49 protein-coding genes, 4 tRNA genes and 3 pseudogenes (1 of these 56 only partly in view) are annotated in these 55,950 nt (G+C 72.3%); 25 read left to right on the top strand and 31 right to left on the bottom strand.

All coding sequences use genetic code 11. From position 1 onward, the window contains the following. The 5 genes from HCJ93_RS24440 to HCJ93_RS24420 form a co-directional block, all read right to left on the bottom strand. Positions 1 to 806: the 5' portion of an HAD hydrolase family protein gene (locus HCJ93_RS24440; protein WP_206317892.1), read on the bottom strand. 82 nt of this gene lie to the left of the window's left edge; the window shows 806 of its 888 coding nt (coding positions 1-806); it begins with the start codon at positions 804 to 806; the stop codon falls past the left edge of the window. Between the two features lie 64 nt (positions 807 to 870). Then, positions 871 to 1,773 (bottom strand): LLM class flavin-dependent oxidoreductase, encoded by a 903-nt coding sequence (locus tag HCJ93_RS24435; protein ID WP_167997959.1) that lies wholly within the window; start codon positions 1,771 to 1,773, stop codon positions 871 to 873. 171 nt (positions 1,774 to 1,944) lie between these two features. Further along, a complete protein-coding gene (locus tag HCJ93_RS24430; protein WP_167997958.1) occupies positions 1,945 to 2,403 on the bottom strand; it encodes a hypothetical protein in 459 nt (152 codons plus the stop codon). Further along, positions 2,400 to 2,954, bottom strand: coding sequence for an RNA 2'-phosphotransferase (locus HCJ93_RS24425; protein ID WP_167997957.1), 555 nt, complete (start codon positions 2,952 to 2,954; stop codon positions 2,400 to 2,402). Before HCJ93_RS24425 ends, HCJ93_RS24430 begins: the two co-directional genes overlap by 4 nt. A 145-nt stretch (positions 2,955 to 3,099) precedes the next feature. Continuing rightward, the gene (locus HCJ93_RS24420) at positions 3,100 to 4,872 is read right to left on the bottom strand and encodes an SDR family oxidoreductase (RefSeq protein WP_167997956.1); all 1,773 of its coding nucleotides are present in this window, start codon (positions 4,870 to 4,872) and stop codon (positions 3,100 to 3,102) included. 299 nt (positions 4,873 to 5,171) lie between these two features. On the opposite strand from HCJ93_RS24420, the gene HCJ93_RS24415 reads away from it, so the two are divergent. From HCJ93_RS24415 to HCJ93_RS24395, 5 genes are all read left to right on the top strand, one after another. Further along, on the top strand, positions 5,172 to 6,134 hold the full coding sequence (locus HCJ93_RS24415) for an ABC transporter ATP-binding protein (protein ID WP_167997986.1): 963 nt from the start codon (positions 5,172 to 5,174) through the stop codon (positions 6,132 to 6,134). After that, complete coding sequence (locus HCJ93_RS24410) at positions 6,124 to 7,038, top strand: ABC transporter permease (RefSeq protein WP_167997955.1); 915 nt, start codon at positions 6,124 to 6,126, stop codon at positions 7,036 to 7,038. The genes HCJ93_RS24415 and HCJ93_RS24410 overlap by 11 nt, the downstream gene beginning before the upstream one ends. Then, positions 7,035 to 7,946 carry an ABC transporter ATP-binding protein gene (locus HCJ93_RS24405; RefSeq protein ID WP_167997954.1) on the top strand — a complete coding sequence of 304 codons (912 nt, stop codon included), beginning with the start codon at positions 7,035 to 7,037 and terminating at the stop codon, positions 7,944 to 7,946. Before HCJ93_RS24410 ends, HCJ93_RS24405 begins: the two co-directional genes overlap by 4 nt. Before the next feature lie 10 nt (positions 7,947 to 7,956). Then, positions 7,957 to 8,676: an ABC transporter permease subunit gene (locus HCJ93_RS24400; protein WP_167997953.1), complete on the top strand. Its 720-nt coding sequence runs from the start codon at positions 7,957 to 7,959 to the stop codon at positions 8,674 to 8,676. 457 nt (positions 8,677 to 9,133) lie between these two features. Further along, positions 9,134 to 9,239: transfer RNA gene (locus tag HCJ93_RS24395), tRNA-OTHER, on the top strand. Positions 9,240 to 9,281: 42 nt separating this feature from the next. On the opposite strand, the gene HCJ93_RS24390 is transcribed toward HCJ93_RS24395, so the two are convergent. From HCJ93_RS24390 to HCJ93_RS24350, 9 genes are all read right to left on the bottom strand, one after another. Further along, positions 9,282 to 10,094, bottom strand: coding sequence for an HAD family hydrolase (locus HCJ93_RS24390; RefSeq protein WP_167997952.1), 813 nt, complete (start codon positions 10,092 to 10,094; stop codon positions 9,282 to 9,284). Beyond that, positions 10,091 to 11,368, bottom strand: a complete 1,278-nt coding sequence (serS, locus tag HCJ93_RS24385; RefSeq protein WP_167997951.1) for a serine--tRNA ligase — start codon at positions 11,366 to 11,368, stop codon at positions 10,091 to 10,093. The genes HCJ93_RS24390 and serS overlap by 4 nt, the downstream gene beginning before the upstream one ends. Before the next feature lie 633 nt (positions 11,369 to 12,001). Further along, the gene (pheA, locus tag HCJ93_RS24380; protein ID WP_167997950.1) at positions 12,002 to 12,934 is read right to left on the bottom strand and encodes a prephenate dehydratase; all 933 of its coding nucleotides are present in this window, start codon (positions 12,932 to 12,934) and stop codon (positions 12,002 to 12,004) included. A 68-nt stretch (positions 12,935 to 13,002) separates the two neighbouring features. Beyond that, entirely contained in the window at positions 13,003 to 14,289 is a 1,287-nt protein-coding gene (efeB, locus tag HCJ93_RS24375; protein WP_167997949.1) for an iron uptake transporter deferrochelatase/peroxidase subunit, read from the bottom strand. Between the two features lie 6 nt (positions 14,290 to 14,295). Continuing rightward, complete coding sequence (locus HCJ93_RS24370; protein ID WP_167997948.1) at positions 14,296 to 16,437, bottom strand: copper resistance CopC/CopD family protein; 2,142 nt, start codon at positions 16,435 to 16,437, stop codon at positions 14,296 to 14,298. Between the two features lie 14 nt (positions 16,438 to 16,451). Then, positions 16,452 to 16,919 carry a copper chaperone PCu(A)C gene (locus HCJ93_RS24365; RefSeq protein WP_167997947.1) on the bottom strand — a complete coding sequence of 156 codons (468 nt, stop codon included), beginning with the start codon at positions 16,917 to 16,919 and terminating at the stop codon, positions 16,452 to 16,454. After that, complete coding sequence (locus tag HCJ93_RS24360) at positions 16,916 to 17,572, bottom strand: SCO family protein (RefSeq protein ID WP_167997946.1); 657 nt, start codon at positions 17,570 to 17,572, stop codon at positions 16,916 to 16,918. The genes HCJ93_RS24365 and HCJ93_RS24360 overlap by 4 nt, the downstream gene beginning before the upstream one ends. A 93-nt stretch (positions 17,573 to 17,665) precedes the next feature. Next, entirely contained in the window at positions 17,666 to 18,406 is a 741-nt protein-coding gene (locus HCJ93_RS24355) for a YcnI family copper-binding membrane protein (RefSeq protein WP_167997945.1), read from the bottom strand. A gap of 246 nt (positions 18,407 to 18,652) precedes the next feature. Further along, complete coding sequence (locus tag HCJ93_RS24350; RefSeq protein WP_167997944.1) at positions 18,653 to 19,465, bottom strand: hypothetical protein; 813 nt, start codon at positions 19,463 to 19,465, stop codon at positions 18,653 to 18,655. Between the two features lie 220 nt (positions 19,466 to 19,685). Between HCJ93_RS24350 and HCJ93_RS24345 the strand changes: the two genes are divergently transcribed. Further along, the gene (locus HCJ93_RS24345) at positions 19,686 to 20,150 is read left to right on the top strand and encodes an ATP-binding protein (RefSeq protein ID WP_167997943.1); all 465 of its coding nucleotides are present in this window, start codon (positions 19,686 to 19,688) and stop codon (positions 20,148 to 20,150) included. 150 nt (positions 20,151 to 20,300) lie between these two features. Here the strand turns inward: HCJ93_RS24345 and HCJ93_RS24340 are convergent, their stop codons facing one another. Beyond that, the gene (locus tag HCJ93_RS24340) at positions 20,301 to 21,758 is read right to left on the bottom strand and encodes an aminopeptidase P family protein (protein ID WP_167997942.1); all 1,458 of its coding nucleotides are present in this window, start codon (positions 21,756 to 21,758) and stop codon (positions 20,301 to 20,303) included. A gap of 178 nt (positions 21,759 to 21,936) precedes the next feature. After that, the gene (locus HCJ93_RS24335; protein ID WP_167997941.1) at positions 21,937 to 23,394 is read right to left on the bottom strand and encodes a PP2C family protein-serine/threonine phosphatase; all 1,458 of its coding nucleotides are present in this window, start codon (positions 23,392 to 23,394) and stop codon (positions 21,937 to 21,939) included. Between the two features lie 564 nt (positions 23,395 to 23,958). On the opposite strand from HCJ93_RS24335, the gene HCJ93_RS24330 reads away from it, so the two are divergent. Together HCJ93_RS24330 and HCJ93_RS24325 are read left to right on the top strand one after the other, a co-directional pair. Beyond that, a complete protein-coding gene (locus HCJ93_RS24330; protein WP_167997940.1) occupies positions 23,959 to 24,624 on the top strand; it encodes a bifunctional DNA primase/polymerase in 666 nt (221 codons plus the stop codon). A 58-nt stretch (positions 24,625 to 24,682) separates the two neighbouring features. Continuing rightward, positions 24,683 to 25,357 carry a hypothetical protein gene (locus HCJ93_RS24325; protein WP_167997939.1) on the top strand — a complete coding sequence of 225 codons (675 nt, stop codon included), beginning with the start codon at positions 24,683 to 24,685 and terminating at the stop codon, positions 25,355 to 25,357. A gap of 545 nt (positions 25,358 to 25,902) precedes the next feature. Here HCJ93_RS24325 and HCJ93_RS24320 read toward each other — a convergent pair. The 3 genes from HCJ93_RS24320 to HCJ93_RS24310 all read right to left on the bottom strand — a co-directional run bounded on the left by HCJ93_RS24320 (position 25,903) and on the right by HCJ93_RS24310 (position 28,753). After that, positions 25,903 to 26,868, bottom strand: coding sequence for a DUF5926 family protein (locus HCJ93_RS24320; protein ID WP_167997938.1), 966 nt, complete (start codon positions 26,866 to 26,868; stop codon positions 25,903 to 25,905). A gap of 179 nt (positions 26,869 to 27,047) precedes the next feature. Next, positions 27,048 to 27,599, bottom strand: coding sequence for an ATP-binding protein (locus HCJ93_RS24315; protein WP_309141496.1), 552 nt, complete (start codon positions 27,597 to 27,599; stop codon positions 27,048 to 27,050). A 326-nt stretch (positions 27,600 to 27,925) separates the two neighbouring features. Beyond that, entirely contained in the window at positions 27,926 to 28,753 is an 828-nt protein-coding gene (locus tag HCJ93_RS24310; RefSeq protein WP_167997936.1) for a glycerophosphodiester phosphodiesterase, read from the bottom strand. Positions 28,754 to 29,069: 316 nt separating this feature from the next. Between HCJ93_RS24310 and HCJ93_RS24305 the strand changes: the two genes are divergently transcribed. From HCJ93_RS24305 to HCJ93_RS30250, 3 genes and pseudogenes are all read left to right on the top strand, one after another. Further along, entirely contained in the window at positions 29,070 to 30,581 is a 1,512-nt protein-coding gene (locus HCJ93_RS24305; RefSeq protein ID WP_167997935.1) for a S1C family serine protease, read from the top strand. Positions 30,582 to 30,645: 64 nt separating this feature from the next. After that, a tRNA-Ser gene (locus HCJ93_RS24300) sits at positions 30,646 to 30,732 on the top strand. Between the two features lie 168 nt (positions 30,733 to 30,900). Continuing rightward, a pseudogene (locus tag HCJ93_RS30250) lies at positions 30,901 to 31,059 on the top strand (GNAT family N-acetyltransferase); the annotation flags it as partial. A 159-nt stretch (positions 31,060 to 31,218) separates the two neighbouring features. Here the strand turns inward: HCJ93_RS30250 and HCJ93_RS24295 are convergent. From HCJ93_RS24295 to HCJ93_RS24285, 4 genes and pseudogenes are all read right to left on the bottom strand, one after another. Continuing rightward, complete coding sequence (locus HCJ93_RS24295) at positions 31,219 to 31,446, bottom strand: hypothetical protein (RefSeq protein WP_167997934.1); 228 nt, start codon at positions 31,444 to 31,446, stop codon at positions 31,219 to 31,221. A 961-nt stretch (positions 31,447 to 32,407) separates the two neighbouring features. Further along, a pseudogene (locus HCJ93_RS29645) lies at positions 32,408 to 32,545 on the bottom strand (bifunctional DNA primase/polymerase); the annotation flags it as partial. Positions 32,546 to 32,905: 360 nt separating this feature from the next. Beyond that, positions 32,906 to 33,946 carry a hypothetical protein gene (locus HCJ93_RS24290; RefSeq protein ID WP_167997933.1) on the bottom strand — a complete coding sequence of 347 codons (1,041 nt, stop codon included), beginning with the start codon at positions 33,944 to 33,946 and terminating at the stop codon, positions 32,906 to 32,908. 260 nt (positions 33,947 to 34,206) lie between these two features. Next, entirely contained in the window at positions 34,207 to 35,190 is a 984-nt protein-coding gene (locus HCJ93_RS24285) for a methyltransferase domain-containing protein (protein WP_309141495.1), read from the bottom strand. Between HCJ93_RS24285 and HCJ93_RS24280 the strand changes: the two genes are divergently transcribed. Beyond that, the gene (locus HCJ93_RS24280) at positions 35,189 to 35,602 is read left to right on the top strand and encodes a MerR family transcriptional regulator (RefSeq protein ID WP_167997932.1); all 414 of its coding nucleotides are present in this window, start codon (positions 35,189 to 35,191) and stop codon (positions 35,600 to 35,602) included. The genes HCJ93_RS24285 and HCJ93_RS24280 overlap by 2 nt on opposite strands. Positions 35,603 to 35,687: 85 nt before the next feature. Beyond that, positions 35,688 to 36,002, top strand: a complete 315-nt coding sequence (locus tag HCJ93_RS24275) for a hypothetical protein (RefSeq protein ID WP_206317891.1) — start codon at positions 35,688 to 35,690, stop codon at positions 36,000 to 36,002. A 31-nt stretch (positions 36,003 to 36,033) separates the two neighbouring features. On the opposite strand, the gene HCJ93_RS24270 is transcribed toward HCJ93_RS24275, so the two are convergent. From HCJ93_RS24270 to HCJ93_RS24260, 3 genes are all read right to left on the bottom strand, one after another. Continuing rightward, a complete protein-coding gene (locus tag HCJ93_RS24270; protein ID WP_167997930.1) occupies positions 36,034 to 36,318 on the bottom strand; it encodes an outer membrane protein assembly factor BamE in 285 nt (94 codons plus the stop codon). A 42-nt stretch (positions 36,319 to 36,360) separates the two neighbouring features. Beyond that, entirely contained in the window at positions 36,361 to 36,843 is a 483-nt protein-coding gene (locus tag HCJ93_RS24265; protein ID WP_167997984.1) for a hypothetical protein, read from the bottom strand. A 251-nt stretch (positions 36,844 to 37,094) separates the two neighbouring features. After that, on the bottom strand, positions 37,095 to 37,964 hold the full coding sequence (locus HCJ93_RS24260; RefSeq protein WP_167997929.1) for a bifunctional DNA primase/polymerase: 870 nt from the start codon (positions 37,962 to 37,964) through the stop codon (positions 37,095 to 37,097). Between the two features lie 367 nt (positions 37,965 to 38,331). Here HCJ93_RS24260 and HCJ93_RS24255 point away from each other — a divergent pair, with 367 nt between their 5' ends. The 4 genes and pseudogenes from HCJ93_RS24255 to HCJ93_RS24240 all read left to right on the top strand — a co-directional run bounded on the left by HCJ93_RS24255 (position 38,332) and on the right by HCJ93_RS24240 (position 41,704). Next, positions 38,332 to 38,658: a hypothetical protein gene (locus HCJ93_RS24255; protein WP_167997928.1), complete on the top strand. Its 327-nt coding sequence runs from the start codon at positions 38,332 to 38,334 to the stop codon at positions 38,656 to 38,658. Between the two features lie 227 nt (positions 38,659 to 38,885). Continuing rightward, a pseudogene (locus HCJ93_RS24250) lies at positions 38,886 to 39,148 on the top strand (thiolase C-terminal domain-containing protein); the annotation flags it as partial. Positions 39,149 to 39,363: 215 nt separating this feature from the next. Beyond that, a complete protein-coding gene (locus tag HCJ93_RS24245) occupies positions 39,364 to 39,924 on the top strand; it encodes a SigE family RNA polymerase sigma factor (protein WP_167997927.1) in 561 nt (186 codons plus the stop codon). 124 nt (positions 39,925 to 40,048) lie between these two features. Then, on the top strand, positions 40,049 to 41,704 hold the full coding sequence (locus tag HCJ93_RS24240) for a long-chain fatty acid--CoA ligase (RefSeq protein WP_309141494.1): 1,656 nt from the start codon (positions 40,049 to 40,051) through the stop codon (positions 41,702 to 41,704). Positions 41,705 to 41,872: 168 nt separating this feature from the next. Here the strand turns inward: HCJ93_RS24240 and HCJ93_RS24235 are convergent, their stop codons facing one another. Together HCJ93_RS24235 and HCJ93_RS24230 are read right to left on the bottom strand one after the other, a co-directional pair. After that, positions 41,873 to 47,005: a response regulator gene (locus HCJ93_RS24235; RefSeq protein WP_309141493.1), complete on the bottom strand. Its 5,133-nt coding sequence runs from the start codon at positions 47,003 to 47,005 to the stop codon at positions 41,873 to 41,875. A 272-nt stretch (positions 47,006 to 47,277) separates the two neighbouring features. Then, positions 47,278 to 47,727 (bottom strand): SSI family serine proteinase inhibitor, encoded by a 450-nt coding sequence (locus HCJ93_RS24230; RefSeq protein WP_373563610.1) that lies wholly within the window; start codon positions 47,725 to 47,727, stop codon positions 47,278 to 47,280. 274 nt (positions 47,728 to 48,001) lie between these two features. Between HCJ93_RS24230 and HCJ93_RS24225 the strand changes: the two genes are divergently transcribed. The 3 genes from HCJ93_RS24225 (at position 48,002) to HCJ93_RS24215 (ending at position 48,637) form a co-directional block, all read left to right on the top strand. Further along, a tRNA-Ser gene (locus HCJ93_RS24225) sits at positions 48,002 to 48,092 on the top strand. Positions 48,093 to 48,306: 214 nt separating this feature from the next. Beyond that, positions 48,307 to 48,379, top strand: a tRNA-Arg gene (locus HCJ93_RS24220). Positions 48,380 to 48,424: 45 nt separating this feature from the next. Then, on the top strand, positions 48,425 to 48,637 hold the full coding sequence (locus HCJ93_RS24215; RefSeq protein ID WP_167997925.1) for a hypothetical protein: 213 nt from the start codon (positions 48,425 to 48,427) through the stop codon (positions 48,635 to 48,637). Positions 48,638 to 48,814: 177 nt separating this feature from the next. Here HCJ93_RS24215 and HCJ93_RS24210 read toward each other — a convergent pair whose 3' ends face one another. The 3 genes from HCJ93_RS24210 to HCJ93_RS24200 form a co-directional block, all read right to left on the bottom strand. Continuing rightward, the gene (locus HCJ93_RS24210; RefSeq protein ID WP_167997924.1) at positions 48,815 to 49,252 is read right to left on the bottom strand and encodes a VOC family protein; all 438 of its coding nucleotides are present in this window, start codon (positions 49,250 to 49,252) and stop codon (positions 48,815 to 48,817) included. 121 nt (positions 49,253 to 49,373) lie between these two features. Further along, a complete protein-coding gene (locus HCJ93_RS24205) occupies positions 49,374 to 49,892 on the bottom strand; it encodes a potassium channel family protein (RefSeq protein WP_167997981.1) in 519 nt (172 codons plus the stop codon). Positions 49,893 to 50,003: 111 nt separating this feature from the next. Further along, positions 50,004 to 50,438, bottom strand: a complete 435-nt coding sequence (locus HCJ93_RS24200; protein ID WP_167997923.1) for a DUF7144 family membrane protein — start codon at positions 50,436 to 50,438, stop codon at positions 50,004 to 50,006. Between the two features lie 155 nt (positions 50,439 to 50,593). Between HCJ93_RS24200 and HCJ93_RS24195 the strand changes: the two genes are divergently transcribed. The 5 genes from HCJ93_RS24195 to HCJ93_RS24175 all read left to right on the top strand — a co-directional run bounded on the left by HCJ93_RS24195 (position 50,594) and on the right by HCJ93_RS24175 (position 55,923). Then, entirely contained in the window at positions 50,594 to 51,484 is an 891-nt protein-coding gene (locus HCJ93_RS24195; RefSeq protein ID WP_167997922.1) for a DUF2797 domain-containing protein, read from the top strand. 116 nt (positions 51,485 to 51,600) lie between these two features. After that, positions 51,601 to 52,497, top strand: a complete 897-nt coding sequence (locus tag HCJ93_RS24190) for an amidohydrolase family protein (RefSeq protein ID WP_167997980.1) — start codon at positions 51,601 to 51,603, stop codon at positions 52,495 to 52,497. A 160-nt stretch (positions 52,498 to 52,657) separates the two neighbouring features. Beyond that, positions 52,658 to 53,395, top strand: a complete 738-nt coding sequence (locus tag HCJ93_RS24185; RefSeq protein ID WP_167997921.1) for a response regulator transcription factor — start codon at positions 52,658 to 52,660, stop codon at positions 53,393 to 53,395. Positions 53,396 to 53,532: 137 nt separating this feature from the next. After that, complete coding sequence (locus HCJ93_RS24180; protein ID WP_167997920.1) at positions 53,533 to 55,038, top strand: MFS transporter; 1,506 nt, start codon at positions 53,533 to 53,535, stop codon at positions 55,036 to 55,038. Between the two features lie 102 nt (positions 55,039 to 55,140). Further along, the gene (locus HCJ93_RS24175; protein WP_167997919.1) at positions 55,141 to 55,923 is read left to right on the top strand and encodes a TetR/AcrR family transcriptional regulator; all 783 of its coding nucleotides are present in this window, start codon (positions 55,141 to 55,143) and stop codon (positions 55,921 to 55,923) included. Positions 55,924 to 55,950 lie beyond the last annotated feature (27 nt).

Below are 55,950 nucleotides of genomic sequence, written 5' to 3'. Positions count from 1 at the left end.
GCCAGGGCGTCCGGGTGGGCGTTGCCCATCGCGTAGGAGCGGCCCGCCCAGGTCAGCATCTCCACGTCGTTGGGCATGTCCCCGAAGGCGACGACCTCCTCGTGCGAGATGCCCCGCTCGGCGCAGCACAGGGCGAGGGTGCTGGCCTTGGACACGCCCGGTCCGCTGATCTCCAGCAGGGCGCTGGGGCTGGAGCGGGTGACGGTGGCGCGGTCGCCGATCGCGAGGCGGGCCAGGGTGAGGAAGGCGTCGGGATCCAGCTCGGGGTGGTAGGCCAGGATCTTGAGCACCGGCTCACCGGCGGCGACGGAGTCCGGCGCCAGCAGCTCCTCGGCCGGGGCGAGGGCGTCCGGGATCTCCATGTGCAGCTTCGGGTAGTCGGGCTCCTGGTAGAAGCCGTAGGTCTGCTCCACGGCGTAGAGCGTCCCGGGGGCGGCGTCGCGCAGCAGCCGTACGGCGTCCAGCGCGTTCTCCCGGGCCAGCTCCCGCACCTTGACGAAGCGGTGCTCGCCGGGGCCGCCGTGCAGGTCGACGACGGCGGCGCCGTTGCCGCAGATGGCGAGGCCGTGGCCGTGGACGTGGTCACTGACGACGTCCATCCAGCGGGCGGGGCGGCCGGTGACGAAGAAGACCTCGATGCCTGCCTGCTCGGCGGCGGCCAGCGCGGCCACGGTGCGCGGGGACACCGACTTGTCGTCGCGCAGCAGCGTGCCGTCGAGGTCGGTGGCGATGAGCCGCGGTGGAGTGGCGAAAACCGGGGTCACGGGCTGTCGGGTCGCTGAGGTCACCCGGCCATTGTCCCGCATATGCCCGCACGGCCGTGCGGATCTCCGCACATCTGAGTGGTTACTCCCGTCACCCCAAGGCTGCTCACGGAAGCTGCGCCGCCGCCTCGGTCGCGATGCGCTCGAAGACCTTCTCGTCCACGGCGAAGTCCGAGTCCGGAATGGGCCAGTGGAGCACGATCTCGGTGAAGCCCAGCTCGGCGTGCCGGCCCGCGAAGTCCACGAAGGCGTCCAGCGACTCCAGCGGACGGTTCCGGTCCGGGGTGAACCCGGTGAGCAGGATCTTGTCGAGCGCGGCGACGTCCCGCCCGATCTCCGCGCAGGCGTCGGCCAGCCGCTCCGTCTGCCTGCGCAGGGCCTGGACCGACTGCTCGGGGGTGCCGTTCTCGAACAGCTTCGGGTCGCCCGTGGTCACCCAGGCCTGCCCGTAGCGTGCCGCGAGCCGCATGCCGCGCGGTCCGGTCGCGGCCACCGCGAACGGCAGCCGGGGCTGCTGCACACAACCGGGGATGTTGCGGGCCTCGTGTGCCGCGTAGTGGTCGCCCTCGTACGACACCGAGTCCTCGGTGAGCAGCCGGTCGAGCATGCCGATGAACTCGGCGAAGCGGTCGGCCCGCTCGCGCGGCGTCCACGGCTCCTGTCCGAGCGCGGTGGCGTCGAAGCCGGTGCCGCCCGCTCCTATGCCGAGGGTGATGCGTCCGCCGGAGATGTCGTCGAGGGAGATGAGCTCCTTGGCGAGGGTGACCGGGTGCCGGAAGTTGGGGGAGGTCACCAGGGTGCCGAGCCGCATCCGCTCGGTCACGCACGCCGCGGCGGTCAGGGTGGGGACGGCACCGAACCAGGGGCCGTCCCGGAAACTGCGCCAGGACAGATGGTCGTAGGTGTATCCGGTGTGGAAGCCGAGCTCCTCGGCCCGTTCCCAGCTCGCGCGGCTGCCCTCGTGCCAGCGGCGGTAGGGGAGGATCACGGTGCTCAGGCGCAGACTCATGCCTCGAGCCTATGTGCCGCCACCTGTTTCACGTGAAACGGTCACGGTCCGTGGCGTCACGGGTGAGCGGTCACCGCTCCCGGTCCCCGTGGCGCCGCGCCCGGACATTGTGACGCTGCACCCGACGTCCGTGACGCTGCACCCGACGTCCGTGACGCCGCGGACGGACCGTCACCGCACCCGGCCGCTGAGCCAGGGCGTCAGGGAGATCATCGGGACGTACTCCTTGTGCGTCCGGTCGCCGGGCAGCGGCACGATCAAGAAGTAGCCGGGGAGGAAACGGCGGGCCTTGACGTAGGCCAGGCCGTCGAAGAGGGACCGGAGGAAGGCGGGCACGTCGTCGCGGGGGATGTCCGGGCACTCCACGCCCTCGACGTCGATCAGCGCGTCGTCCTCCGGAAACAGCCGCACGCTCACCCGGGGCAGACCGCCGAACTCGACGAAAGCCTCGTGGGGGAGCGAGCCGTCCGGGTCGGTGACGACGCCGAAGCCGGCGGCCGTGCGGCGCGAGGTCTGGTCGGCGCCGATGTCATGGCTGACCCGGATCTCGCGTTCATAGGTCTCCGCGAGCTCTTTCAGCACGGTCACCGCGGCCTCGGTGGTCGGCAAGTGGTCCATACCACTGATCATGCCGCAAAGTCTTGAGGACATCGCAGATAACGGGGCGGAACCGCCTGGGTCAGCCATACGCCGTTCGCGCTCACCCGGAAGACATGGCCGTCCCGGTGCATGGCGCCCGCCTCCACGGTGAGCACCACCGGGCGGCCCTTGCGGGCCCCCACCCGTGTGGCGGTCTCGATATCGGCGGACAGATGCACGTCGTGCCGGGTCATGGGGCGCAGGCCCTCCGCCCGGATCGCCGCCAGATGGCGGGCCACCGTGCCGTGGTACAGGAGCTCCGGAGGAATGGCCGGCGGCAGCCCGAGGTCCACCTCGATGCTGTGGCCCTGGTTGGCCCGGATGCGGTTGCCCTCGACGGTGAAGCGCCGCTTGTCGTTGACGGCGACCACATGGTCCAGCTCCTCCCGGGTGAACCGGAAGCCATGGGCGGCCGCTGCGGCGATCAGCGCGTCGATCTCCACCCAGCCGCCCTCGTCGGGCACGAGTCCGATCCGTTCCGGCTGGTGGCGCAGGTGTCTGGCGATGTACTTGGACACCCGCACGGTGCGTCTCTCGTCCATGCCCTCAGCTTGCCGGGAGAGACGTACATCACGCGATCGATTTCGCCTCCTGAGGTTTGATCCACAGTCAACTCGGTTTATCCACAGGCGGTTTGGGGCCAGCTGTGGACAGCCTCGGCGACGAAGCACCCTCCGGGGGCATCACTCACACCGGAGGCCTCACCCGCGCCAGCCGGCGCAGCACCCCCGGCGCCCATCGCTTCAGCGCATGCGCCACTCGTGCCTCGGCGGTCACCGGCACCACCGCCTGATTGCGCACCACCGCCCGCAGGACCGCGTCCGCGACCTTCTCCGGCGGGTAGTTGCGCAGCCCGTACAGGCGGGCCGCCCGCCCGCGCAGCCGCCGCTGCTCCTCGGCGTCCGCGCCCGCGAAGCGCGCCGTGGAGGTGATGGCGGTGTTGACGAAGCCGGGGCAGATCGCCGTCACGCCGATCCCCCGCCCGGCGAGCTCGGCGCGCAGGCTCTCGCTGAGCATCAGCACCCCCGCCTTGGAGGTGCCGTAGGCGGGCAGGGCACGGGTCGGCAGGAAGGCGGCGGCCGAGGCGACATTGACGATGTGGCCGCCCTGCCCGCGCTCCGCCATCCGCCGGCCGAACAGCCGGCAGCCGTGGATCACCCCCCACAGATTGACGTCGAGGACCTGCTTCCAGTCCTCCGGGGTGGTGTCGAGGAAGGGGCCGCCGAGTCCGATGCCGGCGTTGTTGACCAGGATGTCCACCACTCCGTACTCCGTGGTGACCCGGTCCGCGAGCTTCTCCATGGCCTGCTCGTCGGACACGTCCGCCTGCTCCGCCCAGGCCTGAGGGGCACCGGCCCGGCGGGCGTCCGCGGCGGTGCGGGCGGCGGAGTCCGGGTCGCGGTCGACGGCCACCACCCGTGCGCCCGCCCGCGCGAACGCCAGCGCCGTCGCCCGCCCGATGCCGCTTCCGGCCCCGGTGACCAGCACCAGCTGCCCGCCGAAGCGGTCGGCGTACCGGCCCGGCGCCGCCACCCGGGTCCGGCCGGCCTCCACCGAGGTGACGAAGTCGGTGATCCACACCGCCAGTTGGTCGGGGCGGGTGCGCGGTATCCAGTGCCGGGCGGGCAGCGTCCGCCGGGTCAGCTGCGGCACCCACTGCTCCAGGCCGTCGTGGAGCCGCTCGGACAGGAACGCGTCGTCCAGCGGCGTGATCAGCTGCACCGGTGCGTGCGCATACGCGTCGGGGCGCGGCCTGCGCAGCCGGGCGCGGACGTTGTCCCGGTACAGCCATGCCCCGTGGGCCGCGTCCGAGGGCAGCGACGAGGTCGGGTAGCCACCGCCGGGCGCCCTCTCCATCCGCGCCAGGACGCGCGGCCAGGCCCTGCCCAGCGGGCCGCGCCAGGCCAGTTCGGGCAGCACCGGGGTGTGCAGCGCGTACACGTACCAGGACTTGGCGCCCTGGCCGAGCAGCTGACCGACCCGGCGCGGGGTGGGGCGCCTCAGGCGGCGGTCGATCCAGTGGCCGAAGTGGTCGAGGGACGGCCCCGACATGGAGGTGAAGGAGGCGATCCGGCCCTTGGCGCGCGGCACGGTGGTGAACTCCCAGCCCTGCACCGAACCCCAGTCGTGCCCCACCAGATGCACCGGCCGGTCAGGGCTGACCGCGTCGGCGACGGCCAGGAAGTCGTCGGTGAGCTTCTCCAGGGTGAACCCTCCGCGCAGCGGACGCGGTGCCGTGGACCGGCCGTGGCCCCTGACGTCGTACGCCACCACGTGGAAGCGTTCGGCGAGGCGTGGCGCCAGCTCGGACCACACCTCCTTGCTGTCGGGGTAGCCGTGCACCAGCACGACCACCGGCCGGCCGGGCTCGCCCAGCTCGGCCACGCACAGCTCGACCCCGCCCGTCCGCACCCGTCGCTCCCGCGCGCCGGCCAGGCCGCTCTCCGCTGCCTTCGCCATCTCCGCCCTCCCCGCCGACTCGGCCGTCTCCGCCCTCCCCGGCCCGCTCAGCACGCGTCTGCGCAGGCGGCGCGGGCGGGCGGGGCTGCCGCGAATCTGGCAGTTGTTGGACAAGACGTCAACAGCGCCCCTGCGAACACCCCCCTGTGAGTACGCCCCGCAAAGCACCCCCCGCGAGCACGCCCCCTACAAGCACGTACGACTCCCCTACGGGAACGTACGACTCCAGATGGACCCCAAGACGGCTCTCCGGTCTGACGACCGGCGTGGTACGGGTCAATACCGTCGAGGACGTGACTGTGATCGCGACCGAAAGCCTGAGCAAGCGGTACCCGAGGGTGACCGCTCTTGACCGGCTCTCCGTGGACATCGGGCCCGGTGTGACCGGACTCGTCGGAGCCAATGGAGCCGGCAAGTCCACTCTGATCAAGATTCTTCTTGGTCTCTCCCCCGCCACCGAGGGCCGTGCCGAAGTGCTCGGACTGGACGTCGCCGACAAGGGCGCCGCCATCCGGGAGCGGGTCGGCTACATGCCGGAGCACGACTGCCTGCCGCCGGACGTGTCGGCGACCGAGTTCGTCGTCCACATGGCCCGCATGTCGGGGCTGCCGCCCACCGCCGCGCGCGAGCGCACCGCGGACACGCTGCGCCATGTCGGCCTGTACGAGGAGCGCTACCGCCCCATCGGCGGCTACTCCACCGGCATGAAGCAGCGCGTGAAGCTGGCTCAGGCCCTGGTGCACGACCCGCAGCTGGTCTTCCTGGACGAGCCGACCAACGGCCTCGACCCGGTCGGCCGCGACGAGATGCTCGGCCTGATCCGCCGCATCCACACCGACTTCGGCATCTCGGTCCTGGTCACCTCCCACCTGCTGGGCGAGCTCGAGCGCACCTGCGACCACGTCGTCGTCATCGACGGCGGCAAGCTGCTGCGGTCCAGCTCCACCACCGACTTCACCCAGACCACCACCACCCTGGCGATCGAGGTCACCGACACCGACGAGCACCCGGACGGCACCCGCGCGGTGCGCGAGGCGCTCCAGGCGCGCGGGGTGAGCGCCGAGGACGGCAGCGGACTCCCGGGCGCCGGACACATCCTGCTGCTCACCGCGCAGGGCGAGGAGACCTACGACCTGGTCCGCGACGTGATCGCCGACCTGGGCCTCGGCCTGGTGCGCATGGAGCAGCGCCGGCACCACATCGCCGAGGTCTTCACCAGCAGCGACGAGCAGCGGAAGGAGGCGGTCGGCCATGGCAGCTGAGCAGTCCCTGCGGACACCCGCCACCGCCGCGGGTGACACCCGTATCCACAACATCGGCTACCGCTCCTACGACGGACCCCGGCTCGGCCGCGCCTACGCCCGCCGCTCGCTCTACTCGCAGTCGCTGCGCGGCGCCTACGGCCTCGGCCGCTCGGTGAAGTCCAAGGTGCTGCCGATGCTGCTGTTCGTGGTGATGTGCGTGCCGGCCGCGATCATGGTGGCCGTCGCCGTGGCCACCAAGGCCAAGGACCTGCCCGTCGACTACACCGAGTACGCGATCATCATGCAGGCCGTGATCAGCCTGTACGTCGCCTCGCAGGCACCGGTGGCGGTCTCCCGCGACCTGCGCTTCAAGACCGTCCCGCTGTACTTCTCGCGGCCGATCGAGACCGCCGACTACGTGCTCGCCAAGTTCGCCGCGCTGGCCTCGGCCCTGTTCGCCCTCACGGCCGCACCCCTGCTGGTGCTGTACCTGGGCGCGCTGCTCGCCAAGCTCGACTTCACCGACCAGACCAAGGGATTCGCTCAGGGAATCGTCTCCGTGGCACTGCTCTCGCTGCTTCTCGCCGGCATCGGCCTGGTCATCGCCGCCGTCACCCCGCGGCGCGGCTTCGGCATCGCGGCCGTGATCGCGGTCCTGACCATCTCCTACGGCGCGGTCTCCACGCTCCAGGCGATCGCGGACGCCCAGGGCAGCGACGGCTCCATCGCCTGGATCGGCCTGTTCTCGCCGGTCACCCTCATCGACGGGGTGCAGACCGCCTTCCTCGGAGCCACGTCCACCTTCCCCGGCGGGGTCGGCCCGGACACCGGCGAGGGAGTCGTCTACGTCCTGTTCACCCTCGGTCTGATCGCCGCGTGCTACGGCCTCCTGGTGCGCCGCTACAAGAAGGTGGGCCTGTGACAACGCTCTCCATCGACCACGTCTCCCGCTGGTTCGGCAATGTGGTCGCCGTCAACGACATCACCATGACCATCGGCCCCGGCGTGACCGGCCTGCTCGGCCCCAACGGCGCCGGGAAGTCCACCCTCATCAACATGATGGCGGGCTTCCTCGCCCCCTCCACCGGCACCGTCACCCTCGACGGGCAGCAGGTGTGGCGCAACGAGGCCATCTACAAGCACATCGGCATCGTCCCCGAGCGTGAGGCGATGTACGACTTCCTCACCGGCCGCGAGTTCGTCCTCGCCAACGCCGAGCTGCACGGCCTGGGCGCCAAGGCGGCGCAGAAGGCGCTCGCCACGGTCGAGATGGAGTACGCCCAGGACCGCAAGATCGCCACGTACTCCAAGGGCATGCGCCAGCGCGTGAAGATGGCCTCGGCGCTGGTCCACGAGCCGTCGCTGCTGCTGCTCGACGAGCCGTTCAACGGCATGGACCCGCGCCAGCGCATGCAGCTGATGGACCTGCTGCGGCGCATGGGCGACGAGGGCCGCACGGTGCTGTTCTCCTCCCACATCCTCGAGGAGGTCGAGCAGCTCGCCCGGCACATCGAGGTGGTGGTGGCGGGCCGGCACGCGGCCAGCGGCGACTTCCGCAAGATCCGCCGTCTGATGACCGACCGCCCGCACCGCTACCTGGTGCGCTCCAGCGACGACCGCGCCCTGGCCGCGGCGCTGATCGCCGACCCGTCCACCTCCGGCATCGAGGTCGACCGGGCCGAGGGCGCGCTGCTCATCCAGGCGGTGGACTTCGGCCGCTTCACGGCGCTGCTGCCGAGGGTGGCCCGCGACCACGGCATCCGGCTGCTCACCGTCTCGCCGTCGGACGAGTCGCTCGAGTCCGTCTTCTCGTATCTCGTCGCGGCGTAGGAGGCCGAAGATGTACGACCCCACAGTCGCCCGGCTCACCTACCGGGCCCTGCTCGGCCGCCGCCGGGCCCTCATCCTGGGCGCGCTGCCCCTGCTGCTCCTGCTGATCGCGTTCGCGGTGCGGGGCCTCGCCGGAGCCGACGACCAGACCGCGGCCGACCTGCTGGGCGGGCTTGCGCTCGCCACCATGGTGCCGATCATCGGCGTGATCGCCGGTACCGGTGCGATCGGCCCGGAGATCGACGACGGCTCGGTGGTGTATCTGCTCTCCAAGCCGGTCAAGCGGCCCACGATCATCTTCACCAAGCTGATCGTCGCCATCGCCGTGACCATGGTCTTCTCGGCGGTGCCCACGCTGATCGCGGGCTTCGTCCTCAACGGCAACGGGCAGCAGATCGCGGTCGCCTACACCGTGGCGGCGCTGGTCGCCTCCATCGCCTACGCGGCGCTGTTCCTGCTGCTCGGCACGGTCTCCCGGCACGCGGTGGTGTTCGGTCTGGTGTACGCGCTGGTGTGGGAGGCGCTGTTCGGTTCCCTGGTGCCCGGCGCCCGCACGCTGAGCGTCCAGCAGTGGTCGCTGGCCGTGGCGCAGAAGGTCGCCGGAGGCGATCTGATCACCTCCGACGTGGGCCTGACCACGGCGACGGTGCTGCTTGCCGCGGTGACCGTGCTGGCCACCTGGTGCGCAGGCCAGAAGCTGCGCACGCTGACCCTCGCCGGGGAGGAGTGACCCGCTGACCCGCGGGGCCCGGGGAGGAGTGACCCGCGCCGGGCCCCGCCGGCACCGGGTCGGTGCCGCGTCAGCATCGCGCCCGTACGCGCCGGGGCGCCGCCGATCACGGGTGGCGCCCCGGCGCTGTGGCACCGTGGTGCCCCGGCGCTGCCGTGCGGGCCCGCGGTCCTGCGCGGCCCTGTGCGGCGCGGTTTCCGCGGATTTATTCGGTGGCGTCCGGCAGGGCCGGCCGGGCACAGTGGTGCTGTCCGGCGCCGGTGACGATCCGGCGCCCCTGCACCGGGAGAGGAGCGGGACGATGTCCATGCACGGCAGTACGTCCTGCTCCCGTCAGGGCAGCCCGCGGCGGACTCCGGAGTAATCCCTACTGCTCCGTCGAGACCGCACCCCACGGGAGCTGCCCGGGGCGGCCGCTTCGAGCACGCGAGTCGCACCTCGCGTGGGCCGCCCACCCGGAGGATTGGCCGAGTGGCAAGGCACTGGCCCTGCACTGCGCTCCACCAGAGGCAGGCCACGGTCGGGCTGAACGGCCCGCGCACGTTCGATCCGTGCATCCTCCGCCGATCGCCGGGCCGAGGCTCGTCACCGAGCCGGGGCCCGGTTCAGTTCAGCAGCTGCTTGAGCACGACGGCCACACCGTCCTCGTCGTTGGACGAGGTCACCTGGTCGGCCACCGCCCGCAGCTCCGCATGCGCGTTGGCCATCGCCACACCGTGTCCGGCCCAGGCGAACATGGGGATGTCGTTCGGCATGTCCCCGAAGGCGATGGTCTCCGGGGCCTTCACCCCGAGCCGGCGCGCCGCCAGCGACAGCCCCGTGGCCTTGGACAGGCCGAGCGGCAGCAGCTCCACGATGCCCTCGCCCGCCAGCGTCACGGTGACGAAACCGCCCGCGGTCCGTTCGGCCGTCTCGGCCAGCTCGTCGTCGCTCAGCGTCGGGTGCTGGATGTAGAGCTTGTTCAGCGGGGCCGACCACAGGTCCGAGGCGTCCGTGAACGGGGTGGCGGGCAGCCCGCCCACCACCTCGTAGCCGGGCCCGACCAGCACCTCACCGTCCAGCCCGTCCCGGCTCGCCGCCAGATGCAGCGGTCCGACCTCCGCCTCGATCTTGGCCAGGGCCACTCCGGCGAGCTGCCGGTCCAGGGTGACCGAGGTCAGCAGGCGCCCGGCCCCGGCGTCGTAGACCTGGGCGCCCTGACCGCAGACGGCGAGGCCCTGGTAGCCGAGGTCGTCGAGGACGGGGCGGGTCCAGGGCACCGCCCGGCCGGTGACGACGATGTGCGCCGCGCCCGCCGCCGCTGCCGCGGCGAGCGCGTCACGGGTGCGCCGGGTGACCGATCCGTCGGAGCCGAGCAGCGTGCCGTCGAGGTCGGTGGCGACCAGCCGGTACGGGAACGGTGAGGAGGAGCCGCTCACTTGGCGACCGGTTCCAGCAGCTCCCGCCCGCCCAGGTAGGGCCGGAGCACCTCCGGCACCCGCACGGAGCCGTCGGGCTGCTGGTGGTTCTCCAGGATCGCCACGATGGTGCGCGGCACGGCGCACAGGGTGCCGTTGAGCGTGGCCAGCGGCCGCACGGTCTTGCCGTCGCGCACGCGGATCTGCAGGCGCCGCGACTGGAACTCGGTGCAGTCGGAGGTGGAGGTCAGCTCGCGGTACTTGCCCTGGGTCGGGATCCACGCCTCGCAGTCGTACTTGCGGGCGGCCGAGGAGCCCAGGTCGCCCGAGGCGACGTCGATCACGCGGAACGGCAGCTCCAGCGAGGTCAGCCACTGCTTCTCCCACTCCAGCAGCCGCCGGTGCTCCTCCTGCGAGTCCTCGGGGGCGACGAAGGAGAACATCTCGACCTTGTCGAACTGGTGCACCCGGAAGATGCCGCGGGTGTCCTTGCCGTGCGAGCCGGCCTCGCGGCGGAAACACGGGGAGAAGCCGGCGTAGCGCAGCGGCAGCCGGTCGGCGTCGATGATCTCGTCCATGTGGTACGCGGCGAGCGGTACCTCGGAGGTGCCGACCAGGTAGAGGTCGTCCTTGTCGAGGTGGTAGACGTCCTGCGCCGCCTGGCCGAGGAAGCCGGTGCCGGCCATCGACTGGGGGCGGACCAGCGCCGGGGTCAGCATCGGCGTGAAGCCGGCCGCGGTGGCCTGCGCGATGGCCGCGTTCACCAGCGCCAGCTCCAGCAGGGCGCCCACGCCGGTGAGGAAGTAGAAGCGGGACCCGGAGACCTTGGCGCCGCGCTCGACGTCGATGGCGCCGAGGATCTGGCCGAGCTCCAGGTGGTCCTTGGGCTCGAAGCCTTCGGCGGCGAAGTCACGGATGGTGCCGTGCGTCTCCAGGGTGACGAAGTCGTCCTCGCCGCCGACGGGCACGTCGGGGTGGACGATGTTGCTCAGCTTGAGCAGCAGCTCCTGCGTCTCGGCGGCCGCGGCGTCACGGTCGGCGTCGGCCGCCTTGACGTCGGCCTTGAGCTGCTCCGCCTTCCTCAGCAGCTCCGCCTTCTCGTCGCCGGTCGCCTTGGGGATGAGCTTGCCGAGCGCCTTCTGCTCGGCGCGCAGCTCGTCGAAGCGGACGCCGGACGACCTGCGCCGCTCGTCGGCAGACAGGAGGGCGTCGACGAGCGCGACGTCCTCTCCACGGGCGCGCTGGGAAGCGCGCACACGGTCGGGGTCCTCACGAAGCAGGCGAAGGTCAATCACGGCTCAAGGCTACCGGTGCGGACGGACGGCTCTCGACTCACTATTGCCGTGGCGCCAATTACGTCCTGTTATGAGCGAAATGCGTGCTGTGTTCCTCGAGGTCAAGGGAATGGCGGCGCAGCCCGGAACGGGTAGGTGCGAGTATGCGGGTTGACCGGAATTCCCTGGCCGTGAGGCCCTGGGCGGCCGGTTGTCCACAGGTCCGAGTGTGATCCAAAAAGTTATCCACAGGGTGTGGGGGAAAACTGTGGACGTTGGAATTGATCACTCCGAATCACTTGATCGAACTCGAGGATTCCCTGGACAAAGACCCTTTACCCCCACTTTCGAGTGGAAAGGAGTCGCTCCAAAGGGTTGACCAAAGGAAAAGGGTGGACGAAGGGTGATGGGCGGCACAGTGAACGCGATCATGCCTCAAAGGGCGATTTGTCGACCGAAGGTGCAGTGGGTGTCGACTTGTCCCCAGGTCGAGAAGCGGACCTGTGGATAACTCCTGTGGACAACCGAAAATCGGCAGGTAGCACCGCTCGGACGGCCGCCACGAGACGGCCCCGGGGCCGCCGTACGACGCCCGTACCCGCACCTGGCCGGTCCCGTTCCGCACCCCGCGGTGCCCCGGTCGGGATCAGCGGGTCAGAACCTGCCGTCCTGGCACCGCGCCACCCAGTCGGCCGCCGCGGCGAACTCCTCGTCCGAGGTCCCGGGCAGCAGCGGCCGCACCTCCTCGGGGCCCACGTCCGCCCGCGGGTACGAGCCGAGGAAACGCACCTGCAGGCAGATCCGCTTCAGCCCCATCAGCGCCTCGGCCACCCTGCGGTCCGAGATGTGGCCCTCGGCGTCGATGCAGAAGCAGTAGTTGCCGATGCCCGCACCGGTCGGCCGGGACTGCAGCAGCATCAGGTTGATACCGCGGGTGGCGAACTCGCCCAGCAGATCACGCAGGCCACCGGGATGATCGTCGCGCTGCCACAGCACCACGGAGGTCTTGTCGGCGCCGGTCGGCGCGGCGGGCCGGGCCGGCCTGCCGACCAGCACGAAGCGGGTCTGCGCGTTCTCCGCGTCGTGGATGTCGGTCTCCAGCGCCTCCAGGCCGTAGCGGGAGGCGGCGAACTCACCGGCGAAGGCCGCGTCGTAACGGCCCTCCTGCACCAGCCGGGCACCGTCCGCGTTGGAGGCGGCGGACTCCCAGACGGCGTCCGGGAGATTGGCCTTGAGCCAGTTGCGGACCTGCGGCTGGGCGGCCGGGTGGGCCGTCACCGTCTTGATGTCCGACAGCTTGGTGCCGGGCCGCACGAGCAGCGCGAAGGCGATCGACAGCAGCACCTCGCGGTAGATCATCAGCGGGGCGCCGGCGACCAGCTCGTCCAGCGTGGTGGTGATGCCGCCCTCGACGGAGTTCTCGATCGGCACGAAGGCCGCCTCCGCCTCACCGGCGCGCACCGCGTCCAGCGCGGACTGCACGGAGACGTACGGGACCAGCTCCCGGGTGGCGGCCTCGGGAAGCGTGCGCAGGGCGACCTCGGTGAAGGTGCCTTCGGGGCCGAGATAGGCATAGCTCGCGGGCATGACCTCACCCTAATGGGCCCGCGCCTCCGCCGGCCCGGCATGACCTCTCCGGGTGACGTCCGGCGGCTTCACCCCTCCAGCAGGCGCTGCCCCACGTACTCTCCCTCCGCCGCACCGCCCGGCACCGCGAACAGCCCGCTCGCCTCATGCCGGATGTACCGCGACAGCGCGTCCCCGCGGTCCAGCTTGCGCTGCACCGGCACGAACCCGCGCAGCGGATCGGCCTGCCAGCAGATGAACAGCAGCCCCGCGTCCGGCACGCCGTCCGCGTCGATCCCGTCGTGGTACGAGAACGGGCGCCGCAGCATCGCCGCCCCGCCGTTCTGGTCGGGCCGGGTGATCCGGGCGTGCGCGTTGTAGGGGACGACGAGATTGCCCTCGGCGTCCGTCTTCTCCAGGTCCATCTCCGAGGTCTCGGTGCCTCCGGAGAGCGGGGCGCCGTCGGACTTGCGGCGCCCGATGACGTTCTCCTGCTCCTTCAGCGACAGCTGCTCCCAGTCGTCGAGCAGCATCCGGATCCGGCGCACCACCGCGTAGGAGCCGTTCGCCATCCACGCCGGCTCGCCGTTCTCCGGGACAAAGATCCGCTGCTCGAAGTCCGGGTCGGACGGCTTGGGGTTACGGGTGCCGTCGATCTGGCCCATCAGATTGCGGGCGGTCATGGGGCGGGCGGTGGCCCCCGGCGTGCGGTTGAAACCGTTCATCTGCCAGCGCACCCGGGCGGCCGAGCCTGCGTCCCGCTGGATCGCGCGCAGCGCATGGAAGGCGACCAGTGCGTCGTCGGAGCCGATCTGCACCCACAGGTCGCCGTTGCTGCGCGTCTTGTCGAGGCGGTCGGAGGAGAACTCCGGCAGCGGGTCCAGGGCCACCGGGCGCTGTTTCTCCAGCCCGGTACGGGCGAAGAAGCTGTGCCCGAAACCGAAGGTCAGGGTCAGTCCGGAGGGGCCGGCGTCACGGGCCACATCGGTGTCGCCGTGCGCGGCCGGCTCCCCGGCCATCAGGCGCCGGGCCGTGTCCGACCAGCGGCGCATCAGCGCGGCGGTCTCCTTGCGGCCGGCGCCCGGCGCCAGATCGAAGGCGATCAGATGGCCCCGGGCCTGGAGTCCCTCGGTGATACCGGGCTGGTGTTTCACGTGAAACGGCACCCGCCGCTCGCCCACCGACGACAGCGGGGTCGACGCATCGGCCGGAGCCGAGGCGTATCCCACGGCGCCGCCCGCCGCGCCGAACACAAGGCCCGTCGCCCCGGCGGTGCCGAGCAGCCGTCGCCGCGAGATCCCCTGACCCGCGGCCCGCGTGGCGGCGCCCTCCTCGGGGGCGTCCGGAGCCGTCTGGGAAGTGGACTGGTCAGCCATGGTGGTTCAGCCGATCTGAGTGTTCTTGGAGACGGTCACCTGGTCGATGTCGGAGGTCCGCACGGTCGCCTCGATCTTCCAGTCACCGGCCATGGGGATCTGCACCCCGCTCGCGGACCAGTGTCCGGTGGAGAGGTGATCGGGCGCGACCGGCAGCGGCCCGATGTCCTTGGCCTCCAGGGTGAAGGCGATCTTGACCTCGGGGATGTCGTAGGGCTTGCCGTCGGGGCCCTCCACATAGACATGCACGGCGTTGCTGCCCACCTGCGCCGGGTCCAGGTCGATGGTCACCACGCCCTTGCCGTCCTTGCCGCCGGTGTCGAACGGCATGTTCAGGGTGACCGCGCCGGATCCCTGCCCGGAGGCGGCGGACGACGAAGAGGAAGAGGAGGACGAGGTGGCCGCGGCGGCCTCCTGTACGGTGCGCCCCGGCTCCGTCTGCGTCAGCACGGTCGTCACGGCGAGCAGTACGACGGCGACGCCTGCCTCCGCGAGCACGGAACGGCGCAGACCGGAGCGATTGGGGTCGGCGTCCCGCAGCCGCTTCCGCCGGGCCGCCTCCACGGCGGCCCGCTGCCGGGCGAGCTGCGCGGCCCGCACCGAGCCGGTGGCGTCGGCGGCCTTTCCGGCGGGTGCGGCGTTCTTCCCGGCGTCGCCTGCGGAGGGTGTGCCGTCACCGGCCTCGCTCGCCGAGCCGTCACCCGTACCAGCCTCGTCCGAAGCGCTGCTGCCCTCGTCGGCCTCACCGGAGGTGCCCTTGCCAGCCGCACCGGCTCCCGCGGCACCGCCCTCGGCCGCGCCGCTCGCGGCCGCACCCTTGCCCGTGCCGCCCCCCTGCGCCACGGCGCCCGCGTGCTGCGCGGCCTTCCTGGCCTCGGTGGCCTCCTTGGTTTTCCTGGACTCCTCCCGCTGGGGAGTCTCCGCCAGCCGGGCCGTCCACGTCCGCGAGACATAGGCGATCCCGACGAGCACCGCCACCAGGCCGATCTTCGCCAGCAGCAGCTGCCCGTACCGCGTGTCGGTGAACGCCGACCAGGAGCCGAGCTGACGCCAGCTCTGGTAGATCCCGGTGACGGCCAGGACGAGCACACTGCCGAAGGCCAGCCGGGAGAACCGCCGGACCGCGTCCCGGCCGACCGGGGTCTCGGCCGGTGCCCGGTGAAGCGCCACCAGCAGGGCGGTGAGCCCGCCGAGCCAGGCGGCGACGGCCAGCAGATGGATCACGTCGACCGGCATGGCGATGCCCGGCTGGAGCCCGGTGGAGGCGTGCTCGGACAGCGCCCAAGTCGCCGCAAGACCGGTCGCCACCACCGTGCCGCCGATCGCCAGACCGAAGGCCAGATCCCGCTTCTCCTCGTCGTCCCGCTTGTCGTACGCGCCGAAGAACACCGCGATGAACAGCGCAGCCGCCGCGAGCAGCAGCAGCCGGGACACCAGCGCCGCGCCCGTCTTGGTCTGCAGCACCTCACCGAGCAGCGAAAGATCGAAGACGTCCCCGATCTTCCCCGAGCCGGTGTAGGAGCCGCGCAGGAGCAGCAGCGCCAGGGTGGCCGAGGTCAGCGCCAGCCAGCCGGCGACCACCAGCCGTTGCAGCGCCCGCACCCCGGACCCGTGCGGCCAGCAGGCCAGCACGAAGGCGGCCGCACCGACGAGCACCACGAACCCGGCGTAGGACACATACCGTCCGGCGCCGTACAGCCAGCCGACCGGGCCCTCGTCCGAGGCCTGCGCGGAGGCCGACACGGTGGTCTCGGAGGGCGCGCCGATGGAGAAGGTGAAGGCACCCGTGACGGGGTGGCTGTCCGCCGACACCACCTGGTAGGTCACCGTGTACGTGCCGTCGGGCAGCCCGCTGAGCAGGCGCACCGTGTAGGTGGTGCCCTCCGGGTTGGACACCTCGCCCCGGTCGACGCGCTCGCCCTTGGGGTCGAGGACGCGCACGGCGTCGTCGCTGACCGCGATCGGCTCGGAGAAGGTGAGCGAGACCTTGGCGGGCGCCTTGTCGACCACCGCCCCCTGCCGGGGGTCGCTGCCGGTCAGCGCGGCGTGCGCGGAGGCGGGCGCGGCACCCGCCAGGAGCGTGCCGGCGACGGCCAGCAGCAGGACGAGCAGGGTCCGGACGCGGGGGGCGATGGTCTGGGTGGTCACGGGGGTGGTCTCCCTCAGTGTCCGTGCTTCGGGGTGTAGGTGGCCGGCTTCACCGGGATGTCGACCGTGACGGGGTCGGAGTGGGCGAACCGCAGCTCGACGGTGACCTTCTGGCCCTCCTTCGGCTTGCGCTTCAGCTCCTCGAACATCAGGTGGTTGCCGCCGCTCTTCAGCACCAGCCGACCGTGCGCCGGGATCTCGAGGCTCTCGACCTCCTGCATCGAGCCGTCGACGGTCTCGTGCACGGTGACCTGGCCGGCGATGTCGCTGCTGACCGAGGTCAGCCGGTCGTCGGCGCCGCCCTTGTTGGTGATGGTGAAGAACCCGGCCGCCATGTCCGACACCGGCTGCGGCATGTACGCACCGGTGACGGACAGCTCCGCCTTGTCCGATGCCGCGTCCGCCCCGGAGTCCGAGCCGCCGCAGCCGGCCAGGGTGAGCGCCCCCGCGACGACCCCGGCCGCGACCGCGAGCCGCCTCACGGGTTCTCCCCCTTGATGATCTTCGGGAGGTCCTTGGCGTAGTCCTGGACGGTGGCGTCGTCACCGTAGAAGAGGTAGCCGGCGTCGGTCTTCGGGTTGAAGGCGACGACCTGGGTGCCGTGGTCCGAGACGATCTTGCCGTTGTCGTCCTTGCGCGGCGGGTCGATGGAGATGCCGAGGGTGCGGGCGCCGGCCTGGATGGTGTCGAAGTCACCGGTGAGGCCGGTGACCTGGGGGTCGATGCCCTTGAGCCACTTGCCGAGTTCCTTCGGGGTGTCCCGCTTCGGGTCGGTGGTGACGAAGACGATCTGCAGCTTGTCCTGCTGCTCCTTGGGCAGCTGCTTCTTGGCCACCGCGATGTTGTTCATCGTCAGCGGGCACACGTCGGGGCAGTGGGTGTAGCCGAAGTAGATCAGCGTGGGCTTGCCCGCCGTCTCCTCGCGGAAGTCGTAGGGCTTGCCGTCGGTGTCGGTGAGGACCAGGTCCGGCTTCTCGAAGGGCTTGTCGAGAACGGTGGCCGCCTTCTTCTGACCGGCCTCCTCGGAGACCACGGTGACGGGGGCGTCGCCGCTGTCCCCGTCGTCGGTGCCGCAGGCGGTGAGGGTCAGGGTGGCGGCGAGCAGGGCCGCCGCCGTCAGGGTCTTGTTGCGCATGTGAGGTGTCCCCGGAGGTGAGTGATCCGGCGTGCACCGGGAGGACACGGGGCCGTGGCCGGTCCCGGTGCACGCCGTGGAAAAGGGTGCGGGTCAGGTCGTGGAGCGCCGGCGGCCGGCCAGCACGCCGTAGGCGACGCCCGCGGCACCGACCACGATGCCGACGACGCCCAGGACCCGGGCGGTGGTGTCGGTGCCGCCGCCGGACTCCTCGGAGTCCGCGGCGCCGGTCCCGGCGGCGGCGTTCTCGGTCCCGTCCTCCGCCTTGCCGTCGGAGGCGCCGTGCCGGCCGTCCTCGGGGGCCTCGGACAGGGCGAGGACCGGCGCCGGGTTGTCCGGCTCCTCCTGGCCCTTCTGCGGCACCTCGATCCAGCGGACGACCTCCTTGTCGGAGTACGTCTGCAGGGCCTTGAAGGCGAGCTCGTCGGCGTCCTCGGGCAGTGTGCCGATGGACACCGGGAACTTCTGGAAGAAGCCGGGCTCGATGCCCTTGCCGTCGGCGGTCCAGGTGACCTTGCTGACCACCTCGTCGATCTTCTTGCCGTGCAGCTCGAGCGGCTTGTCCAGCTTGGACTTGGTGACCTCGGCCTTCCAGCCGGGCACCGGCTGCGGCATCACCGACGCCAGCGGGTGGTCGGCGGGGAAGGTCACCTCGAGCTTGGTGGTCGAGGCGTCGTCCCGCTCATTGGGGACCTTGAAGTCGACGACCGCGTACGAGCCCTTCGCGGCCTCGCCCTCCGGCTGCACCGTCACATGCGCGACGGCGGGGGCGGACAGGGCGAGCACGGCGGCACCGGCGACGGCAGCGGCGGCGGCGATACGGGAAGCCTTCATGGCAGAAGCACTCCGCTTCTCTTCGTGTTCTCTTCGGTTTCACGGACGGTGACGCGTACGCGGACGGCACCCCCGCCGGGGGCGGACCGGGCGCACGCGGAGACGCGGGGACGCACCCGTGCATGCCGGGCCTCCTCGGAGGAGGCCCGCGCCGTACCCCTTCTCGGCCGGTCGGTCCGGGGCAACCCGGTCCTGTTCCCGACGAGGCCGTGGCGTCCCCTCCGCGGAACCGGGAGCGGCGCCGTGTCAGGCGGCGAGCGCGAGTGCGGTGCGGCCGGCGGGCGGGCCGCGCCGGATCACCGTGTGGTGGAGTGCGGTGGTGTGCGGCGGCGGCGGCGTGAGCTGCGGCGTCGGTGTCCTCGGCGCGGCTTCCGGCGCGCCGGGCAGCCCCGCGCGCAGCACACACACCAGGGCGATCGCGGCACGCAGCGACCGCATGAGTGCGCCCTCGGTGACGCCGTGGGCCGACAGGTCGGCGAGCCGCAGCAGTGCGAGGTCGCCGTGCCGCAGCAGCCAGCCCGTGGCGAGCGCCGCCAGGACGTGCACCAGCAGCATCGGCAGGGACGGCAGCAGTGACACCGGGGCGCCGGCCGAGGACACCGAGTCCGTCAGGACGTGCCCGGCGTGCGGGTCGCCGCCCGCGGGGAGCACCCGCGCGTCGGTCAGGATCTGCCGCGCCCGTGCCGCACTGATCGCCCCCTCGTGGGGACCGCAGGCCAGCCGCGCCGCCCGTTCGACCAGTGCCGCGTCGGAGAGCCGCGCCCCGGCCGGCGAACCGGCCCCGTGCTGCCCCAGCCCGAACAGCGTGTGCAGCGCCGTCTGACCGACCGTCAGCATGGCCGCCGTCCCCGGCAGCGAGCGGGGACGCCCCGCCAGCGGCACCGCGACCGCCAGCGCCGCGAGGAAACCGGCGCCCAGCGCCCACAGCGGAACGGCGGTGCAGGAGGTGATCGTGTGACCTGCCCCGGCCAGCACGACACAGACCGCGGCGAACACCGCGGCCCGCATGATCCGGAGCCCTGCTCCGGTGCGCGTCGTACGCGGGTGGGGGGCAGACATGGCGGGCCCATCATCGCACCGGGCCCCCGGGCGCCGTACGGCAGGTCCCGAAGATGAGGTTCGACCGGAAGGTCGCCTTGGCCGCCGACCGCCCCACATACACCGATCGGCTTCCCGGCACACCCGCCATATGGGCGGCATCACGTCAACTTCACGCTTACACGTGAGCACCCAGGGCAATACGTAACGGTATGTCGAGGCGCGGCCTGGAGGCTGGAGCATGAGCATCTGGTGGTCACTCCAACTGCGGCGTGAGGCTGCCAGCGTGCCGCTCGCCCGGCGCCTGCTGCTCGGCACGATGGAGACCGCGGGCGTCGACCCCGACGTCTCCTACGACTTGTCCGTCGCCCTCAGCGAGGCCTGCGCCAACGCCGTCGAGCACGGCGGCGACGGCGCCCGCGGTGCCTCCTCCGAGGCCTACCGGGTCACCGCCTATCTGGACGGCGAGAAGTGCCGCATCGAGGTCGCCGACGCCGGCCCCGGCTTCTCCGCCGGGGCCGGCTCCCGTTCCCGGCTCCCCGCCCGCCCGGCTCCCGCCGACGCGGAGCACGGCCGCGGCCTCTGCCTCATCCAGGAACTCGCCGACCACGTCCACTTCGGCACCCAGCCCGGCCGCGGCGGCGCGGTGCTGAGCTTCGACAAGATCCTCAAATGGCGGGAAGACGCCCCCCTGATGGCGGTGTGACGGCGGTGCGGCCCGGCGGGCGGGCCTGCGCGGGCGCCTCCCGCCTGAGGTCCGCGAGCCTTTGCCCCCTGGGTTCCAGGCGGACCGGAAGCCGTGAGCGGAAGAGGCCGGGTACCCAGCGGTACCCGGCCTCTTCGGCGTCGGGGGATGTCAGCCCTGGAGAGACGCCATCCAGGCCTCGACCTCGTCCGAGCGCCGGGGCAGGGCGGCGGAGAGGTTCCGGTTGCCGTCCTCCGTGACCAGGATGTCGTCCTCGATGCGGACGCCGATGCCCCGGTACTCCTCCGGCACGGTCAGGTCGTCCGCCTGGAAGTACAGACCGGGCTCGACGGTGAGCACCATGCCGGGCTCCAGCGTGCCGTCGACATATGTCTCGGTCCGTGCGGCGGCGCAGTCGTGGACGTCCATGCCGAGCATGTGGCCGGTGCCGTGCAGGGTCCAGCGGCGCTGCAGCCCCAGCTCGAGCACCCGCTCCACGGGGCCCTCGACCAGGCCCCACTCCACGAGCCGCTCGGCCAGCACCCGCTGGGCCGCGTCGTGGAAGTCCCGGTACTTGGCGCCCGGCTTCACCGCCGCGATCCCGGCCTCCTGGGCGTCGTACACCGCGTCGTAGATCTTCTTCTGCAGCTCGGTGTAGCGGCCGCTGATCGGCAGGGTGCGGGTGACGTCGGCCGTGTAGTACGTGTGCGTCTCGACGCCCGCGTCGAGCAGCAGCAGGTCGCCGGCGCGGACCGGGCCGTCGTTGCGCACCCAGTGCAGCGTGGTGGCGTGCGGGCCGGCCGCGCAGATGGAGCCGTAGCCGACGTCGTTGCCCTCCACGCGGGCGCGCAGGAAGAAGGTGCCCTCGATGTAGCGCTCGCTGGTCGCCTGGGCCTTGTCGAGGACCTTCACCACGTCCTCGAAGCCGCGCACCGTCGAGTCGACGGCCTTCTGCAGCTCGCCGATCTCGAAGTCGTCCTTCACCAGCCGCATCTCGGAGAGGAAGACCCGCAGCTCCTCGTCGCGCTCGGCGGTGACCTTGTCGGTCAGCGCGGCCTCGATGCCGGCGTCGTGGCCGCGCACCACGCGGACCGGGCCGGTGGCCTCACGCAGCGCGTCGGGCAGCTCGCGCACGTCGGACGCGGGGATGCCGTAGAGCTTCTCCGCCTCGGTGAGGGAGCGGCGGCGGCCGACCCACAGTTCGCCGTGGCCGTCCAGCCAGAACTCGCCGTTCTCCCGGTTGGAGCGCGGCCGGAGGTAGATCGTCGACCGGTGGCCGTCGGCGGTGGGCTCCATGACGAGGACGCCGTCCTCGGTCTGGTTGCCGGTGAGGTACGCGTACTCGACCGAGGCGCGGAAGGGGTAGTCCGTGTCGTTCGAACGCGTCTTGAGGTTGCCCGCGGGGATCACCAGGCGCTCGCCGGGGAAGCGCGCGGAGAGCCGGGCGCGGCGGGCGGCGGTCTCGGCCGCCTGCGGGATCGGCTCCAGGTCGTGCAGCTCCGTGTCGGCCCAGCCGGTCTTCATGTTCTCGGCCAGCTCGTCGGACACGCCCGGGTACAGGCCGTTCTTGCGCTGCTTGATGGGCTCTTCGGTCTCTTCCGGGGTCTCCGGGGTGAGCTCGTCGGCCACGTCATCCTCCTCGATACGGCACTGGACCGCCCTCCATCGTACGGTCGCGCCGAAACGGTCACCGGAGGTGAGCGCCTCTTACGTCACGGGTCACCGGTGCCGATCGGTGACGCCGGTCGCCGCGCAGGCGGCCGCGCCCGAGGACGGCGGGCACGCCCGGAGGCCCGCAGGGACCGGCCTACTCGAAGCGCGCCGCCAGCAGCACCACGTCCTCGCCCGGGTCGGTGCCGTCCGTCTCGTCCGCCTCCTCCGGCAGCATCGTCCGCAGGATGTGATCGACGACGGGGTCCGGGTCGCGCCGCAGCGGTCTCGGTACCCCGGCGGCCGCCGCGTGCAGCCGGGCGAAGGCGCGGTCCGTGGGGTCGCCGGTGCGGTGCAGCAGACCGTCGGTGTACAGCAGAACCGTCTCTCCCGGTTCGGCGTGGATCTCCACGCTCGGCGCCTCCCAGCAGGCGAGCATGCCGAGCGGTGCCGACACCGAGGTCTCCACGAACTCGGTGCGGCGCTCCCCGATCAGCAGCGGGGGGCTGTGTCCGGCACCGGCCAGGGTGATCTTGCGCAGCGCCGGTTCGCAGTAGCCGAACAGGGAGGTGGCCGACCGGGCCGGCTCGGTGAGCCGCAGCAGCAGTTCCAGGTCGGACAGGACGGCGACCGGGTCCTCGCCCTCCATCACCGCGTACGCCCGCAGGGAGGCGCGCAGCCGGCCCATCGCGGCGACCGCGCTCGGTCCCGACCCGGTGACGGAGCCCACGGCCAGACCGAGCGCCGCGTCCGGCAGCGGCAGGGCGTCGTACCAGTCGCCGCCGCCGCGCGGGGAGGTGCGGTGCCGGGCGGCGAGCTGCACGCCGGGGACGCGCGGCAGCCGGGAGGGCAGCAGCTCCTCGCTCATGGTGGCCATGGCCGTACGGGTGCGGTGCAGCTCCACCAGGCGGGCCAGGTGCTCGGCGGCGTAGCGGGCGTACAGGCCGACCAGGTGCCGCTGGCGTTCGCCGGGCTCGGCCGGCTCGTCGTACAGCCACACCGCGGCGCCCAGGCGCTGCGCGGACTCGGCGGCCAGCGGGAGCGCGTAGCTGGCGGCGTAGCCGAGGCGGGCGGCGACCTCGCGGTGCCGGGGGTCGAGCCCCTTCTCGGCGAACAGGTCGGGCTCCGCGATGCCGTCCTCGGCGCCGGGCAGGCCGTCGAGGATCCTGCCGTACGACAGCGAGCTGCGCGGCACCGTCTCGATGTGCCCGAGGTCCGAGCGGGCGAGGCCGAGGCCGACGGTGGTGTCCGGGCCGAGGCCGTCGGCGGGCTCCAGCACGACAAGTCCGCGCCGGGCGCCCACCAGGGCGGCTCCGGCGCGCAGCAGTTCCCGCATGGCCTCGTCGAGCGTGCTCGTCCGGTTCAGGCGCTCGGTGAGCTCGTGGAGGGTCGTGAGGTCGGAGACCCATCCGGCCAGCCGGTCCTGGAGCACCGCGCTCGGTGCGTGCTGCGGGCCGGGCGGTGCACCGGAGCTGTCGGCGGCGACGGGCCCGACAGTGTGTGCGGGGGCGGGAACCGTTGAATCGATTCCGGCCACTTTCGGAGGGTGCGGGGCGTTCATGGCGTCCGGCTTTCCGGCCGGTGCGTACTGCGCAAAAGCATCGCAAACCCCCATGTCATTCTGCGTCGCCGGCAGTGCTCCACATGTACACGCACTCGTGAGGAGATGTCCAGCATTGTCCTGCTGGGATTCCTGGTGTCCGTGAGCCTGAAGGGAACAGGCCGCAGACCTCTTGCCGAAATATGAAGTTGGCTTGAAACTGCCTCAGGGGGAGGCCTCTTGCGGTCGACTGGGCTTGCTCGACGGAGCGTCACAGCGGTCGTGTGGGGTACGTACTGGGTTAAGGCCAGGGGTGGTGGGGAGCCACCCGGGAACCTGGTGACGGGCCCGGGCGTCCTATCCACCGAAGACCGTGCCCCATCCTCCCGCGGCGGAGGCGGAGAGTAGTACGCGCGACGGCAATCGCCAGACTTCGCCACCCCACGCCACGCCCGTGCTTCTGGTAGACGCAGTATGGGCGGACGGCCGCGGAGGCAGCCCACGCTCGACCCCTAGGGGTGTCCCTTGCCCGGTGCAGGGGTGTGATGCGCCAACAGGTACGCACAGTGAAGTGATCGACACATGTTGTGATGTGGACCACGGTGTTGCCAGGCGTGCAACGGAAAGGAACGAGCGCTCATGCGCGAGATCCTCGGAAGGCGACGCAGGCTCCTGTCCCGGCGACGCGAATCAGGGCCTGAGCTGATCGACGCGGCCCTGACCTTCGCCACCCAATGGCAGTGGCCCGTACTCCCGGGCGTGGCGGCGGACTCGCAGGGCAGGTCCCACTGCGGCTGCCCCGACCCCGAGTGCACTGTTCCGGGTGCCCACCCCTTCGACCCCGGCCTGCTCGCGGCCACCACCGACGAGCGGATGGTGCGCTGGTGGTGGAGCAACCGGCCGACCGCACCCATCGTGCTGGCCACCGGGGGCAAGGCGCCGTGCGCCGTCTCCCTGCCCGCCCTTCCCGCGGCCCGCGCCCTCGCCGCGCTCGACCGCCTCGGCATCCGCCTCGGCCCGGTGGTCGCAGGACCCGACCGCTGGTCGATCCTGGTCAAGCCGTACTCCCTGGAACAGCTGGGCGAGCTGCTGTACGCCAAGGACTTCGTCCCCGGCTCGCTGCGCTTCCACGGCGAGGGCGGCTACCTCGCGCTGCCCCCGTCGCGCACCGGCCAGGGCGAGATCCGCTGGGAGCGCGCTCCGCTGCCCGGCTCGGCCTCGCCGTGGGTGCCCGACGTCGAGGCCGTGGTGGACGCCGCGGTCGAGGCCCTCACTCGTACGGGTGTGAGCGCGCCGGAGATGTAGCGGTACCGGCGCGCGCCGCGCCCGCTTCCGCAGCCCCGGGACGTTATGTTCCGGGGCCATGCCGCGTCATGCCGGGGCCCGTGCCCGGACTCTGCGAAACACCCGACTGCTCGCGCTCGCGGGCGTCGTGCTGGCGGGCGCGGTCGTGCTGCCCCTGGCCATCGCAACCGCAGGGCCGGGCGGCTCCGGCACCACCACCGACATGAAGCGCGCCGCCGAACGGCACGCGACCGCCGGCGGGGCGGGCCGTGCTGCCGGGACGGATCCGGAGGAGGCCGCGCCGCCTTCTGCGGGGGACGAGGACGGGACCCCGGCGTCCGACGCGGCCGGTGAGGGCGGTGGCGAGGGCAACGGGAGGGGCAGCGGTGCCCCGGTGACGCCCGGCGGCATCCATCTGTCCACGGCCGTGCGCTGCGGTCCCGAACTCACCTCGCCCGAGGGCATCGAGGCGCAGACCTGCGTGGTGGCGCGGGGCGAGGACGTCTGGGCACGGACCTACTACCGCAACGCCACCGGGGGAGCCCTGCACGCGGTCCTCGCGCTCCTCGGCCCGGGCGGCCGCAGCGTCCGCATGCCGTGCGCGGCGGACGCCGGGGACGAGCCGGCGATCTGTGAGACGCCCAGGGGGCGCATCCGGGAGGACCTCGCCGGCTACTCGGCGGTCGCGGAATTCTCGCGGAGCGAGGGTCGGGGACCGCTGCTGCTGCGCTCCGGTAGCAACTCGCAGTCGTAAACGCGTAGTTGACCGCCGGCTCCGGTGCGTGAGCGGGTCCGGACGTGAAAAGACCCGGTTGCTGGCGACGGGGGATGCACCAGCAACCGGGCTACTGAAACGGTAACAAGAGATCGGCTGTTAGCAAATTCGATCTCGGGGATTCCGGTCACCTATTGGCTTGTCCGGACCGGGAGTTGTGGACGGAACGGGTTCCTGTGTCCACCTTCCGGGCCGCTGAACGACCGTTCAGCAGCGGCGATGCGGGACGGCCACGCCCTCGGGCGCGGCGTCCGTGGCGTTGGTCACGGCCCCTGCGGCGACCTGGTCCCGCCGGGGCGCAGCTTGGCCGCTGCCCGGCCCCGACGGGCCTCCACCGGTCCCGGGCAGCACGTGTTCGGCCGAGGGCCGAGCGCATGTCCGAGCGGGGGCAGCGGGTGTCCCGCGAGGCCCGGTGCCCGGTCGAGCCCCGGTCGGTGCCTGCCCGGCGGTGTTCGCCCCCGGCCTGGCCGGGGGGCCGGCCGAGGCCCGATCACGGCCCGGCCGGACAGGTACCGGCCCGAGGGTCAGCTCAGTGTGATCTGGCGGTTGGTCAGGCCGCCGCGCGCACGACGCTCGTCGGCGCTGAGCCGCGCGTCGGTGGCCAGCGCCTCGGCGAGCCGCTCGGCGAACTCCGCCGCCGGCTTCTCCACGTCGTCCGCGCCCGTCCCGCTCGGCAGGTCCCAGACCGGGACGGTCAGCCCGTGCGCGCGGAAGGAGCCGACCAGCCGGGTGCCCTCGCCGAGAGAGGAGCGTCCCGCGGCGTGCAGGCGCGCCAGGGCGTCCAGAAGCTGCTCCTCGGGATGCGGCATGACCCACCGCAGATGGTTCTTCTCCGGGGTCTCGCACCAGTAGGCGGCGTCCACCCCGGACAGTCTGACGGTCGGGATGGCCGCGGCGTTCGCCCGCTCCAGGGAGGCCGTGACGTCCGGCGTGGCGTTCTCCGGGTCCGGCACCCAGAACTCGAAGCCGCTGTGCACCACCGGTTCGAAGGGGGCGTTCAGGTCCAGCAGGTCCTGCAGCCGGGGCCCGTCGGCGGGGGCCCGGCGGGCCTTGACCGGCGTACCGGGGTCGGCGGACAGCGCACGCTGCAGGGTGTCGGCGAGATCGCGGCTGATGTCGCCGGACGAGGTGTCGTTCTGCAGGCCGAGCAGCACCGAGCCGTCGTCGCGGCGCAGGGCGGGCCAGGCCATGGGCAGCACGGTGGCCAGCGTGACCGACGGGACACCCTCGGGCAGGCCGTCCTTCAGCTTCAGCTCGGCGGTGGCTGCGGGCACCAGCTCGCGCAGCGCGATCCAGTCGCACTCGCCGGGCAGGCCCTCGAAGGGGCGGTGCACCAGCTCGGTCACGGCGTGCGCGGCGGCACGGCCGTGGCAGGCCTTGTAACGGCGGCCGCTGCCGCAGGGGCAGGGCTCGCGGGCACCGACGACCGGGATCTCTCCCTCGGTGAGCTGGGGCCGCTTGGCCTTCGTCTGGGGTCGCTTCTTGGCCATCGTGGGTGTCTCCCGGTTACAGCACTTCGCGTACGGCGCGAGCCTAGCCGCTCGCACCACGGGCCTCGGGACGCTGTGGACAGCGTGCCGGGGTGTGCGGCCGTGCGCCGGGGCGAGCCACCGGGCGGGCCGTCGGCCGTGCACCGGAGGCGTCAGGCGGACCTGGCGGCCCGGAGTCGTCAGTCGAGCTCGTCGAACGCGTCGGCGAATCCCAGGCCGGGTATGTCCGCGACCGCAGGCGCGGTGACGCGCGCGGCGAAGTCGTCGCGGCGGTGGCCCGCGTCCCGCTCCCACACCGCCGCGTGCACCACGACCCAGACCGTCACCTCGCCGGGCACCTCGTCGCGCACCCCCCAGTCGTCGGCCAGGGCGGCGATGATGTTCAGCCCGCGTCCGCCGTGCGCCGTGACCGAGGGGGTGGAGGGAGCCGGTCTGGTCGGGCCGCCTCCGTCCGTGACCTCCACGACGAGACGGCCCTGCTGATCGACACGCCAGGCGGCACGCACATCACCGTCCCCGGCCTGCGCGTCGCCCAGCGGGCGACCGTGCTTGCACGCGTTGCTCAGAAGCTCGGAAAGGATGAGTACGGCGTCGTCGATGACCGGGTCCGGCACCCCGCCCTCTCGCAGTTGAGTGCGCATCCGGTGCCGCGCCCGCCCTACGCCCGCAGGGCCATGGGGTACGGCCATGCTCGACGACGTGGGCACCTCCTGTGCCACCACCAACGCCACCCCCGAGACCTCCTTCGCCCCACGCCACGGAGTGGATGCCCCATTGGCCTGAACCGGAAACCGGCCAATCCAAGTGGGGCGACGCATTCGACAGGAGTGAACACGCAGTGAACGCGCCGGAGCACTCCCCGTAATCATGTGGCTGGATTTCGTCGGTGTGGCCGAGACGTGAGGATCCTCCGGGGTTCGGATGCGAGTCAAGAGGTGTGCGCGACGGCTGCTTCCGTGGTTGTTGCCACGGCCGTCTCCCCGCACGTCCCCGCACGCGTGCCGCCGCCCGGCCGCCCCACCGCACCCTGCTTCAGCGTCTCAGTCGATTCAGCGTTTCAGCGCCCGAGCTGGTCGAGCACCGCGCGCGGCCGGTTGGTGATGATGGCGTCCACGCCGAGCCCGAGGCACAGATCCACGTCCCTCGGGTCGTTGACGGTCCACACGTGCACCTGGTGGCCGTTCTGCTTGAGGCGCTCGATGTACCCGGGGTGGCTGCGCACGATCCGGATCGAGGGGCCCGCGATCCGCACCCCTGTCGGCAGCCGTCCGTCGCGCAGCCGGGGCGAGACGAACTGCATGAGGTACACCGTCGGCAGCGTCGGTGCCGCGGCCCGCACCCGGTGCAGGGAGCGCGCGGAGAAGCTCATCACCCGCACCGGGGACTCCTCCGGACGGGCCGGGGCGTCGAGCCCGAAGCGCTTGAGCAGGAGCAGCAGCCGCTCCTCCACCTGCCCCGCCCACCGCGTGGGGTGCTTGGTCTCGATCGCCAGCTCCACGCGGCGTCCGGCGTCGGCGACCAGCTCCAGCAGCCGCTCGAGGGTGAGGACGGAGGTCGCCTCCCGGTCCTCGGGCCGGTGCTCCCAGTCCGGCTCCTCCGTGCGGCCGGCCGCCGAGCCGCGGGTCTTCCAGGCGCCGAAGTCCAGCGCCGCCAGATCGGACAGCTCCATCGCGGAGACCGCGCCGCGGCCGTTGGACGTACGGTTGACCCGGCGGTCGTGTACGCACACCAGGTGACCGTCGGCGGTCAGGCGCACATCGCACTCGAGCGCGTCCGCGCCGTCCTCGATCGCCTTGCGGTACGCGGCCAGGGTGTGCTCGGGGGCGTCCTCGGAGGCTCCCCGGTGGGCTACGACTTGGGTCAGGTGCTGCCGTGCGTGGGTCACCGCGTCATGGTGCCACCGCGCCGGGGCAGACGTGAGGTCGGAGGAGTTCCGGCGGCGAGAACGTGATCGACGTCCGGTCGGAGGCATAGCGATGGCGAACCTTTAGCGAGTAATGCCCTATATAAGGAATGGTCCCGGACCCACAGGAACGGCTTATGGTGCCCTGACAGCGTGTGGGAAATGCTGACGTCGTACAAAGAGACCCAGACCCGCACAGCCCCAGCGCGCCCGAAGCTCGTCGACAGCGTGAGCGGACGTGAGCGAGCGTGACCGAGTGCGAACGACTTGCACCAGCCGTGGATCGAGGAGAAGAGCTGTGAGCACCGAGAACGAGGGCACCGCGGTACCCCCGGCCCCGTCCGCACCGCCCACACCGGTGGATGCTCCCGCTGCTCCTGCACACCAGGAGCACCCGGCTCCGGACAGGGGCACCGATCCCACGACCCCCCTGCCTCCCGTCCCGCCGGAGTCGCCCCGGACGCCCGGGGCCCACGGCGACCACGGCGCATCCGGCATGCACAGCGCGTCCGACGACACCGGCGCACCAGGCGGCCCCGCCGGCCACGGCACGCCCGGACCGGCCTCCGGCTCCTCGTCCGCTCCGGACCCCTCCTGGCCTCCGCCCCCGCCGGGCGGCGGCTCGCCCCATGACGGCGGCGCCGGCCACGGTGGCTGGGGCTCCACGTACCAGCAGTCCGCGCCCGGCCCGAAGAAGAACGGCCGCGGCGGTCTGCTGGCGGCGGTCCTGGTGGCCGCCCTGGTCGCGGGCGGCCTCGGCGGCGGACTCGGCTACACCCTGGCCAAGAACAACGACGACACCTCCTCCACCACGGTCTCCGCGTCCACCAGCGGCGGCGACGTCAAGCGCGAGCCGGGCACGGTCGCCGCGGTGGTCGCCAAGGCGCTGCCGAGCACGGTCACCATCGAGGCCGAGAGCAGCAGCGGCGAGGGCGGCACCGGCACCGGCTTCGTCTTCGACAAGCAGGGCCACATCGCCACCAACAACCATGTCGTCGCCGACGCGGTCGACGGCGGCCGGCTGTCGGCGACGTTCCCGGACGGCAAGAAGTACGAGGCCGAGGTCGTCGGCAACGCCCAGGGCTACGACGTCGCCGTCATCAAGCTCAAGAACGCCCCGTCGGACCTCAAGCCGCTCACCCTGGGCAACTCCGACGAGGTGGCGGTCGGCGACTCCACCATCGCGATCGGCGCGCCCTTCGGCCTGTCCAACACGGTGACCACCGGCATCATCAGCGCCAAGAACCGCCCGGTCGCCTCCAGCGACGGCAGCGGCAGCCAGGCCTCCTACATGAGCGCCCTGCAGACCGACGCCTCCATCAACCCGGGCAACTCCGGCGGACCTCTGCTGGACGCGCAGGGCAATGTGATCGGCATCAACTCCGCCATCCAGTCCACCAGCAACGGCGGTTTCGGCACCGGCCAGGCCGGCTCGATCGGCCTCGGCTTCGCCATCCCGATCAACCAGGCCAAGTTCGTCGCCCAGGAACTCATCAAGACGGGCAAGCCGGTGTACGCCAAGATCGGCGCCTCGGTCTCCCTGCAGGAGAACACCGGCGGCGCGAAGATCACCGAGCAGGGCGCCGGCGGCGCCGAGGCGGTCGACCCGGGCGGCCCCGCCGACAAGGCCGGCCTGCGGCCCGGTGACGTCATCACCAAGCTCGACGACCGCGTCATCGACTCCGGCCCCACCCTGATCGGCGAGATCTGGACCCACAAGCCGGGCGACCGGGTCACGATCACCTACGAACGCGACGGCAAGGAGCACACCACCGAACTCACCCTGGGCGCCCGCGTCGGCGACAACTGACCCCACCGCGCCCCGGCCGACCCGTTACTCTTGACCCCGCGCCGCCGATCACGGTCCGGCGCGAGGAGGTGTGCCCGAGCGGCCTAAGGGAACGGTCTTGAAAACCGTCGTCGTGGCGACACGACCGTGGGTTCAAATCCCACCGCCTCCGCAAGTCAGAGACGTCCTGGTCAGAAGGGGTGCTCCGGTCGCCGGAGCACCCCTGCGGCGTGCAAGCTGCTCACCCTTTCTCGCCCGTATCCCAGTGCTGACCAGTGCGTATGGGCCATCCGTGGACCAGCCTCAGGGCTGCTCTCCCTGCGCCCGAGCGAGTGGCTGGGAGTACGCCCATCAGAAACTTGGTGGCCGCCTGCCCGACTGCCGGGGACAGGGCGTCCGGCCGCGGAGCCCAATGGCTTCGGCTGGATGCGTGGACGACGAACGAGGGACGACAGCCCGCGAAGGCAACGCGGTGAACGGCGGACCACGGATTCACGGACCGCACCGCGCCGGCATATCTCCCCTCGGCGGCGTACATGTTTGTCGAGCGGAGGTTCACGCTGGACGACCGAGCTGGCCGCGGTGAGGGGCAGTGGCACATCTGACGATGGAGTGCAGCCCACCCAGCTGAGGGAGGGCTGCTGCGCTGCGACACCGCTCAGGCGTTCCCCCACGCTTCGAAGAATCGCTCGCGGTCTTCCTCTGTCTCGTGCGTCCGCCGACTGGCGAGCAGGACATGCCAGGCAGTGGTCTCGGCGTCACGCAGCCACAATTCGCCGAGATAACGGCTCCCCGCCGCGAAGGTGTTGTGCTCCAGTGCGCCGCCTATGACTTCGGCCACGGCCTCGCGCTGCTGGTCGTCGAGTTCTCCCAGGAAGCTGAGCACGCGGCCGGCGATGCCTCCTTCGTTTCCGTTGACCAGATAGTTGAAGAAGGGGCACCCGCGTTGGCGGGGTCAATGTTCAGAGCGGCCATGCCTCCCGCCTCCCTGAGCGAATGCCAGAACTCACGCCCTTCGGTGGTGCCTGGCAGGGGAAGAGCGGCGAAGAGGTCCGCCAGATGGCCGTTGGCTGCGTGGTTGTACGCGATGTCGCAGGCTGCCGCGGCGGCGATCTCCGCGACGTGCTCTGTGTTCAGCCCTCCGCCTTCCGGCCAGGTCAGTGGAGTGTTGAGCTTGCGGGTGAGGTGCTGGGTTAGTTCGTCATCTTTGTGCAGGTATCGCCGGACGATCACAAGTTCCCCCGGTTCAGGGCCGGATGGTGTACGAGACGGCTTCCTCCATGTACCAGTCTGCGCAGCTGGGCGGTGATCCGCTTGAGTAGGTGAGTACGACCGAAAAGCCCCGGGGCGTTGACCTAATACAGGTTGATCATCTTGCAGCTCACCGCAGCCGCGATCGCGGGTCTCATGCCTGTGATGGCGGCATTGCCTACGACCCTCAGGGGCAGACCCCCTTCGGTTGTCCTTGACCGGCTTCGGCGTGATGGTGGCCAGCGTGTCAGCGATGCTCGCACGGTGCTTGGCCGAGGCGCCGGGCCACTTCATCTCCGCGTACGTGCGCGTATGGGCATACCACGTGGTGGAGTTGAGCGCCTGCACCTCCGAGGCGGGCAGGCCGGTTTCCGTGTCGAACTGTTCAGGTTGCGCAGAGCGGTCAGCAGCTCCGAGCACCGACCGTCATCCTGAGCCTTGATCTTGTCACTCTTGGAGAAGGGCCGGTGGCCCGCCCGCCAGCGGAGCTGCTAGGCCGCCACGCGGTCGGGCCGCTTGCGGGATGCCCTTGCCGTCCCTGTCCCTGGCCGGCAGCGGCAACTCTCCGGTGAGCTGGGTGCGCCGTCAGCACGCTTCGCGTCCTCGCAGTGGTGGGCGGTCTCGCCCTTGGCCTGCGCCGCCGCGAACCGCCGGGCGCCGTGGGCGTCGGTCAGGCAGCCGCCCCGGCCGTGCGTGGACCGCACCGCGAGGGACACCAGGTAGACCGTGGCGTGGTGGCGATGCGGTCGGTGAGGTCTTCTTGTTCCTGTTCCTGTTCCAGCTCCGCGATCCGCTCGTTGCTGTCCCTGCAGGCGCAGGCCCCCTCCGCACTCTCGAGACGCAGCGCAGAGGGGGCCTTCCTGATGGGGCGCAGTCCTATGCTTACCCGCGCGGCGCGGCCGGCTTCGGCTGTGTCACCGCGTCCGGTCCCCGTTCGCCCGGCGACGGAGGGCGGCGGCGCCGATGCATGTGGCAATGACGGCTCCCACAAGGACGAACGCCCACACGGGCGCGTCAACCGTGCGCAGCACCAGCGCGCAGAGCACGCTCACGACCGCAATGACCAGCGCCGCTACGTGGTTTCTCATGACCCCTCAGTACTTGCAGTTCTTGTCACTGACGATCTTCCACTTGCGCTTGGAACCGAACTTGTTCTGGTAACACTTCTTAGGCTTGAGCTTCTTCACCGCCTCGTACGTCGGGAAGAGCACCTTGCCGCCGATGGCGAGGCCGCAGGCGGTGCCGAGTACGAGCCTCGCTTTGCCGCAGATGTAGGCCAGGCCGACTTCCGCGCCGAAGCCGACCGCCAGGGCAGTCGCACCGAGTTCATGCCCCCACATGTTGATGTAGACGCCCCAGCCGAAGGTGATCTTCGGGTCTGCCACCACCGGGAAGGCCGTGTCCGGGGCCGTGTAGATCTCTTGGAGAAGGGTGTGACCGTCTGCCGTGTAGCGAGTCGGCACGGGCCGACCCTGCGCGTCCTTCGCCCAAGGGGCGGCAATGGAGCCGGCGACCGACTCCTCCCCTCCCTCTCCTGCCTCGATGATGTCGAACCCGCCGTCGTCCTTCGGGCGCAGCCAGGTCTCGTCCGGGAGATCGAGCTCGAACCGGTGCTTGGTGGAGGCCGCACTGCTCTTGAGTGTGACGAGCGTCCGGACGGAGCCGTCGCGCGTCGGCTGGACGGCGAGGTCCACGGAGGAAGCGGCGTCCGGATAGACCACAGTGCCGCTGCCTGCCTTGACGCCGCTCACAGCCTTGGCGCCGGCCAACGTGAGCGAGACCCGGTCACCGCTGTTGTTTCCCACCTCCACTCCGCCGGTGGCCTTGGCCGGAGCTGTGATGGTCACGGACTCCGCGTCACGCTCGATGGTCGCTTGCGCGGCGGCATCCGACCGCTCGTGCGACGGGGCAAGATCTTCCGTGCCTGTGGCGCGTTCCACGACAACCGCGGCCTGCTCGACGGAAGGTGATGACGGACCGTCAGCGGCGATGGCCGGAGCGGTGGTCGCAACCAGAGCAGCCGCCGTGATTGCCCCGATCCCTGCGAGTGGATGTCGACGCGGCGTTGTTCGGAGCAACGTTCCCCCTGTTTTCGATTGAATGATCTTCACCAGCGTGGTCAGCGCTGATGGCAAAGGCGATCTTCTGTGCAGCTCATGCGGTTGTAAAGTGCGAGTGAGAAGGGTCACTGGCCGGGCGGCGTTGAGGGGCGCCAAGCAGGACTGTGCGGCTCGGCGTAGCAATTCTGCAGGTCAGAGAGTGTCCGGCTGTAAGAAGCGAGCTGGTCTTGCCAACCGTCGTCGTGGCAACACGACCGTGGGTTCACATCCCGCCGCCTCCCCGCGACAAGACGTGACAACGGCCTTGGCCTGAACGGACGGCCGGGGTCGTTCTCCTATCGGGGAGCGGTCGCCGCGGCGATGAACATCGGCAGGGCGAGGAAGAGACGGTCGGTCTCCGCCCGGGCACGTTGCTCGGTGAGCCAGCGGTCCGCCTGCTCGGATGTGACGGCACCTGCGGAGCGGGCCGCTCTGGACAGCCCGGTGAGCAGGGGCAGCATCTCCGGTCCGGTGAACACGTCGGTCCGTATCTCGGCCGTCACGTCGTCGAAGCCGGCGTCCAGGAGCAGGTTGCGGTACCGGCGGGCGGCGCGCGGGCTGCTGACCAGGTCGGCGCGGGCGTGCACGATGGTGCGGGTGAGGGCCGGGTCGTCGGAATCGATGACGAGGGTGTCCCAGTCCTGACCGACCAGCACGATCCGCCCGCCGGGCGCGAGCACCCTGCGGGCTTCGGCCAAGGCGCGGGCGGGGTCGGCCAGTTCGTGGAACACCTTGTCGGCCCGGTAGGCGTGCACCGACGTGTCCGGCAGCGGCAGCTCGTACGCGTCCGCGAGGTGGAAGTCCGCCTCGGGCCACCGGCTGCGGGCGATGGCGATCATGTGCTCGTCCGGGTCCATGCCCAGGGCCTTCGCGCCCCGTTCGGCCAGTTCCGCCACGGCTCGTCCGGCGCCGCAGCCCACGTCCACCACCTTCGTGCCGGGGCCGGCGGCGAGCAGGTCGTAGGAGCGGACCCGCAGTGCCGTGCTGCCCGGCAGCCGGTCCAGCGCGTCGAGGCGTGCGACGAGTCCGGCCGTTTCCTCGGTCTTCTGCTCGCTCATGCGGGTCAGGGTGTGACTTGATGTCGGCATGAGGTCAAGCGAGAACGGGATGCCGGAGGATCGCGCGGGCGCGTCCATGAAGACGTCCATGGAGACGTCCATGGAGACGTCCGTGGAGACGTCCATGGAGACGTCCGTGGAGACGTCCGTGGAGACGTCCATGGAGACGTCCGTGGAGACGTCTGGGGATGCGTCCGCGCATACGCCCGTGCATACGTCCATGAGCGCGTCCATGAGCATCGGCGCCCTCGCCGAACGCTTCGGGCTGGCCGCGCACGTCCTGCGGCACTGGGAGGCGACGGGGCTGCTGACTCCCGCCCGTGACTCCGCAGGCCGGCGCCGCTACGGAAGCGACGACCTCACTCGCGTCGCCGTCATCCTGCGGGCCAAGAAGGCGGGGCTGTCCCTCAGCACCATCCGCGCGCTGATCGCGGCCGGTGATCCCGCCAGGCGCCGGGACATCCTGAGTGCGGAGGCCGAGGCGCTGCGCGCTCGCATCGCGGCGGCGCAGGCTTCCCTCGACCTGATCGAATGCGCCCTCGGTTGCGACCACGCGGACTTCACCCGGTGCGACCACTACAGGAGGGCGGTCGCGGAGCAGGGGGAGGCGAGCACACGGGGCCCATCTGAGTAGCCGTACTCATGTGCCGTGGTCACGGCAACGCCACTCTGGCTGGGGGACTTGGCGAGCTTCGGCGGAGGGGACGGGACGGGTGGGCATGAGACGGGGGGATGAGCCGTCGACCGGGGTGCAGGTCTGGGCGAGCGTGATGCTGGTCGTCGCCGACCTGATGCTCATTGCCTGGGCGGTGTTCGGGGTCGGGATCGCCGGGTGGGCCGACAGCTATGAGGGCGACGGGGCGTCATCGGGGGCGGCGGAGGCGGCCTCGGATGCCTCGTGGTTCCTGCTGGGCAGTGGTGTGCTCACGGGTGGGGGACTGCTCGCGCTGGGGTGGCGTATCCCGGGGATCGTGCAGCTGGTGGTGCTCGTGGGTGGGGCGATGCTGGTTTCCGGGCTGGGGTCCGTGCAGTGACTGACGCCGGACCCGAGCAGGGACTGCGGCCTCAGTCCTCGTCGGAGGGACCGCGCCGGCCGTCGGCGGTCAGCGGGCCGACGACGACCTTCTCGACCCGCCCCGCGGCGAAGTGGATCCAGGTGGCGAGGCCGACCTGCGGAGTGTCCGCGTAGACCCAGGCCTCGGAGCGGTTCTTCCGCCGCCGGCGGAGGAAGCCGAGCCTGCGGCGGCTCGAGTACAGGGCCAGGTATTCGTTGTCGTCGACCGAGTGCGAAGGTTTGCCGAGCAGCTGCCTGACCTGTTGGGCTGTCATGCCCGTCGCCACGGTGGTCATGGGGCGCACCCTAGTGAGCGCCCGTGCACCGTGCCGTCGCCGTCACAGGATCTCCTCAACGGGCCGGTACGCGAGGGGGATCTCCTCGTCCACCGCCAGCCCTTCCCAGGGCAGCTCCCTCAGCTCCCGCAGCGCCTGCAGCGCGGGCTCCGCGGCGCAGCACGAGGGGGTGCGGGCGGTCGGCTGGAACCAGACGACGGTGAGGCGGGAGCGGTACCGGGCGTGGTGGCGGGCGGGGCGGACGGGCTCGGAGCGGAAGCTGCCGAGGCAGGCGACGGCGGGGAGGACCTCCACGGGGCCGGAGGAGCCCGGGTACTGGTCGGGGTACTCACGCTGCGGCGGGATCAGATGCACCGGGGCACCGGGGTAGGCCTGTTCGGCGGCGACGAGCAGCTGGCGGATCCTGTCGTCGTTGACCGGTCGGCAGGGGTAGGCGGCGAGCGGTCCGCCGTAGGTCGAGGACATGTGCAGTTCGGCGAGGTGCACCGCTCTGCCGGAGGTGAGGACGAGGCGGGCGAGTGACATGGCCGGCACTCGGGGACGGTGGTGCATCGGGCTCTCTCGGTGGTGCGAGCGGTGCTGTGCGAGCGGTGCTGTGCGAGGGCTGCGGTGCGAGCGGTGCCGTGCGAGCGCTGCCTGGTCGCCCGCTGGTCGCGGGTGGGGCGGCTGGTCGGGCGGGGGCGTGTCACTCGGCGGTTGCGCGGCTCCCGGGTGGTTCGGAGCGGGGCTCGGGGCGGCTCGGGGACTGCCGGGGCCGGTTCACGGGCGGTGTCCCGTCATCCGTGCCCCGTCATCCGTGCCGCGGAGGCGATCGTGGCGCGGGCCTCGCGTTCGGACAGTCCCGTGTCGAGGGCCGCCTCGACGAGCGGGTCCACCAGGGCGGGCCCGATCCCGTCCTCGTAGGCGCGGCAGGCGGCCCAGAAGAGCCGGGTGTTGCGCTGGCCCTCGTGCGCGGCGAGGACGAACTGGACCAGGCCCTGGCCGTGGCTGCCGGTCGAGACGGGTGTGGGGTGGTGGTGCCGGGGCGGCGGCAGGAGGAGGCGCAGCAGGGCGCGCGGGCAGGGGGCGGGGGCGAGGTGGGCCGTGCCGGGGGCGGTGGTGTAGCTGCCGTGTTCGGTCCGGGAACCGGGGCCGACGAGGTAGCCGCCGGCGCCTCGGATGTCGATGCCGGGGGCCAGGCGGCCCGCGGAGTTGGGCACCACGACGTCCGGCGGGCCGCTGAGCCACAGGTGGCGGCCGCCGGACGGGGTGAGGACGACCACCGTGGGCGGGATCGTGAACAGGTGGCGCAGGGCCAGCTCGCGCAGCGCCGCGGAGGAATCCGCTCCGTTCTTGGTGTCCAGGTCGATGCCGATGAGGTGGTGCGGCGGCAGACCACAGGCGATGCCGTAGCCGGTGGCCCAGGGGGCGGCGGCGAACATCTCGCGGATGCGTGCGGGGTCGGTGGAGGCGTCGTGGACGCCGTGGCCGAAGCGCCCGCACTCGCCACGGCAGGGCGGTGCCGCCGGGGCGGGGTCGTCGCGGTGCGGGGAGCGCAGCGCCGGCAGCTTGGTGCGGGACAGGGGGATGACGGCCAGTCCGCGTTCGGCGGCTGACAGGGCGTGTGCGAGGGCCAGCGTCGTGGCCTGCCGGTCGGTGGTGGCCATGCCTCTATGTTCGTACGTACGTTCGAAAAAGGAAAGGGGGAGCCGGGGGGACACGCCGGGCGGATCCGGGGTCCGCGCAGGGTGCCGGAACGCTTCCTCCCTTGCGCGGCTTGGTGGCCGGTGCGCCCGCCTCATGTGATCTGTGACTCAAGAGGCGCGAAGGGGTTTATCGACTAGTCGTCACGCTTGCGTGCGAAGAGCGGCTTCCGGGGTGGTTCGCCGGGGATTCGGTGGGCAACTCTGATCACGCGACGTCGTGCACAGCACCAGGGCGATCGGCCGAAGTCCCTGGTGGGAGCCGTACTTCACGCACTGTCCGGCACACACGGCCACGAGCCGGTGGGTCTTGTTCTGGAGGGAACACAACATGGCAAGCATCCGTACCGCCCGCGTCATCGCCGCCGTCTCCGCGCTTCCGCTCGCGGCAGCCCTGTTCACCGGTGTCGCGTCGGCGGACAACGGAGCCTTCGCGGACGACGGTTCGAACGCCACGGCCGCGACCGCCGACGCCGGCGTCCTCGGCAGCGGCGTCGGCGGCGACAACTTCGGCAACTCGTCGACCACCAACCAGCAGGCCATCGGCTCCGGTGCCTCGAACCAGAGCAACACCGCTCAGGTCGACGGCTCGGCGTTCACGGCGGTCAACCAGGGCAACGACAACGTGGCCGTCAGCTTCTCGCCGCTGTGGTGGTGAGGTGAGAGGGCCGCCATCGGCCCTCTGCGGAAACTGTGGGTGTGCTTCGTGGGGTGCAATGCGTCTGCGCGGCGGTGCTTCGGTGCCGCCGCGCAGGCGTTTGTGGGGGGAGTGAGCTTGACAGCCGGCGGGCACGGATCCAATCTGACGACCGGTCAGGTTTGGGGGGCGGAGAAGCGGAGTCGGATGCTGCTCGGCCCGAGGACCGGCGAGGAGCGCGGGACCGCCCGTTCGTGCTGATGCAGCTGGTGGAGTCCGGCTTCTGCGCACGGGGTGAGGGGGCGGACTTCGTCGCCGGGGAACGGCTGCCGCTGAACCGGCACGGCGGGCAGCTGGGGGAGGCCTGCCCGCACGGGATGAACGGTCTGGCGGAGGCGGTGCGGCAGATACGCGGGCCTCGGTGAATCCGGTGCCGGGCGCGGAAAGAGTCCTGGTGACGGCGGGGACGGGGGTGCCCACCTCGGGGCTGGTGCTGACCGCGGACGGCTGATCCGGGACGCCTGGAGACCGCTGATCCCGAACGCCCGGAGATCCGGTCTCCGGCGCGTGCCGGGGGCGGCTCTCAGGGATGAACCCGCACGATCCCTCATCCTCCGGTCCACCCAGAGGAGGTGTGGCGGGCCCCACCCCTACAACCTGAGGGGGACGCGGCTTCGGGACCTGCGGGCGATCCGCCGGACATGCCCCCGCTCATAGCGTTGAGTCATGACCACACCCGTCTGCACCAGCGCTTCGAACGCCGCTGCTCCAGCGACGCAGACCCTCGCGTACCCGTCGTTCGCGTCGTACATGAGGGCCCGCCAGCCGGTGCTTCTGCGTACCGCTCGGTCCCTCACCGGGAACTCCAGCGACGCGGAGGACCTGCTGCAGACCGCGCTCACCAAGACCTTCGTCGCCTGGGAGCGGATACAGGACCACCGTGCGCTGGACGGCTATGTGCGCCGGGCGCTGGTGAACACCCGCACCTCGCAGTGGCGCAAGCGCAAGGTGGACGAGTTCGCCTGCGACGAGGTGCCCGAGCCGGAGCCGCGGCCCGCCGGGGCCGACCCGGCCGAGCAGCAGGCGCTGCGCGACGCGATGTGGCGCGCGGTCATGCGGCTGCCGGCGCGGCAGCGGGCGATGGTGGTGCTGCGGTACTACGAGGATCTCAGCGAGGTCCAGACGGCCGAGGTGCTCGGCGTGTCGGTGGGCACGGTGAAGTCGGCGGTGTCGCGGGCGCTCGGCAAGCTGCGCGACGACCCTGAGCTGGGGGTTGTTCGGTCCTGACGGGATACGTCGTGCTCCGGGCTTTGATCGATCATCCGCTCCCCTAGTGACATACCGCGCGGTATGTGCGCAGAATCAGCGCAACCGCTACCGCCGCGTAGGCAATGTCGCCCAGGAGGACGCCGTGCTGAGCACCATGCAGGACGTACCGCTGCTGATCTCGAGGATCCTGACCCATGGGTCGACGATCCACGGCACATCCGCGGTGACCACCTGGACCGGCGAGGGTGAGCCGCACCGCCGCAGCTACGCGGAGATCGGATCCCGCGCGGCCCAGCTGGCCCACGCCCTGCGCGACGATCTCCAGGTGACCGGCGACGAGCGCGTGGCCACCCTGATGTGGAACAACGCCGAGCACGTGGAGGCGTACTTCGCCATCCCCTCCATGGGCGCCGTGCTGCACACGCTGAACCTGCGCCTTCCCGCGGAGCAGCTGGCCTGGATCGTCCATCACGCCGCGGACCGGGTGGTCATCGTCAACGGGTCGCTGATCCCGCTGCTGGCTCCGCTGCTGCCGCATCTGAAGACGGTCGAGCACGTCGTGGTCTCCGGTCCCGGCGACCGCGCCCCTCTCGCGGACGCCCCCGTCCAGGTGCACGAGTACGAGGACCTGCTCGCCGGGAAGCCTGTCTCCTTCGACTGGCCCGAGCTGGATGAACGTTCCGCCGCCGCGATGTGCTACACCTCCGGCACCACCGGCGACCCCAAGGGCGTGGTCTACAGCCACCGTTCGATCTACCTGCACTCCATGCAGGTCAACATGGCCCAGTCGATGGGCCTGACCGACCAGGACACCTCGCTGGTGGTGGTCCCGCAGTTCCACGTCAACGCCTGGGGCCTGCCGCACGCCACCTTCATGACCGGCGTCAACATGCTGATGCCGGACCGCTTCCTGCAGCCCGCCCCGCTCGCCGCGATGATCGAGAGCGAGAAGCCCACCCACGCCGCGGCCGTCCCCACCATCTGGCAGGGCCTGCTCGCCGAGCTCAACGCCCACCCGCGGAACGTCTCCTCGCTCACCCAGGTCACCATCGGCGGCTCGGCCTGTCCCCCGTCGCTGATGGAGGCGTTCGACAAGCTGGGCATGCGGGTCTGCCACGCCTGGGGCATGACCGAGACCTCCCCGCTCGGCACCGTCGCCCGTCCGCCGGCCCACGCGGTCGGCACCGACGAGGAGTTCGGCTACCGGCTGACCCAGGGCCGCTTCCCGGCCGGTGTCGAGGCGCGGCTGACCGGCCCCGGCGGCGAGCGTCTGCCGTGGGACGGGGAGTCCGCGGGCGAGCTGGAGGTGCGCGGCCCCTGGATCGCGGGCGCCTACTACAACGGCCCCGACGCCGAACCGCTGCGCCCCGAGGACAAGTTCAGCCCCGACGGCTGGCTCAAGACCGGCGACGTCGGCACCATCAGCCCGGACGGCTACCTCACCCTCACCGACCGGGCCAAGGACGTCATCAAGTCCGGCGGCGAGTGGATCTCCTCGGTCGAGCTGGAGAACGCGCTGATGGCCCACCCGGACGTGGCCGAGGCCGCGGTCGTGGCGGTGCCGGACGAGAAGTGGGGCGAGCGCCCGCTGGCCACGGTGGTCCTCAAGGAGGGCGCCACCGCCGACTTCGCCGCCCTGCGCGCCTTCCTCGCGGAGGAGCGCAAGATCGCCAAGTGGCAGCTGCCCGAGCGCTGGACGGTGATCGAGGCGGTGCCGAAGACCAGCGTGGGCAAGTTCGACAAGAAGGTGCTGCGCCGCCAGTACGCGGAAGGCGAGCTGGACGTCACCCTGCTGTGAGCTTCCCGCCGGGGCCGGTGCCGGAGGGCTGATGACCGGCCGCCGCTGAGAGGCGACCGCTGAGAACTGAGAGGCCGTGGCGCCGGACAGGCGGGACTACGTGACAGGGAGTCCCCCGTCCGGCGCCACGGCGTTCCGCTGCCCTCTCCGGGCACGCGGCAGGTGGGCTCAGTTGGTGCCGATGCGGGCGAGCAGATCGACGATCCGGGACTGCACCTCGGTGCTGGTGGAGCGCTCCGCGAGGAACAGCACGGTCTCCCCCGAGGCCAGCCGCGGCAGGTCGGCCGGGTCGACGGCGGCGGTGTAGACGACGAGCGGGGTGCGGTTGAGCTGCCCGTTCGCCCGCAGCCAGTCGACGATCCCGGCGGGACCCGCCTGCTGCGGTTGCACCCGCATCAGGTCCATCACCACGAGGTTCGGCCGGAACTGCCCCGCCAGCGCCACCGCGTCGGCGTCGCTCGCGGCCCGCGCCACCTGCATGCCGCGCCGCTCCAGCGTCGCCGTCAGCGCCAGCGCTATCTCGGCGTGCTCCTCGATCAGCAGCACCCGCGGCGGATGCTGCTCGCTGTCGCGCGGCGCCAGCGCCTTCAGCAGCACGGCGGGATCGGCGCCGTAGGCCGCGTCGCGCGAGGCCTGCCCGAGCCCGGCCGTGACCAGCACCGGCACCTCGGCGGCGACCGCCGCCTGACGCAGCGACTGCAGTGCCGTGCGGGTGATCGGACCGGTCAGCGGGTCCACGAACAGCGCGGCCGGGAACGCCGCGATCTGCGCGTCGACCTCCTCGCGCGAGTTCACGATCACCGGCCGGTAGCCGCGGTCGCTCAGCGCCTGCTGGGTGGAGGCGTCCGGAGCCGGCCACACCAGCAGCCGGCGCGGGTTGTCCAGCGGCTCCGGCGGCAGCTCGTCGTCCATCGGCACCGGACGCGGCGGGTCCGCCACCTCCACGGCCCCACCAGGACCGTCCAGCGGCTCGGGGCCCTCGGCCGCGTCGGCGTCGGGCGCGCCTATCGCGTACGAGCGCCCGGCGCCCCGCGTCGCCGGGGCGAGCCGTGACTGGCCGCCCTGCGTGGCCGGGGCGAGGCGGGACTGGCCGCCCTGCGTGGCCGGGGCGAGGCGGGACTGGCCGCCCTGCGTGGCCGGGGCGAGGCGGGACTGGCCGCCCTGCGTGGCCGGGGCGAGGCGGGACTGGCCGCCCGCCGTGTGCTGCGCCTGCTGACCCGGCGCCGCGGACTCGGCGGCGGCCGCCGGCTGCTGGGGACGCGCGCTCTGCTCTGCGGTCGCGGGGGTGGAAGCGGACGCCTCCGTGCGGTTGCCGAGCTTGCGGCGGCGGCCCGAGCCGCCCGGCTGGTGCGGGGGCGGGGTCGCGGCCGGCAGCGGCTGCTGCACCTGTGCGGCCTGGCGGTTGAAGGGGACGCCCTGCCCCAGGGTCCGCACGCTGATCGCGCGGCCCTGGGTCGAGTTCGGGTCCACCGGCGCGGCGGCCTCCGCGGGCAGCGGCTGCGCGGCCCGCTGGGCGGCGGCACCCTCGGGCGGCAGCGGCGTGCCCGGCGCGGGGGTCTGCTGAGCCGGGGGCTGGGCGGGCTGGGCGGGCTGTGCGGGCGTACCGGTGCCGGAGGTGTCACCGGCGGCGGGCCACTGCTGCGGAGCCGGGGCGGGCGTGCCGCCCGGCGGGGTGCCCTGACCGGGGGCGGCCTCGGCGGGCAGCGGCTGCGCGGCACCGGCGGGCGCCGGCTGGGGCAGCGGTCCCGCGGCTGCGACCTGCGGCTGGTTCACGGCCGGCGCCTGAGCCTGAGCACCGGGGGCGGGTGCCGGTCCCTGGGCGGGTGCCTGAGCTGCTGCCTGAGCCGGGGCCTGAGGGGGAGGCATCTGGCCCGGGGCGGGCAGCGGCATGCCCTGACCGGTGGTGCCCTGCTGGGCCTGTGCGGCCTGCGGTGCCCCCACCGCGCCGTTCGGCGGCAGCGGGGCCGCCGGCGGTGCGGCGTTCGGCGAGGCGGTCCGCGCGGGCTGCGGCGTGGCGTTCGGCGAGGCGGCGGCACCCTGGGGCGGCACCGGTGCGGCCTGCGGGGCGGCGCCGTTCGGCGATACGGGAACGCCGGGCACCGGCGCAGCGGCACCCGGCTCATGCCCCGGAACTGCCTGCGGCAGCGCGTCGGCGCCCGCGGGAGCGCCGGCGCCGTCCGGCGGCACGGGCCCGCCCTGCGGCGCCCCGGCCGCGTGCTGCGGACCCGGCGTCTGCTGAGTTCCCTGCGGGGGCACCGGGGCGCTCTGCGCCGGCACCGTCACGCCCTGGGGGGCCGCCATCACCGGGTTCGGGGGAATGGTCACCCCGTGCGCCGGGACGGGAGCTGCCGGCACTCCGGGGGTGGCACCGCCGAGTCGGTCGCCGGGAACGGCACCCGCCTGGGCCGGAGCCCCCTGAGCGGCAGCCGCCGCGGCGGGCGCCTGCCCGGGAGCGGCCTGCGGCACCGGCTGCTCGCCGGCCTGCGGCTGGACGTACTGCCCGGGCGTCGTCGGCAGCGGGGCCGCCGCCTGCTGCCCCGCGGCGACCGGCTGCCCGGCGGCGACGGGCTGCTGCCCCGCGGCGACGGGCTGCTGCCCGGCGGGCACCCCCCGCGCCTGCCCGGCCGGCCCCGGGCCCTGTTCCGGTGCGGGAACCCCGCCGTCCGGCGCCGGCTGGGGCTCGGCGACGCGCCGGCGGCGGCCCGTCGGGGCGTCCGCGGGGTGCGGCTGCGGCGGGGTGTGGTCGGCGGACTGGTCGTGCGGGGCGGCGTCGTGCCGGTTCTCGTCGGCCGGTGCGTTCCCGGCCGCCCCCTGGGCGGGCACCGGTACGGGACCCGGGGCGGCGGCCTGCCCGACCGTCCCGGCGGCCCCCGCGGGGGAGCCCTGCTGGTCCTGTGCGGCCTGCTGACCCTGGTCGGCGTCGGCCGGCGGCAGCGCGAACACCGTGCGCGGGGCGGCTTCCTGCGCGGCCGCCCGCTCCGTGGCGGCGGCCAGCGCCCGGCGGCGCCGTCCCCTCGGCTGGGCCTGGCCCTGCTCCTGCCCGGTTCCCTGGGCCGCCCCGTCCTGACCGTGCTGATTGTTCTGGCCGTGCTGACTGCTCTGACCGTCCGACGACGCGGGCAGCGCGGGCGGCAGGGCGTTCTGCTCCCCGGCCGCGCGCCGGGCCCGCCGCCCGGACGGTGCGGGCACACCCTGCGGCGGTACGGTCCCGCCCAGCCCGGTGTTGGAGGCGGCCGTTCCGGCGGCGTGCTCGGCGGCGGTCATCACCGCGCCCTCGGACACCCCGGCCACCGCCTGGGCGTCCTCGGCCGGACGGCCGCGCCGGCGTCCCGTGCCGCCGGCCACCACCGCGCCCTCACCGGACGCCTGGGCCGGGAGCTGCGCGGCCTCGGCCGCCGCGTCACCCGCGGCCCGCCGCCGGCGGCGCCCGGTCGGCGGCGGCACGGCGGCGGCCTCCGCCCCCGCGCCCTGCGCACCGGAGCCGTCGCCGGGCGCGTCGCTCTCCAGGAAGGCGTCCACGGACGCCCGCCGGGCCCGGCGCCGTCCGCGGCCACCGGAGCCCTTGGTCTCCGTCGTGCCGTCGGGGGCCGCCTGGGCGTTCTGCCCCTCGGCCGGTGCCTGCCCGGCCTGGACCACGCCGGCTCCGCCGCCGATCGGCACCTCGAGCACGAAGGCGCTGCCGCTCATGCCCGGCACCTCGTGCGTCTGCAGCACCCCGCCGTGCGCCCGGACGATGCCGCGCACGATCGGCTCGTGCACCGGGTCGCCGCCGCTGTAGGGGCCGCGCACCTCGATGCGGACGACCTCGCCGCGCTGCGCCGCCGCGACCACGACCGTGTTGTCCAGGTAACCACCCGTCGACACCGGGCTGTTGCCGGTCGCGTCCACCCCGGCCACGTCGGCGACGAGGTGCGCGAGGGCGGTGGCCAGCAGCCGCGGGTCCACCTCGGCCTCGATCGGCGGCGCGTGCACCGCGAACTGCACCCGCCCCGGCCCGATCAGCTCCACGGCCCCCTCGACACCGGAGGCGACGACCGCGTCGAGCATCACCTTGGTCCGGCTGACCGCCTCCGCGCCGGAGTCGAGCCGCTGGTAGCCGAGGACGTTGTCGATCAGGGTGGTGATACGGGAATAGCCGGCCGACAGATGGTGCAGCACCTGGTTGGCCTCGGGCCACAGCTGACCGGCGTCGTCGGCGGCGAGGGCGGCCAGTTCGCGGCGGAGTTCCTCCAGCGGGCCGCGCAGCGACTGGCCGAGCAGGGTGAGCAGCTGTTCGTGCCGGGCGGCGAGGGCCTCGTAGCGGTCCTTCTCGCGCTCACCGAGGGCGGCGTAGCGCTCCTCGTTGGCGGCGAGTTCCTCGGCGTGCTTCTCGCGGAGTTCCTCGATCTCGGTGACGTGGCTCTGGCGCAGGGCGGTGAGCTCGGAGGCGTGCTCCTCGGCGATCCGCTCCAGCTCGGCGGCGTGCGCCTTCTCCGCCGCCTCCTTCTCCTTGGCGAGGGCGTCGTAGGGCCGCCGGTCGGTGAAGGTCATCACGGCGCCCACCAGCTGGTCGCCGTCGCGCACCGGCGCGGTCGTCAGGTCGACCGGCACCTTGTCGCCGTTCTTGGCGTACAGCACCTGGCCGCGCACCCGGTGCTTGCGGCCGGAGCGCAGGGTGTCGGCGAGCGGGGACTCGTCGTAGGGGAAGGGGGAGCCGTCGGCCCTGGAGTGCAGGACCAGGGTGTGCAGTTCGCGTCCGCCCAGCTCGCCGGCGCGGTAGCCCAGTATCTGCGCGGCGGCCGGGTTGACCAGCACGATCCGCCCGTCGGTGTCGGTGCCCACGACACCCTCGGCGGCGGCCCGCAGGATCATCTCGGTCTGCCGCTGGGAGCGGGCCAGTTCGGCCTCGGTGTCGACGGTGCCGGACAGGTCCCGCACCACGAGCATCAGCAGCTCGTCGCCGGTGTAGCCGTGGTTGTCGTAGGCCTGCTGGCCGTTCTCCAGATTCGCACTGGTGACCTCGACGGGGAACTCGCTCCCGTCGGTGCGCCGGGCCATCATCCGGGTGGGCCTGGTGCGGGCCCGGGGGTCGATGTGGTCGGGGCGCCGCATGGAGCCGGGGATCAGCTTGGAGTCGAACTCCGGCAGCAGGTCCAGCAGCCCGCGCCCCACCAGGGCGGTGCCCGGGGTCTCGAAGGCCTCCAGGGCGATGGTGTTGGCGTTGACGACGGTCCCGTTGGCGTTGACCAGCACCAGGGCGTCGGGAAGCGCGTCCAGTATGGCTGCGAGGCGAGCAGCGCCTCGGGATGGCCTGCTGCTCACGAGACGCTTCCTCCCTGTTACCGCGACGTGCCGACCGCTCGGGCCATCTTGCCAACCGGCCCGCAGCGTGTCACGCGAGGGAGTCTACGGGCTGGGGTTGCGCTCGCGACGGCGGTTGAGAAGGAGGTACCACGAGGAAGTGACGGCGGTGTGCCGCCCCTGTGACGCCCCAAACGTCCGGAACGCGCGGCGGCCTGCGGTGACGCCGCGGCGCGCCGCGCGGGACCTTTACGTCTCCTGTACGTCCCCGGCGCACCGCCTCCCGAAGGCGCTCACGACACCCGCTCCCGTACGGACCCCGCTTCGGGCAGCAGCGGTACGAACCGGTCCCAGCGTGCGATCGCACATCCGTCGCGGCGGTCGAACGTCGCATCGACCGGGCGGCCGGCCCAGGTGCCGGTGACCCGGGCGGTGGCCGGGCCTCCGTACTGCATGGTGCAGACGGCGCCCCGCGGCACCGGGGCGAAGGCGTCCTGGCCCCACCGCGTGTTCCGCTCCACGGCGGCGCACGCCCCGGCCGGGTCCGGGTGGCTGCCGCTGCTGGGCCGGCAGCGCACCTCGTACGTCCCGTCCGCTCCACCGCCCGCGTCCCGCACGGTGACGACGAGGCGGTCGCCGTCGCGGGGGCGCGCTTCGAGGGCGTCGGCGGCGGGCAGCGGGGTGAGGAGGGCGGAGGAGGCGGCGGCCCCCGTGACGAGCAGCCGCCGGGCGGCCCGGGGCATCCTCTGCATGCGATACGACATGCCCTGCCCAACGCATCACGGCCCCGGACGTTGCGCAGCAGGGGCCGGGGCGGCGCGGCCGTCGAGGCGGAGGGGTGCACCAGGCGCACCAGGCGGGGTCGCACCGGGGCGCACCCGGCGACGTGCCGCCGGAAGGGCTTTGCCCTGCGGCCTCTCCGCCTAGTACCGTGGGGGGCGATTGGTGACACCCCACGCGGCTGTGTCATCATCGGCACGCACTACCCCATCACGCTCGCGCGCTGGGACGTGCGCTGGAGGCGTCGCCTAGTCCGGTCTATGGCGCCGCACTGCTAATGCGGTTTGGGCCTTAAAGCCCATCGAGGGTTCAAATCCCTCCGCCTCCGCAAGATCACGTTGCCCCGGTCACATCCGACCGGGGCTTCGTCGTCCACGGGGTTGCCCGGCGGTGTCGGGCCCGGTCCGGATACCCGCGTTTTCGCAGGTCACAAGGGGTAGGGCAAACGGATTTCACATGACGGCGGCAGTCATGTAATGTTCTTCCTGTCGCCGCGAGCGGGCCGGAGGGCCTCGGGAGCGGCGAGAAAACTGAAGAACCAAGCACTCGTAGCTTAACGGATAGAGCATCTGACTACGGATCAGAAGGTTGCAGGTTCGAATCCTGCCGAGTGCGCACAGACAAGAGGCCCCGGAGCGATCCGGGGCCTCTTGCGTTGTGGTGGCCGGTGGGCTGACCGTGCGCGGCGAGTGGGCCCTGTCCGCGGTCGGCACGTTCGCCCTGTTCGGCATTCTGCTGCCGGCCTTCGCCGCCGACGCCGTGATGATCATGGCGACGCGGGGCCGCGTCGAGAAGGTCACCGCGTGGCAGCGCGGAGCGGCCCGGGCGGTCGCCGCCGGCGGTGGGCTGGTGTCGGTGGGGCTCGTCGGCTGAACGCCGGAGCCGCGGCCGGAACGCAGCCGCAGTCGGCAACGGAGCCGCTGTCGGCAAGGGAGCCGCTGTCGGCAAGGGAGCCGCTGTCGGCAAGGGAGCCGCTGTCGGCAAGGGAGCCGCTGTCGGCAAGGGAGCCGCTGTCGGTTGGCCGGTGCCGGTGCCGGAGCCGGAGGCGGGTCAGCGGAGCTGCTGGGCGAGGGCGATGATGATGCCGTCCGGGCCGCGGAGGTAGCAGAGCAGGTAGAGGTCCTCGTAGTGGGCGATCTCGCCGAGGAGCTCGGCGCCGTGCGGGCGCAGCCGGGCCACGGTGTCCTCGATGTCGTCGACGGTGAACATGATCCGGTGCGTGCCCAGCACATTGTGCGGCTGGTCGCGGGGGCCGGTGATCAGCTCGGGGCTGCGGTACCTGGACAGTTCGATGCGGCCGTGGCCGTCCGGGGTGTGAAGCATCGCGACATCGCAGTGGACGCCGTCGAGTCCGGTGCACTGGTCGGCGAAGGAGCCCTGGATCTCCGCCCTGCCCTCCAGCTCCATGCCGAGTTCCTCGAAGAACGCGATGGCGGCGTCCAGGTCCTCGACGACGATGCCCACGTTGTCCATCCGCTGGATCGCCATGCTGTCTCTCCCTCGCTCGTCCCCTGCTGTCCCGTGCTCGTCCCGTGTGCGTCTCCCGGGCGGCGGCCGGGCGCGCACCGGATCTGCCCGCGAGTCTGCCCGGTGGGAGCCGCCGGAGCACTCAGGTGTCGCCGGGAGTGTTGCCGGGGCGGGGCGGCGGGACCTCGTGCCGGGCGGCCCCGGACGGGCGGTGGGAGCTGTGGCGCCGCACGGCCTCGCTGAGATGGCGGGACAGGGCCGTCGCCGCCGCCGTGAGGAAGATGAAGGTGTAGAGGATCTGCAGGATCGCGACCAGGCGGGCGGACTGACCGCGCGGGGCGATGTCGCCGTAGCCGATGGTCGCCAGGGTGACCAGGGTGAAGTAGATGCCGTCCAGGCGGGTTGCGAGGCCACCCGCCATCTCACCGGGGTGCTCGGCCAGGCGCTGGTAGGTGGCCGCGAAGGTCAGCACCGACAGGCACATCAGCAGGGGGATGACCAGACCCGGGCGGGCGTTCGGACGGTGCAGCAGGACGTGGACGATCTGCTGCAGCAGCAGCGCGGCCACCAGGGCCAGCGCCAGCCCGAAGAGGACCCAGCTGAGGACCGGACGGCGGGGCCCCAGACGATCCAGCGGAAGCAGGAAGTACGCGGTGACCATGGCAGCCATGCCCGCTGCCTCGAGCAGCCATGGCCACAGCGCACTCCACACCGTCGAAGGGGGTGGTCGTCCGCCTTCCATGCGGGAGCGGAAACGGAAGGCCGCGGGATCCTAGGTGCGGGACTCGCGGCGTGGGGCGCAGAGGGCCCAGATGATGAATCCGTCGATGACGATGAGAACGATCGACCAGACCGGGGCGTGGGGCAGCCACAGGAAGTTGGCGATCATGCCCAGTCCGGCGAGTGCCACGCCCACGGCGCGGGCCCAGGTCGCGCCCTGGAACAGTGCCAGTCCGGCCAGGAACACGAGGGCCCCGAGGATCAGGTGGATCCAGCCCCAACCGGTGACGCTGAACTCGTAGGTCCAGTTCTGGGTGACGACGAAGACGTCGTCCTCAGCGATGGCGGCGATGCCCTGGAAGATCGCCATGATGCCGCCGAAGGTCATCAGGACCGCCGCGGCTCCGGTCCATCCCGTGGCCCAGGCGCTCTCCGCGGCGAAGCCGCCGCGGCGATGTCCGGTGCCGGTGACGTTGCTGCTGGCCATGTGCTCGCCCTCTCAGCTCTCCCCGAGTGATGGCGTTCTGCTGACCAGACTTCCACTCCCGGCGGTCCTCGGCATGTCGGCGCGATGGCGCCCGTCGTGGGGGTGGTTCGCGGGTGGCGGGGGGTTGTCGGCGGGGACGTCTAGGCTCGTCGGCGATGGCACAGGCATGGCGTTGCTCGGGGCTCAGTTGGCCGGCGGAGGGCGGTCCCGCACTGGTGTGGGACCGGGGGCGGCGCAGTGCGCTGACCTGGGGGAAGCGGGTGGCCTTCGGGGTCGCTCCGGCCGGTGAGGGGGGTGTGCGCCGGTGCGTCGGGGCGCGGGGGCACGCCTGCCCGTCGGCGGCGGCGGTGCCGGGCCGCAGTACCGGGGCCCGGTGCGAGGAGTGCGCACGCCTCGACCGGGCGCACTCGGTGGCCGCCGACACGCTCGCCGACGATCCCCGGCCCTACCGCGTCTATCTGGCCTGGTTCGGCCCCGGCATGACCAAGGCCGGGATCACGGCGGTGGAGCGCGGCCCGGCGCGGCTGCTCGAGCAGGGCGCCGTCTGCTTCAGCTGGCTGGGCACCGGACCGCTGATGGCGGCGCGGCGCACCGAGGAGCTGCTGCGGGCCGCGCTGGGGGTGCCGGACCGCATCCCCTACGTCCGCAAGCGCGCCCTACGGGCGCTGCTGCCGCGGGGCGAGGAGGAACGGGCGGCGGAACTGGCGGAGCTGCACGCCCGGGCGGTCGCCCTGGGCGGATGGCCCGAGTCGCTGGAGCGTGAACCGTTCCGGCCCGTCGACCACGTCCGCGCCTTCGGGCTCGGGGGCGCGCCGCCCGCCGTGGGGGAGGTGAGCGAGCTGGTCGCCGGGGGCGCGGTGAGCGGAGAGCTGGTGGCCGCCGCCGGGCCGGATCTGCACCTGGCGACGGGAGCGGGCGTCGTGGTGCTGGACACCCGGTTGCTGACCGGGTGGCCTCTGCTCCCGGCGGCGGGGCGGGAACTGTCGGTGCCGGTCAGGGAGTACGGGGCGGCCGACGACGCGGTGGTGCAGGAGGGCCTGTTCTGACGGGGACGGGGTGTGGACGCGGGGCCCGCCCGGAGGTGATCGTGGGCGGCATGTGCGATCACCTCACGGCGGCGGCGACCGCGAGCGACGACCGGGCCGGAACCCGCGAGCCGGAGATGTCCGGCTCCGCCCGGGCGGACGTCCGTGCTGTGCGGGGCTTCTGGGAGGGGCTCGGCCTGAGCGGCCTGGTCGATGTGCACACCCACTTCATGCCGGAGCGGGTGCTGCGCAAGGTGTGGGCCTACTTCGACGGTCTCGGCCCGCTGACCGGCGGCATCGAGTGGCCGATCGCCTATCGGGCGGGGGAGCGGGAACGGACCGAGCTGCTCAGGGCGTTCGGCGTCCGGGCGTTCACCGCCATGCTGTACCCGCACAAGCCGGGCATGGCGCGCTGGCTCAACGACTGGGCGTCCGGCTTCGCCGCCCGCACGCCCGACTGCCTGCACACCGCGACCCTCTTCCCCGAGGACGGCGTGGAGGGGTACGTACGGGAGGCCGTGGAAGCGGGGGCGCGGGTCTTCAAGGCGCATGTGCAGGTGGGCGCCTACGATCCGGCCGACCCGGCGCTGGACGGTGCCTGGGGTCTGCTCGCCGAGGCCGGGGTTCCCGTGGTGATCCACTGCGGTTCCGGTCCCGCGCCCGGCAAGTGGACCGGTCCGGAGCCGATCGCCGGTGTGCTGGCACGGCACCCCCGGCTGCGGCTGATCGTGGCGCACCTCGGCATGCCCGAGTACGAGGACTTCCTGGACCTCGCCGAGCGCTACGAGGAGGTGCGGCTGGACACCACCATGGCCTTCACCGACTTCAGCGAGCGCATGGCGCCGTTCCCCGGGAGGGCCCTGCCCCGACTGGACGGCCTGCGCGAGAGGATCCTGCTCGGCTCCGACTTCCCCAACATCCCGTACCCCTACCTCCACCAGCTGCACGCCCTGGAGCGGCTGGGGCTCGGGGAGGACTGGCTGCGGGCGGTGTGCCACGACAACGCCGCCCGGCTCTTCGGCATCGATGACTGAGATGGGGCGGCGTGGGGCGCCCGCTGGGTGTCCGGATCGCGCATGTTTCACGTGAAACGCGTGGCACCCCGAGGGGCGTGGGCGCGAGGGCCGGGGTTTCTCAGCGAATTCACAGATTGCGGCAAGCCTCCTCTCAGAGCGCCTCGCCAGGGTGACCGTCATGACCACGCTTTCGCCCCAGGGGCACACCGAACTGCTGAGGCCGGACGGGAGCCCCGTCCGGGTGCTGGTGGTGGACGACGAGCAGTCGATCACCGAGCTGCTGTCCATGGCCCTGCGCTACGAGGGCTGGCAGATCCGCAGCACGGAGACCGGGCAGGACGCCGTACGGGCCGCACGCGAGTTCCAGCCCGATGCCGTCGTCCTGGACATGATGCTGCCGGACCTGGACGGCCTCGCCGTGCTCAGCCGGCTGCGCCGTGAACTGCCGGATGTGCCCGTGCTGTTCCTGGCCGCCAAGGATGCCGCCGAGGACCGTGTCGCCGGGCTCACCGCGGGCGGGGACGACTACGCCACCAAGCCGTTCAGCCTGGAGGAGGTCGTGGCGCGGGTGCGCGGGCTGATCCGGCGTTCCGGAGCGGCCGACCGGCGGCCGGAGTCCGTGCTGGTGGTCGGCGACCTCACCCTCGACGAGGACAGTCACGAGGTCACCCGCGGCGGGGAGAGCATCCATCTGACCCCCACCGAGTTCGAGCTGCTGCGCTACCTGATGCGCAATCCGCGGCGCGTGCTCAGCAAGGCGCAGATCCTCGACCGGGTGTGGTCCTACGACTTCGGCGGACAGGCGAACGTCGTCGAGCTGTACATCTCCTATCTGCGCCGGAAGATCGACGCGGGCCGCGAGCCGATGATCCACACCCGGCGCGGCGCCGGCTACATGATCAAGCCCGCGGCCTGACGAAGGGGAGACGGCGGCCGCCGCCGGCGCCCGGAACGCCACGAGCCGCGACCTCTCACGCAAGGCGGAAGCGACCGCCCGGACCCCGTGACCTCGTCTGCTGTACACCGTATGGGAACTCTTATACGGTGTACAGCATGACGACGTCACCCAACGAGCAGGCGGCCCCGCCCCGGGCTGCACCGCAGGTGCCGGGCCACTCGAAGCGCTGGCTGATTCTCGGAGTCATCTGTCTCGCGCAGCTCACCGTGCTGCTCGACAACACCGTCCTGAACGTGGCCATCCCCTCGCTCACCCGCGAGATGAACGCGGCCACCTCCGACATCCAGTGGATGATCAACGCCTACTCACTGGTGCAGTCGGGCCTGCTGCTGACCGCGGGCAGCGCCGCCGACCGCTACGGGCGCAAGAAGATGCTGATCGCCGGCCTGGTGCTGTTCGGCGTCGGCTCCCTGGTGGCCGGACTCGCCGATTCCTCCGGGCAGTTGATCGCGGCCCGGGCGGGCATGGGCGTCGGCGGCGCGCTGCTGCTGACCACCACCCTCGCCGTGGTGATGCAGATCTTCACGCCCGAGGAGCAGCCCAGGGCCATCGGCATCTGGAGCGCGGTCAGCGCGCTCGGCTTCGCCGCCGGTCCGCTGGTCGGCGGCTTCATGCTCAACCACTTCTGGTGGGGCGCGATCTTCCTGATCAACCTGCCGGTCGCGGCGCTCGGCCTGATCGCCGTCGTCGCGCTGGTCCCCGAGTCCAAGGCGCCCCGCGGCGACCGTCCCGACCTGCTGGGCGCGCTGCTGTCGACGATCGGCATGACCGCCCTGGTCTACGCGATCATCTCCGGCCCCGAGCACGGCTGGACGTCGGCCCGCGTCCTGGGCACGGCGGCCATCGCCGTCCTGGTGCTCGGCGCCTTCGCGTACTGGGAGAGCCGGATCCCGTATCCGATGCTCGACCCGCACTTCTTCACCAACCGCCGGTTCACCGGCGCGGTGGCCGGCGCCGTGCTGATCACCTTCGGCATGGGCGGGGCGCTCTTCCTGCTCACCCAGCACCTGCAGTTCGTCCTCGGCTACGGGCCGCTGGAGGCGGGCCTGCGGACCGCGCCGCTGGCGCTGACCGTGGTGGCGCTCAACTTCTCCGGCCTGGCGGCCAAGCTGGCCGCGCGGCTCGGGGCGCCGCCGGCCATCGCGCTCGGCATGGCGGTGATGGCCGCAGGGCTGGTGTCGATCGCCACGCTCACCGAGCACGGCTACGCCGGGACGCTGCTGGGGCTGGTCCTGATCGGGGCGGGCACCGCGGTCGGCACCCCGGTGATGGCGCACGCCATCATGAGCTCCATCCCGCCGGAGAAGGCCGGCGTCGGGGCCGGGATCAACGGCACGCTGGCGGAGTTCGGCAACGGCCTGGGCGTGGCCGTGCTGGGGGCGGTGCTCAACGCCCGCTTCGCGGCCCTGATCCCGGTGGCGGCGAGCTCGCTGCCTGCGGCGCTGGCCGCCGCGGACTCGGCGCGGGAGCGGGCCCAGGTGACCGAGGCCTTCGCCTCCGGCCTGGAGAGCAGCCAGCTGGGGGGAGCGGCGGCCGTGCTGCTCGGCGGACTCGTCGCCGCCCTGTTGCTCAGGCGCGCCGAGCGGGGAGAAAGTGCCTGAGACGCCGGGCGGCCCCCGACCGGGGGCCGGCCGGGCGCGGTGCGGCTCCCGGTGCCCCGGCGCTTAGGCTGGCCGGTGTCGGCAAGTGCAGGAAGGGTGCGCATGGCCAGAGCAGGCCGGGGGAGTTCACGGACCAGTGTCTGGCTGGAGGGCAAGCCCCGTCGTGGCCGGCGGGGGGACGGGCAGCCCTCCGGCCTCGACCGGGACCGGATCACCGCCGCCGGTGTACGGCTGCTGGACGCCGAGGGGCTGGCCAGGTTCTCCATGCGCCGGCTCGCGGCCGAGCTGAACGTGACCGCGATGTCCCTCTACTGGTACGTCGACACCAAGGACGACCTGCTGGAGCTCGCCCTGGACCAGGTGTTCGGCGAGCTCGCCCTCCCCGACCCGGAGGCCGAGGAGGACTGGCGCGACCAACTGCGGGCGCTGGCACGGGAGTACCGCTCGATGCTGGTGCGCCACCCCTGGGTGTCGCCGCTGGCCGGGAGCTTCCTCAACATCGGGCCCAACTCGCTGAACTTCTCCCGGGTGGTCCAGCAGGTGATCGGCAGGACCGGGCTGCCCGTGAACCGCCGCACCGGGGCGATCTCGGCCGTCTTCCAGTTCGTCTACGGCTACGGCACCATCGAGGGCCACTTCCTCGCCCGGGTCGCCGAGAAGGGCATGACCGCGGACGAGTACCACGAGCAGGCGCTGAGCGCGGTGACCCAGGCGCCGGACGCGGCGGAGGTCATTCAGGAGTCCGCCAAGATCATGAACGCGCGGGGCGGCGACACCGTCGAGGAGATGCTGGAGCGGGACTTCGCCTTCGCCCTGGACCTGATGATCGCCGGCATCGAGACGATGGTGGCCCGGGAGACCTCCGGCCCGGCGGACGGCTCCTAGCCGCCTCCCGCGAACGAATCCGGTCCG

Origin of the sequence: Streptomyces composti, assembly GCF_012034205.1 — a bacterium.
In the GTDB taxonomy this organism is placed as follows: Bacteria; Actinomycetota; Actinomycetes; order Streptomycetales; family Streptomycetaceae; genus Streptomyces; species Streptomyces composti.
This window is presented reverse-complemented; position numbering and strand designations above follow the sequence as displayed.

Excerpts from the sequence above, each read along its gene's own strand:
- HCJ93_RS24430 (WP_167997958.1), bottom strand. The coding sequence starts at position 2,403 with ATGATCAGTGGTATGGACCACTTGCCGACCACCGAGGCCGCGGTGACC.
- HCJ93_RS24245 (WP_167997927.1), top strand. The coding sequence starts at position 39,364 with ATGACCACACCCGTCTGCACCAGCGCTTCGAACGCCGCTGCTCCAGCG.
- HCJ93_RS24210 (WP_167997924.1), bottom strand. The coding sequence starts at position 49,252 with ATGGCGATCCAGCGGATGGACAACGTGGGCATCGTCGTCGAGGACCTG.
- efeB (WP_167997949.1), bottom strand. The coding sequence starts at position 14,289 with ATGGCTGACCAGTCCACTTCCCAGACGGCTCCGGACGCCCCCGAGGAG.
- HCJ93_RS24280 (WP_167997932.1), top strand. The coding sequence starts at position 35,189 with ATGAGCGCGTCCATGAGCATCGGCGCCCTCGCCGAACGCTTCGGGCTG.
- HCJ93_RS24195 (WP_167997922.1), top strand. The coding sequence starts at position 50,594 with ATGGCACAGGCATGGCGTTGCTCGGGGCTCAGTTGGCCGGCGGAGGGC.
- HCJ93_RS24320 (WP_167997938.1), bottom strand. The coding sequence starts at position 26,868 with ATGGCCAAGAAGCGACCCCAGACGAAGGCCAAGCGGCCCCAGCTCACC.
- HCJ93_RS24175 (WP_167997919.1), top strand. The coding sequence starts at position 55,141 with ATGGCCAGAGCAGGCCGGGGGAGTTCACGGACCAGTGTCTGGCTGGAG.
- HCJ93_RS24260 (WP_167997929.1), bottom strand. The coding sequence starts at position 37,964 with ATGGCCACCACCGACCGGCAGGCCACGACGCTGGCCCTCGCACACGCC.
- HCJ93_RS24420 (WP_167997956.1), bottom strand. The coding sequence starts at position 4,872 with ATGGCGAAGGCAGCGGAGAGCGGCCTGGCCGGCGCGCGGGAGCGACGG.
- HCJ93_RS24345 (WP_167997943.1), top strand. The coding sequence starts at position 19,686 with ATGAGCATCTGGTGGTCACTCCAACTGCGGCGTGAGGCTGCCAGCGTG.
- HCJ93_RS24350 (WP_167997944.1), bottom strand. The coding sequence starts at position 19,465 with ATGTCTGCCCCCCACCCGCGTACGACGCGCACCGGAGCAGGGCTCCGG.
- HCJ93_RS24425 (WP_167997957.1), bottom strand. The coding sequence starts at position 2,954 with ATGGACGAGAGACGCACCGTGCGGGTGTCCAAGTACATCGCCAGACAC.
- HCJ93_RS24330 (WP_167997940.1), top strand. The coding sequence starts at position 23,959 with ATGCGCGAGATCCTCGGAAGGCGACGCAGGCTCCTGTCCCGGCGACGC.
- HCJ93_RS24205 (WP_167997981.1), bottom strand. The coding sequence starts at position 49,892 with ATGGTCACCGCGTACTTCCTGCTTCCGCTGGATCGTCTGGGGCCCCGC.
- HCJ93_RS24360 (WP_167997946.1), bottom strand. The coding sequence starts at position 17,572 with ATGCGCAACAAGACCCTGACGGCGGCGGCCCTGCTCGCCGCCACCCTG.
- HCJ93_RS24255 (WP_167997928.1), top strand. The coding sequence starts at position 38,332 with ATGGCAAGCATCCGTACCGCCCGCGTCATCGCCGCCGTCTCCGCGCTT.
- HCJ93_RS24185 (WP_167997921.1), top strand. The coding sequence starts at position 52,658 with ATGACCACGCTTTCGCCCCAGGGGCACACCGAACTGCTGAGGCCGGAC.
- HCJ93_RS24200 (WP_167997923.1), bottom strand. The coding sequence starts at position 50,438 with ATGGCCAGCAGCAACGTCACCGGCACCGGACATCGCCGCGGCGGCTTC.
- HCJ93_RS24400 (WP_167997953.1), top strand. The coding sequence starts at position 7,957 with ATGTACGACCCCACAGTCGCCCGGCTCACCTACCGGGCCCTGCTCGGC.
- HCJ93_RS24285 (WP_309141495.1), bottom strand. The coding sequence starts at position 35,190 with ATGGACGTATGCACGGGCGTATGCGCGGACGCATCCCCAGACGTCTCC.
- HCJ93_RS24435 (WP_167997959.1), bottom strand. The coding sequence starts at position 1,773 with ATGAGTCTGCGCCTGAGCACCGTGATCCTCCCCTACCGCCGCTGGCAC.
- HCJ93_RS24230 (WP_373563610.1), bottom strand. The coding sequence starts at position 47,727 with ATGCCCCGGGCCGCCCGGCGGCTGCTCGTCACGGGGGCCGCCGCCTCC.
- HCJ93_RS24270 (WP_167997930.1), bottom strand. The coding sequence starts at position 36,318 with ATGACCACCGTGGCGACGGGCATGACAGCCCAACAGGTCAGGCAGCTG.
- HCJ93_RS24410 (WP_167997955.1), top strand. The coding sequence starts at position 6,124 with ATGGCAGCTGAGCAGTCCCTGCGGACACCCGCCACCGCCGCGGGTGAC.
- HCJ93_RS24335 (WP_167997941.1), bottom strand. The coding sequence starts at position 23,394 with ATGGGGGTTTGCGATGCTTTTGCGCAGTACGCACCGGCCGGAAAGCCG.
- HCJ93_RS24265 (WP_167997984.1), bottom strand. The coding sequence starts at position 36,843 with ATGTCACTCGCCCGCCTCGTCCTCACCTCCGGCAGAGCGGTGCACCTC.
- HCJ93_RS24275 (WP_206317891.1), top strand. The coding sequence starts at position 35,688 with ATGAGACGGGGGGATGAGCCGTCGACCGGGGTGCAGGTCTGGGCGAGC.
- HCJ93_RS24325 (WP_167997939.1), top strand. The coding sequence starts at position 24,683 with ATGCCGCGTCATGCCGGGGCCCGTGCCCGGACTCTGCGAAACACCCGA.
- HCJ93_RS24180 (WP_167997920.1), top strand. The coding sequence starts at position 53,533 with ATGACGACGTCACCCAACGAGCAGGCGGCCCCGCCCCGGGCTGCACCG.
- HCJ93_RS24355 (WP_167997945.1), bottom strand. The coding sequence starts at position 18,406 with ATGAAGGCTTCCCGTATCGCCGCCGCCGCTGCCGTCGCCGGTGCCGCC.
- pheA (WP_167997950.1), bottom strand. The coding sequence starts at position 12,934 with ATGCCCGCGAGCTATGCCTATCTCGGCCCCGAAGGCACCTTCACCGAG.
- HCJ93_RS24190 (WP_167997980.1), top strand. The coding sequence starts at position 51,601 with ATGTCCGGCTCCGCCCGGGCGGACGTCCGTGCTGTGCGGGGCTTCTGG.